This is a genomic window from Gallalistipes aquisgranensis (assembly GCF_014982715.1).
GTDB lineage: Bacteria > Bacteroidota > Bacteroidia > Bacteroidales > Rikenellaceae > Gallalistipes > Gallalistipes aquisgranensis.
On the sequence record NZ_JADCJY010000002.1, the window covers coordinates 57,672 to 115,342 of the forward strand.

Consider the following 57,671-nt stretch of genomic DNA (forward strand, 5'->3'; position numbering starts at 1 on the left):
TCCAGGCGCAGGAGGGCAAGGCCATCGCCAGGGAGATGAACCGTCTGATGGACCAGATCAAAGGCAAAAGCGAGGAGAACGTCATCTCCACGCTGGCCGTGCGCACCATGGCCAAAGCCACCTATACCACCGACAACATCGGCCACTACGGCCTGGCGTTCGACTACTACACGCACTTCACCTCGCCCATCCGCCGCTATCCCGACATGATGGTCCACCGCCTGCTGGCCCGCTATCTGGCCGGAGGCGCTTCGGCCGACAAGGAGTATTACGAACGCCTGTGCGAACACTCCTCCGACATGGAGGTCCGCGCGGCCGAGGCGGAACGCGCATCCGTCAAATACAAGATGGTGGAGTTCATGCTCGACAAACTGGGCCAGACGTTCGACGGTCACATCTCGGGCATCACCGACTGGGGTATCTACGTCGAACTGAACGACACCCACATCGAGGGCATGGTGGCCCTGCGGGAGATGAACGACGACTTCTACACCTTCGACGAAAACTCCTACTGCGTGACGGGCAACCGCACGGGCCGCACCTTCACTCTCGGCGACGAAGTGCAGATCCGCGTCCTGCGCGCCGACCTGGCACGCAAACAGCTCGACTTCGAACTGGTCGCCTCCTACGACTTCGACACCCACGAGGCAACGCCGCTGGGAACCGCCGATCCCCAGGCGAACCAAAACCCGGCGGAGGTCTATTCCACGCGCGGCCGTTCCGGTGGAAAACCCGGAAAGGGCAGCCGCAGAACGGAGAAAGGCGGCAAAGGCAAAAAAAGCCGCGGCAAGAGGAAATAATTCCGATACCGGACATACCAAAATAGGGAAGCGCCCATGCATGGCGCTTCCCTATTTTTATACACCCCGCTTCCATGCTTCCACCCTATCCGTTGAATCCTCCAGGCATATCCGGCGGCCGGGCTTCCCCGCACTGTATATACGGGGAAGCCCTGTGCCGACGACAACGGCCTTCCTGCCCGTAAAAGAATCGCCCCGCAACACGACACGGAGCGTGGGAGCCCGATACTCTCCGTTTTGACTTTCAATCTCCCAAAGGCGCGATCCGGTTTCGGACCGCACCTGTCTCAATACGCGACATTTCTCCGCAAATATTTTGAATTCCGCTATAAATCAATTACATTTACAATAGCGCTTTTCTAAACCACACGCCTATGAAACTCTTTATCCCCTTTGCCATCACAGGAGCCGTGCTGCTGCTCGCCTCCTGCCACCGCTCCCCGCAGTCCGTCCCGGAGAAGATGAACCCCGCAGTAATCCTGACCGTCAACGAAGGGGAACAACTCGATCCGGACCAGATCGAAGAGCGCGTACGCCTCTGCAAGCTGCTCAAACCGGTCGTCCGGGGCGACACATTAGCGCTCGATCAATCGGCAGAGGCGTTGGCAACAGCGGGCGTAGCCCCCGTCTATTCGCAGTATATGAACGAAGTCCTGCTCCTGCTGAACCGTTATATTCCTCTGATCCCGACCGAACTCAGGGAAATCGTATCCGAGATGGCAAACCAGGATGCGGAACGGAATGTACTCACCGGACTTTGCCGTGAAAACAAGGAAAACGGGCTTTACGAACCGGGGATCAGCCGCGAAGAAGCATTGCAGGCCGGAATAAGCGCTGCCGCATACGATACATACGTGCAGGAGCTGCAACGGCACAACGAAACGGCGGCAGCGCCGAATGGCATCGAAAACGAAACGATCTCCGTACAGTCGCCGGTGATGCTGCCCCTTTCGGTCTTTGTAGTGGCCCTTCCTCCCGAACTCTCCGACCGACTGATCGGAGAGTTCGACCGACTGAACCTGAATTACCTGCAATAGCACACCCCCGAATAAAAAAAGAGCGAACCTCGGTTCGCTCTTTTTTGCCCAAAACAAGACAGCCTACTTTCCGATCTCGATCAGCGGGGCATCCACAGCCACATTATCGCCTTCGCCGACAAGAATCTGTTTCACCACTCCCTCGTAAGCCGACTGGATGCTGTTCTCCATCTTCATCGCCTCGAGCAGCAGCACCTCCTGCCCCCGTTTCACCGGATCGCCCGGTTTCACCAGTACTTTCAGCACCTTTCCCGGCATCGGCGCGGCGATCACATCGCCCGTAATGGGCACCGTCGCCGGCTTCTCCCTCTCCGGAACCGGAGCCTCCACGACCTTTTCCTTGCCGGCCGCCGCCTTGCAGCGGGCCTCCTTACCCTCGCGCAGGAACTTCGAAGCCACCAGCGGGAAGAGTTCCAGCAACAGCACCTCCTTCTCGTCGGCGGCCAGCTTCACCCCGCCGCACTCGGGCAGCTCGGGATTGGGCTGCATCCTGTACTGCGACATGTCGTAGGGAGTCTCCCGCTCCACACCCGCGATCTTCAGCCGGAATTTCGGATCGACCGGCACCGGCGTATGGCCGTATTCGCCCTTGACCAGATTCACGAACTGGTTCGACACGTTCGAATACATCGGTTTGCCGTTCTTCAGATCGAGCGCGCAGTTCACGGCCTGTGCCCCCACGATCTGGCTGGTGGGGGTCACCAGCGGCGGCAGGCCGGCATCGAGCCGTACCCTCGGGATGAGCTCCATCGCCTTCTCCAGAATATCCTCGGCCTTGAGCTGCTTGAGCTGGGCCACCATGTTGGTGTACATGCCGCCCGGTATCTCCGCCTTCTGCACCAGCAGGTTCGGCTTCGGGAAACCGAAATAGCGTTCGATGGCATGGCAGGCCTCCAGCAGAGCGGCTTCGTCGCCCCGGTTCACCGCATCGACCGCCGTGTCGAACTGCCTGTCCACGTCGTCCGGCAACTCGTCCTTCAGCGGATTGAACGGATTGGGGAACTGTTTCACCGTATCGTAAGCGGCCAATTCCTTGCGGATCTCGTACAGTTCGGCGTTGATCTTGGCCACGGCCTCCATGTCGATGTCGAGTTCCACGTCCATCTTCTTACAGAACAGGTAGATCAGTTCGATGGCCGGAGCGGCGGGCCCTTCGGCGAAATACCAGATATTGGTGTCCACAACATCCGCCCCGCTGGCGATGGCCGACACCACCGAAGCCAGTCCGTAACCCGGCGTGCAATGGGTATGGAAATCGACCGGGACACTCAGGTTGCTCTTGAACAGCTTCACCAGACCGGCCACCCGTTTCGGGGGAATCAGTCCGCTCATGTCCTTGATCGTAATCATATCGGCACCCAGCGCGGCCATCTGCCGGGCCTTGTCGAGGAAATAGGCGTCGGTAAAGACGGGCCCCGGCAGTTTCCTGCCCCGAAGCATCGCCTTGAAACGCTCCCCGGCCGTAAAGTGCGGATCGACCGTATAGCAGACGGCACAATCGGCGATCCCGCCGTATTTCTTGATGAACTTGACCGTGGATTTCACGTTGTCCACGTCGTTCAGCGCATCGAATATGCGCATGATGCCCAGCCCCGAGGCGATCGAATTGCGGCAGAACCCCTCGATGATCTCGTCGCTGTACGGACTGTACCCGAACAGGTTCCGCCCGCGCGAAAGGGCCGTCAGTTTCGAGACGTCGCCCACGGCCGCCTTGATCTTCTCCAGACGGTCCCACGGATTCTCACCCAGATAGCGCATCACGGAGTCGGGCACGGCTCCGCCCCACACCTCCATCGCATAAAATCCGGCATCCTTGTAGAAAGGAAGCACCCGGTCGACCTGCTGCTGCGTCATGCGCGTCGCAAAGGAGGATTGCTGCCCGTCCCTGAGCGTCAAATCCCTGATCAAAAGTTTACGTGCCATATACTCCACCGTTTTAGCGTGAAACCGGAACCCCCGGTCACTGTTATTCTGCTAACAAATATAATAATATATTGATACCGTTCTCATTTTATCCGAAAAATTTTTCTCATCCCCGGATTTTGCCGTTCGAAATCGCAACACGATATTAAATATTGAACACACGTCATCTTTTATAAACATGAAATCGCATTCCGCCACTTTTTCCCAATCCGGGAGTGCGCCGGTCCCCCGCCGGCAAGAACAAAAACCGCACCGCCCCCGCCGTTCCCCGCCCGAACGGGAAGGCGCCGGACAGAGAAGTCGTCCGAAAAAGCAATCGTCCGCCCTCTCCTCTCCAACGCATCCGCCCCGGCACAGTCTCGCTGTACCGGGGCGGATTCCATACGCGGAGAGCCGACGGACAGTCGCCCCCCGGATAAAACGCGGCCCTACCGGATGTCGTCCCAGTCGTCCGTACGGAACGGGAAGACGGGCTGCCCGTAGTGGTTGCTGAGGTTCGCCCCCGGTGTGAAAGCCCGGAAAGCATAGCGCACGGCCACCGGCTCGGGCACCTTGTCCGACCATACCTGCACCATCTGTTTCCGGTTTACCACGCAGGCCTCGGCCGGATAGAACTTTCTGTCGGCACCGGCAATTTCGAACCCTTCCAGCGGCATCAGCATCTTGCCTACGCCCTGCGTGGCACTGCCGTCGAAAGAGACGATCGCCTTCCCTTTTTCGAACGACACCGATTTGTAGATCGGGCCGGTCGGGGGAATATCGCTCATCCCGTAGGTTTTCGAAAGGGCGAGCAGCGCCAGACGCTGCCCCACGGGCTCCTTGCGGCCGGGATGGATACACTTCTCCTCACCCAGGTCGGTGGTGCCGACGATTCCCGAGTTCGGGATCAGCGACTGGGCCTTCACCTGCGCTTCGACGAACAGGGCGGCCGGAGTTCCCTCCTTATACCCGTAGGGTGCGATCTGCACATAGTAGAACGGCATGTCGGGATTTCCCCACTTCTCGCGCCAGAGCTCCACCATGGCCGCCTGCATCTGCGGATAGAGCTTGTAGTGCGCACGGCTCGACTCGCCCTGGTACCAGAGGAATCCGCGGGCGGTGTAGTTGGTCAGCGGTGCGATCATGCCGTAATAGAACAGCGTGGGTACGTCCTGCGGACGGGGATTGTCGAGACGGATGGAGTCGCGCTTGAAAGGGGGCAGTTTGTCGAGCGTGGGCTTGTCCATCCAGCACTCGATACGGGAACCTCCGTAACTGGCGGTGATGATCCCCACCGGAACGCCGCCCAGTGCATCGGTCAGGTGACGGGCGAAGAAATAGGCCACGGCACTGAACATCCCCACGCACCCCGGCGAAGAGACCTCCCATTCGCCCGTACAATCCTGCCTGGGCTCCAGAGCCCTGCCCGATTTCACCCAGAAACTGCGTATCTGGGGATACCTTCCGGAGGAGAGGACCGTCTCGGCGGTATTCTCCATGTGCTGGTTGATCGAACCGCGCACCCGGTACTGCATGTTGGACTGCCCGGAGCAGACCCACACTTCGCCGATCATCACATTCCTGAGCGTGACGGTCTCCCCCTCCCGGATGTCGATCGTGTAGGGACCGCCCCATGCGGGGGTCTTCACCTTCACCAGCCATCCGCCGTCTCCGGCCGCCGTAGCCGTGTAGCTCGCCCCGTCCCACGAGGTGGTGACGGTCACCTTTCTGCCGGGATCGGCCCAGCCCCAGAGGTTCGCATCGCTTCTCTGCTGGAGCACCATGCCGTCGCCCATCAGGGCGGGCAGTTTCACTTTGGCCCCGAGGCCCGTAGCCGCCGCGCAGAAAAGCACGGCGAGCATCAGTTTCTTCATCATTTCAGTTCGTTTTAAGGATTATCGTCAGTAAATATTGGTCTGCGGACGCCACGGGAACGTGCGGCGAACGATCCGCACCATCTTGCGGGTCTTTTGGATCAGGTAGGCATTACTGCTCTCCGCATACTTTTCATAGAGCGGAGGCGTGTATCCCCGGATCGTGAGCAGCTCCATGTCGGAATTGTAGACCACCCGGAACTCCTGCCGGAGCCGCTCCGCCACCTCCTTCAGATGGCGGGAAGCATCCACGCAGACGCTCAGGTTCACGGCCGAACTCTGGATCAGGTTGGTCCGGATACGATATTGTTCGAGCAGAGAGAAAATATAGACCATGCGGTCTTCGATCACGAACGAAAAGTCTTTCGGCCGGATCGAAAGCAACACCTGGTTGGGCTTGAGGATCAGGATCGGCGCCTCGATGCGCCCGGTCATCTCGCCCCGGATCACGCTGCCCGGTTTCCCCCTGTCGGAAAAGGGACGCACGTAGAGCGGAATGTTCTTGTTCTGGAGCGGCTTGATCGTCTTGGGGTGGATGATCTGTGCCCCGCTGTACGCCAGTTCGATGGCATCGAGGTAGGTGAGTTCCGGGATGTAGACCGTATCGGCGAACAACTTGGGATCGGCATTGAGGATGCCCTCCACGTCCTTCCAGATCGAGAGGCTCTCCGCGTCGAGGATATTGGCCGCCACGGCCGCCGAATAGTCCGACCCTTCGCGGCCCAGCGTGGTGGGGTCGCCCGCCGCAGTGGAACCTATGAACCCCTGTCCCACGAACACGCGCACGGGAGCGCCCGCGACCGCCCGTTTCAGCAGGGGGGCCGAAAGCGGGAGATTGATATTCGCGTCCCTGTGCCGCGTGCTGGTCACGAAACAGCGGCGCATGTCGATCCAGCGATTAGGGACGCCGGCCCGTTCGAGATAGGCCGAAACGATCGTCGTGGAGATCAGCTCCCCGAAACTGACGATACGGTCGTACCAGCGGTCGTAATCGGCTTCCCGGGCCCCGCCGGAGAGCAGCACTCCCCGGGCTTCGGCATACAGCGCCTCCACCGCACCGGCGACCGCGGCGGGCACTCCCTCCGGAAAGAGGCCGGCGAGTATCTCCTCATGGTTCCGTTCGACCTGCGCGAATCCGTCCAGCGCTCCGTCGCGGTCGCCCGCCATAAAGCGTTCGAGCACCTCCTCCAGCGCATTGGTGGTCTTGCCCATGGCCGAAACCACGACGAAAAGCGGCTCCGTCTCCTCCCGGACGATGTCGCACAGATTCCTCACCCCGTCGGCCGACCGGACCGACGCTCCTCCGAACTTATATACTTTCATGGATTTTCTGAAAAATGCCTCCCGGCTTTCCGTACCAGGAGGCAACCGTTTTCTATTTTCCGAACTTCACCGGCGTACCCGTATTCCAGAACAGGAACGAATAGGTATCGGCCTGCTCTTCGATCTTCTTGGCGATCGGCTTGCCCGCACCGTGCCCGGCCTTGCTGTCGATGCGGATCAGCACCGGCTTGTCACAGGCCTGGGCGGCCTGCAGCGTAGCGGCGAACTTGAACGAATGGGCGGGCACCACCCGGTCGTCGTGGTCGGCCGTGGTGACGAGCGTGGCGGGATAGCAGGTTCCCGGTTTGATGTTATGCAGCGGGGAGTATTTGTAAATGTACCGGAACTGTTCGGGATCGTCGCTGCTGCCGTACTCCACCACCCAGCCCCAGCCTACGGTGAACTTGTGGAAACGCAGCATGTCCATCACGCCCACGGCCGGAAGCGCCACGGCAAAGAGGTCGGGCCGCTGGGTCATGCAGGCACCCACCAGCAGGCCGCCGTTCGAACCTCCGGCGATAGCCAGCTTTTCGGGCGAGGTGTAGCCGTTGGCCACGAGATACTCGGCCGCCGCGATGAAATCGTCGAACACGTTCTGCTTGTTTTCGAGCATACCGGCCCGGTGCCACTTCTCCCCGTATTCGTTGCCTCCCCGCAGGTTGGGAATGGCCACGATTCCTCCCTGCTCCATCATCAACACGTAAGCCGGACTGAACCCGGGCGTCAGGCCGATATTGAAACCGCCGTAGCCGTAAAGATAGACGGGATTCTGCCCGTTGCGCACCAAGTCCTTGCGATGGACGAGGAACATGGAGACCTGCGTACCGTCCTTGCTGGGATAGAACACCTGTTCGGTGGTGTAGAGATCGGGATCGAACGGCAGTTCGGGGCGCAGGAAGAGGGTCGATTCGCCGCTGGCCAGATCGTACCGGTAGATGGAGGCGGGAGCCGTGAAGGTCCCCATCGCATAGAAAGTCTCCGCGAATCCCTTCTTACCCGAGAAACCCCACGCGGCACCGATACCGGGCAAATCCACCTCGCGCACCAGCCTGCCTTCGGGGGTGTACTGGTACACCTTGTTCATCGCCTTTTCCAGATAGGAGGCCATCAGATACCCCCCCACCGAGCTGACGCTCTCGAGCATGGCGGAGTCTTCCGGAATCACGTCGCGGGCGCTCTTACGGGGATCGAACAGGGCCAGATTCACCTCGACCAGCTTGTAGTTGGGCGCCCCTTCGTTGGTATAGACCCACGCACGGCCGCCCTCGCACTCCACGATGGTGTAGTCCGCCCCGAAACCGGGGAACAGAACACGGAAACCGGCATCCGGACGCTTCAGGTCCTTATAGAGGATTTCCGTTCCGTGCGTCCCCTCCGAAGCGGAGACGAAGAGATAGCGCCCGTCGCCGCTCTCCTCGGCGTTGAAATAGCGCAGGGGATGCTTCGGGTCCTCGTACACCAGCACGTCCTGCGACTGGGACTGCCCCAGCACATGATAGTAGACTTTCTGGAAACGGTTCTGTCCGGAGAGCACCTCCTCCTCGGAGGGCTCGTCGTAGCGGCTGTAATAGAAGCCCCGGGAATCGGCGCCCCAGCTGGCCACGGAGAACTTCACCCAGTCGATCTCATCGGGCAGGAGCTTTTTCGTGGCGACCTCCATCACGCGGATTTTCACCCAGTCGGAACCCGATGCGGCCGCCGAATAGGAGAGATAACGGCCGTCTTCCGAGAAGGAGACGCCGACCAGCGCCACCGTTCCGTCCTCCGACAGGGTGTTCGGATCGAGGAACACCTCGGGCGTACCGTCGAGCCCCTTCTGGCAATACAGCACGCTCTGGTTCTGCAGCCCGTCGTTGCGGAACGAGAAATAGTAGTCGCCCACCTTCTCGGGCACCCCCATCTTGGGATAGTTCCAGAGCCGGGTAAGCCGCTCCTTGATCTGATTCCGGTAAGGTATTTGCGAGATATAGTCGTCGGTGACCGCATTCTCGGCGGCGACCCACTCGGCCACCTCGGCCGAACGGTCGTTCTCCATCCAGCGGTAGGGATCGGCCACACGGGTGCCGTGATAGTCGTCCACCGTGGAGTCCATGCGGGCTACGGGATAGGGTTTCGTTTTGATTTTCATATCGTTCTTGCAATTCACGCAGCCTGCGGCTACGGCTCCCAACAAAATAAAGTAAATCGCTCTTTTCATAAATGATGACAGGTTTGGTAACGGAGGCACAATATTAGAGACAAATTTACGAAAATATTTATATGTTTTATAATTAACAGTGGAATTTATCGTTTTTTTCGAGAAAATTCATACTTTTGTCCAGTTTGGGGAATTGGGCGAAACCCGTTCCGACACGAAGTAAGCAAGGAGGAAGGACCATGTACGAGGATTTGCAAAGCGAGGTGGAGAGGATATGGGAAGACCGCAGCCTGCTCGCGGCCGAAGAGAGCAAACGGACGATCCGCGAGGTGATCGACCTGCTCGACAAAGGGCTGGTGCGGACGGCGGAACCCGCCGCGGAGGGCGGCAGATGGCAGGTGAACGAGTGGGTCAAGAAAGCGGTGCTGCTCTATTTCCCGATCCAGGCCATGACCGTGGCCGAGGTGGGCATGATGGAGTACCACGACAAAATGGCCCTCAAGACCGGATACGAGAAGTCCGGCGTGCGGGTGGTCCCTCCCGCCGTGGCTCGTTACGGAGCCTACCTGGCGCCCGGCGTGGTGATGATGCCCTCCTACGTGAACATCGGCGCCCGCGTGGGCGAGGGAACGATGGTCGACACGTGGGCCACGGTAGGGTCGTGCGCCCAGATCGGCAGCTACGTCCACCTGAGCGGAGGAGTAGGGATCGGAGGCGTGCTGGAACCCGTTCAGGCAGCTCCCGTGATCGTGGAGGACCACTGCTTCATCGGGTCCCGCTGCATCGTGGTCGAGGGGGCCCACATAGGCCGCGAGGCCGTGCTGGGGGCGAACGTGGTCATCACCGGTTCGACCAGGATCATCGACGTGTCCGGACCGGAGCCCGTCCGCTACAAGGGATACGTACCGCCCCGGTCGGTGGTGATCCCCGGCACCTATGCGAAAGAGTTTCCCGCAGGGACGTTCGGCGTCCCCTGCGCACTGATTATCGGACAGAGGAAAGCCTCGACCGACACCAAGACCACGCTCAACGACGCACTGCGCACGTTCGGCGTTCCCGTCTAACTTAACGAACGGTTTATGAAAAAAATCTACCAGTCACTGTTTCTGCTGCTCGCGCTGGGTGCCGTATTCTCCTGCACCAACATCGACGAGCTGAGCGACGACAACCGGGTCTCGGGACTCGACATACTCTCCTATTCGCCCCAGACCATCGAACTGGGCGAGATCGAGATGCAGCAGGACACCTTCTACATCCCGATCGTGTACGGGAAATACGAATTCCCGCTGCGTTTCTACGCGCGGCTCAAGATCGACGTGGACATCGACAAGGTGATCGGCATCGACTTCAGCGAGGAGCAATGTCTGGAGAGCATGGACGACGTGATCCGGTTCTACGTCATGGCCCGCAGCGGACTGACCCGCACCTATTACATCAAGGCGAAGGAGATGCCCCTCGACGAGGACAACTACCTCCAGCGCACCTTCTCGGTGCTCGGCGCGACGCCCGGCGTGCGCGTCTCCGGCCGGGGCACCTACTCCACCCGGGGCGACACGCTGAAAATCTACTCCGTGGGCGGGAGTTTCCCGATCGAGGTGACGCCCGAATTCGGCATCGGAGCGGAAGCGACGTTCCGCAACTTCGACAACGGGCAGACTTCGCTCGCCTTCACCGGCCCGGAAAGCGTCCACAAGATCAAAGTCTCGTCCAAAAGCGGAGCCGAACGTATCTGGAACATCCGGATGGTCAGCCTTCCGGTAGTGAGCGGTTCGGACGGCACGAGCACCGAAGCGCAGCGGGAAGGCACCGACATCGAACCCCGCGAGTTCAGCGCCTCGCTGCCCGAAGCCGACGGGTTCGAGATCTACGAATCGCTCGTGGACAACGCCAGCGAACGGATCACCCTCACGCTGAAGGAACAGGAGTCGAAAAGCCGTGCGGCGGCCGTCGCCTTTCCCCTGAAGGTCCGCATCGCCTTCACCAGTTTCGAGGGCGTGCAGCTGCTGACGGCCGATCCGGAACGGGAATACGCCTTCCGCGACTTCGCCAACGACACCACGCTCGTCTTCGAGAGCTACGACGACACCCGCGAATTCTACATGCTCGACACGGAGAGCCAGGTGGCCCGCCACTGGAAGATATCGCTCGAGGAGTGGATCGAAGGGAATGCGGACGTACTCTCGTTCTCCTACGATTACGACGCGGCCTCCGTGAAGGTCAGCAGGCGCTGGCAGACATGGCCGCCCAAATATATCTACACCTACGCTCCGAGCATCGAACTGGACCGTTCGAATGTGGAGATATATCCCAGAAGCGCGGAAATCTTCATCAACGCGACGGCCATCGCCACCGAATTCGCTTCCGCCGGCATCTGCGACAAGGACTGGACACTCACCCTGAAAAACATCGACATCGCCCTCTCCAAGGGAGCCTCCTGCACGCTGCCCGAATTCACATGGGTATCGAACTACGAAGGGGGAATTTTCGGCGTCGGAGAGAAAGCGAACGACTGCTGGAAAGAGGAAAAGACCTTCACGGTGACGGCCGAGGACGGTACGGAAAAAACATGGTCACTGAAAATCCGGGAACCGAACAGTTTCACTCCCAGCTCCGGATGCGAACTGCTGGCGTTCGGCATCGAACGGGTCATGCCCAACTACGCGAAGATCGACGAACTGGGCACGAAGATCGACCCCGACACGCATACGGTCACGATCAAGCTGATAGAGGACGACCGGTGCTATCCGCTTTCGATCTTCCCGGCCTACACCTATTCGGATTACGCCTCGATCTCCACCCAGAACGGAGGCACGGAGCCGCTGGTGTTCGAAACCGACCAGTCGACGCAGACGGTGACGATCCTCGCGCAGGACAAGACCACCTCCGCGACCTGGACGGTAAAACTCCAGGCTCCGCCCAAGGAAGCGCAGGCCGATGTCACCGACTTCAAGGTGACGAGCGTCAGCCAGGGGTCCGAAATAGAGAGCGTCTCCAGGGACGACGACAAGGCCGTGATCCGGCTGAACCTCGGTTCCAAACCCGCTTTCCCGATGGAGACGGGCTATTCGATGACCCTCTCGGCAAAAGCCGCCTCAGACCTGCCGCTGCGGGGCACCCTGTCGTTCGCATCCTACACCGACGTGAAGGAGTTCGTCGTGACGGCCCAGAACGGCACGACGAAAACATGGAAGATCAAACCGGTCTACGAACCGCAGTTGGAGAACTGGACGCTGGACAAATGGGGTAAAGACTCGCAGTACGGACTGGACATTCCCCTCTCCGACGGGGTGTGGGCGACGGCCAACAACACCTTCACCTCGATGACGACCCCGACCACGGGCGTATCGGGACAGGCGGCCCACCTCGAATCCAAGAACGCCCCGATCATCAAGACGTTCGCCGCGGGATCGGTCTTCACCGGATGGTTCGACACGGGCAACGCCGCGTCGCTCGGGCTGAAGGACCCCGTGAAACTGACCCATTTCGGCGTTCCATGGGAAACCTCGGGCAAGATGCTGGGCGTCGAAGCCGACCTGTCCTACCACCCGGGCGGCGGCGCCGGCAGCGACAACGGGTCTGTCCAGCTCTATCTGATCCGCTACGACGGCTCGGCGAAGGTGGAATTCCACGGCAACAAACCCGGCACGACGACCCCGCACGAGGACAACAACGCCGTGGCTGTGGCCAGCGGGTACGCGCTGATCGGTACGCAGGCTGGCACCGGGAGCAACGGCACGGCGATCACCGTGGTGCCGGACGGGACGTGGACGCGCGTCTTCATCCCGTTCGATTACCCCGGCGGCACGGTTCCCGCCTATACGCACCTGAGCGTCTGCTTCTCGTCGAGCTACGAGGGCGACAGTTTCAAGGGCACCGTCGGCAGCACGCTGAAAGTGGACAACGTAAAGATCATTTATGCAGAGGAGGAGTAGAACGATGACACGCAACACGATTTTGAGCCTGATACTGGCCGTCTGCACGATTCCGGCCTTCGCACTCAAACCGGGCAAGGACCCCGTGAAATTCGCCGTGGGCGTACACGCCGGCATCGACATCGGGGGTGCAGTGCCCTATCCGCCCGGCAAAGCGATCGGCGGACAGAACAAGATGAGCGCCACGCCGCGCCTGACCCCGGCCCTCGGGCTTTCGTACACCACGATGTTCGACCGCCACTGGTCGGCCGTGGTGGAAAGCACCTACAAGACCGTGGCGCTGGACGCCCGCACGTGGGTCGAACAGCAGGGCATGCGCGATCCCGACGACGGCACGTGGCAGTATTTCCGCGGCCGGGCCGACGCCAGCATGTCCTTCTCGATGCTGGAAATTCCGCTCTACGTCCGGTATTCGTTCGGCGACGGCACCAACAAGGTGTTTCTGGGCGGATACTACGCGCGGGTGTTCAAGGGCAAGTTCGAAACCACGCCCGGCCCCGGCATGGCCACTCCGACACCTGGGGACGACAAGACCTGGAGCGTGGTCAACAAAGGCGACATGGGTACCCTCAACTTCGACAACGGACTGGACAAATGGGACGCCGGGATCATCGTGGGCTACGAACGCCGGATCATCAACCGGGTGAATCTCAGCGGACGGTTTTCCGCCGGTTTCAAGGACGTCTTCCGCCGGGACAGCCGGTACCTCGAATACGCCATGTTCCACATGCGCGGAACGTTGATGCTCAGTTACATGTTCATGCGAAAATAGGTGATTTAACGATTTATTAAGGGCAGGATCGGAGGATTCTGCCCTTTTTATTCGTACTTTTGCCCATTCAAACCGCTCCGATGCAGAACGTATTCATGCAGATACTCGTCATTCTGGGCTCGCTCGGGCTCTTCCTCTACGGGATGAAGTGCATGAGCGAAGCGTTGCAGAAGATGGCCGGCGTACGGATGCGCCGCATCCTGCGCACGGTGAGCGCCACCCCCCTGCGGGGCGTGGCGGTGGGGGGTATCGTCACGGCCGTGATCCAGTCGTCGAGCGCCTCGACGGTCATGATCGTGAGCTTCGTCCATGCGGGCCTGCTGACCCTCACCCAGGCGATCGGCATGATCATGGGCGCCAATATCGGCACCACGGCCACGGCCTGGATCATCGCCCTCTTCGGCTTCGAACTGGACCTGGGCATGGCAGCCCTTCCGCTGGTGGCCGTCGGGTTTCCGATGCTGGTGCTCCGGAACGAAAAATGGAAATCGGCGGGCGGTTTCATCATCGGATTCGCCCTTCTGCTGCTGGCCATCCGGTCGCTCGAAGGGGCATTCGGCACGCTCTCCGGCGACGGAGACCTGACGCACTACCTCGACCGGCAGGAAGGCGGAGGCTATCTGCCGCTGCTCTGCTTCGCGGGCATCGGCCTGCTGGTCACGGCCGTCCTCCAGTCTTCCAGCGCCACGATGGCGCTGACGCTCGTCCTGTGCGGAGGAGGCTGGATTCCGTTCGAATGCGGAGCAGCCATGATCCTCGGCGAAAACATCGGCACCACCTCCACGGCCAACATCGCCGCCATCATGACCAACACCGACGGAAAACGCACGGCCCTGGCCCACACGCTCTTCAACGTGATCGGCGTGCTGTGGGCACTGCCGCTGCTGCCGCTCGCCGTACGGGCGATCTGCGCCCTCGCCGGGACGCTGGGCACCGCCTCGCCCTGCGCCGATCCGGCCGCGGCCCCGGTCTACCTCGCCTTTTTCCACACGATGTTCAACCTGACCAATGCCCTGCTGCTGGCCGGATTCATTCCCCAGCTGGCCCGTCTCACGATCCGGCTGATCCCGGGCACCCGCGGCACACGGGGCTCCTCCCGCCTGCACTACCTGAGTTCGGCGCTGCTCTCCACGGGAGGCATCTCGATCGTACAGGCCCAGCAGGAACTGACCGGATACGCCCGCAGGACGGCCGCGATGTTCCGCGACGTGAAAGCCCTTTTCCGGGAGACCAACGGGGAGGAGTTCGGCACCATCTACCGTCGGATCGAACAGACGGAGGAGGCCAGCGACCGAACCCGCAATGAACTGTACACCTTCCTCGGCAGAGCCTCCCGGGAAGATATCGGGGCCGACGCCAAGCGGAACATCGAAACGCTGTTCCGGCTCATATCGGACGTGGAAATCCTTTCGGACTGCAATTACAGCATCGCCAAACTGCTCCGGGCCAAGAAAGAGCGCGGCATCTGGTTCGGCACCGCCATGCGCGAAGGGGCGACCCGGATGATGGAGCTGACCTGCGAAGCCTTCGAGGTGATGCTCCGCAACCTGGAAGCCGACCCGCAGAGGGCCCCCGGACTGGAAACGGCCCTGAGCATCGAGGAGAAGATCGACGCCGTCCGCTCTTCCCTGCGGGAACAGTACCTCGGAACGGGAACGGACGAGGAGAACTCCCGCCAGGCGGGCATCATCTTCGCCGACCTGATCACCCGGATCGAACAGCTGGCCGACATGGTCGTCCGCATATCGGAAGACATCACGGAACTGAAAACGAATCATGCATAACCGAACCTTATCCCACCCCGCGCCCTCTTTCCCGGCGGACATGCCCGGCGTGTTCCCCGGCACCCGGACAGTCTGCCTGTCCGTGACCCGTTCCACCAACGACGAAGCCCGCCGTCCGGAGTTCCGCCACGGCGACATCGTCCTGGCCGAAGAGCAGACGGCCGGCCGGGGCCAGCGGGGCAACTCGTGGGAGAGCCGGCCGGGCCGGAACCTGACCTTCTCGATCGTACTGGAACCCGCGTTCCTCCCGGCCGAATGCCAGTTCTACCTCTCGGAGACGATCTGCCTCGGCATCGCCGACACGCTCGAATCGGCCGGCATCGAAGCCCGCATCAAATGGCCCAACGACATCTATATCGGCGACCGCAAGGCGGCCGGCATCCTGATCGAGAACGACCTGTGCGGCACGACCCTCCGGCGCAGTATCGCCGGAATCGGGCTCAACGTCAACCAGGAGTCGTTCAGCCCGGGCCTGCCCAATCCCATCTCGCTGCATGCGGCCGCCGGACGGACATTCGACCGGAGCGCGCTGCTGACCGACCTCTGCGCGAAGGTACGCGCACGTTACCGGATGCTGGAAGAGGGCGATGTCGCCACACTGGAAAGGGACTACCACGCCCGGCTCTACCGGCTGGATACGCCCGCATGGTACGCCGCTCCCGACGGACGGAGGTTCCGGGGCACGATCCGCCGCGTGGAACCGGCCGGGGAACTGGTCGTGGAACACGGGGACGGCTCCCTGAAAAGCTATCTGTTCAAGGAGATCGAATTCATCGTCGGCTGACGACTTTCTATTTCTTCGCAGGATTTCCCGCCTCTGCGGGACAGGCGGACACGGGAATCTTCCCGATGCGGCGCGCGTGGCGCCCCCCCTCGAAAGAGGTGGCAAGGAAGGCATCCACGATCTGCACGGCTTCGGCATTGTCGATAAAGCGGGCCGGGAGCGAGCAGACGTTCGCGTCGTTGTGGCGGCGGGCCAGTTCGGCGATCTCGGGCATCCAGCACAGGGCGGCCCGGATACCCTGGTGTTTGTTGAGCGTCATGGAGATACCGTTTCCCGAACCGCAGAGCGAAATGCCGCACGGAAGCTCGCCGCGTTCGATGGCGCAGGCCAGCGGATGGGCATAATCGGGATAGTCGCAGCTCTCCTCGCTGTCGCATCCGAAATCGTAAACGTCGTAACCGAGGCTGCCGAGATACCCCACCAGGAACTCTTTCATCTGATAACCTGCATGGTCGGAGGCTATCCCAATCTTCTTACTCTCCATAAGGCCGGATCATTTAATTGTCCAAAGGTAAAAAAAATTTGCAGATGCAACAATCTTACCGTACTTTGCATCTTCTAATCAAGAAACCTGTATTCCGATTGTGACCGAGCAAGAGATCATCGAAGGATGTCGCAAGGGAAATGCATCGGCACGCCGGGAGCTCTACGAGCGGTACGGCGGGGCGATGTATGGTGTCTGCCGCCGTTACGTGAAAGACCCCGCCACGGCCGAAGACCTGCTCCACGACGGATTCATCACCCTCTACACCAAAATCGGGGAGTTCCGGGGCGAGGGCTCGTTCGAGGGGTGGTGCCGGCGGATCTTCGTCAACACGGCACTGGGATACCTCCGTAAGCGGAACCCGCTGTCGGAATCGGACCAGATCGAAGGGATGTACTCCCTGAGCGACCGGCAGGTCACGGCCGTGGAGAAGATGTCGGCCGACGAACTGCTGGAGTGTATCGGCGAGCTTCCCGAGGGCTATCGCACGATCCTCAACCTCTACGCCGTAGAGGGCTATTCCCACAAGGAGGTGGCCGAGATGATGGGGATCAGCGAAAACACCTCGCGCTCGCAATACTCCCGGGCGCGGGTGAAACTGACTGAGATCATGAAAAACAAGGAATTAATATAATATGCCATGGAAAGGGACCGATTGGACGACCTGCTCCGGCAAAAACTGAAAGAGAACCGGATGACGCCTCCCGCCGACCTGTGGTCGCGGATCGAGGCCGATCTGACGGATGTCTCCCCCCTGCGGACGGAAACGGAAAGACGCCCGGCCACGGAGAAAGAGACTTCGCGGCGGAAAACGGTTCTGTGGCGTTACGCCGCCGCGGCCAGCCTGCTGCTGGCGCTGGCCGCCAACTTCTACCTCCGCCGGCAGGAACAGCCGCTGACGGCCCTGCACACCGAACTTCCGGCTCCGGCAGGTAAGGAGACGGAAAAGAGAGCCCCCGTCGGGCTTCCGGACACCACGGCACGAACTGCCGTTCCCGTTCCGGACGCACTTCCGGACGCCGGGCCGGAAGAAGAGACACGACGTCCCGCACGGGCGATCGCCTCCCTTTCGTCGGCTTCCGCCTCCGTCCCGATGACGGCCCTCCGTTTCCCGGCAAAGGAGGAAAACACAGCAAACGCCGGTCCGGAACCCGCCGGACATGCCGCCGAAAGCCGAGCCTTCCCGAAAGACGATACGGAGTTCCCTGCGGAACGGCCCGAAAACAACTCCGAAACGGTCCGGGAAGAGCCCCCGGCCCGGGAACCGGAATGGTACAGAAATGTCCGGGAGGAAGAGGAGCGGCCCGCACGGAAACGGAAGAGGGCACGCGGCGTCTCGGCCACCCTTTACGCCGACAACCTGACGGGCGGCGACTTCAACAGCACGGGCATCGGAACGCCGCAGACACGCTCGGGCAACCTGCTGATGATGGAGAGCGTGATGCGACCCTCCGGCGACGACATCCTCATTGCGGAGGGAGAGGGCTACACATCGAAGTCGGAGACCCTCGAAAGCACCTACCGCCACCGCACCCCCGTCACATTCGGGGCGAGCGTCGGCTTCCGGCTCTCGGGGCGGTTCGCGCTGGAAACGGGCCTCCTCTACACCCACCTCCATTCGGAGACCGAGAACAAGGGCCGGTTCGACTACTACCGGGAACAGGACCTGCACTACCTGGGCATTCCCCTGTCGGCCACCTACACGCTGGTGGACAGCCGTTACCTCGACCTCTACGTCCGGGCGGGGGCGACCGCCGAAGTGCTCATTTCGGGCCGGCAGAAAGGACGGATCAGCATGGACATGGCGGGATCGAGCCGCACGGAGACCGCAGACGTGGAGTCGCACGGGCTCCAGACCTCCGTGGGAGCCGCCGCCGGTGCCATGTTCAATATCAGCCGTACGGTGGGCCTCTACGTCGAACCGGGCATCAGCCACTACTTCGAAAACAGCAACCAGCCGGCCAGCTACCGCACGGAACACCCCACGGGTTTCAACCTGCGGGCAGGTATCCGCTTTACCTTCCGGTAGCGGATTCCGGAAAATTTTGGCTATCTTGCTGCGGTTTCCCGACGGGAAACCGCAGATTTTTTTGATCGGATATGGAAAAATTCATCATGGCGGACGGCTGCGCCACGCGCGTCCGGGACAATCGCGGGGAGGAACCCGCCATCGTGCTGCTGCACGGCTATCTGGAGTCGATCGAGGTGTGGGACGAATTCATACCCCTGCTCTCCCCTCCCTTCCGGGTCGTGGCGCCGGACCTGCCGGGGCACGGCATTTCGGAGGTGAAAGGGAAGGTCCACTCCATGGAATTCGAAGCCGATGTCGTCCACTCCGTTCTCACCGGGCTCGGCGTGAAACGCTGCTGCGTGGTGGGCCACTCCATGGGCGGCTACGTGGCGCTGGAATTTCTCCGCAAATATCCGGAGATGCTGTCGGGAATCATCCTGCTGCACTCCACGCCCAATCCCGATTCCGAGACCAAGCGCGAACAGCGGCAGCGGGAGATCGAGCTGGTGGAGGCGGGCCGGAAAGACCTGCTGGCCCGCATGACCCCGGACAAGGGGTTCGCGGCGGAGAACCGGTCCCGCATGGCCGGCAGGATCGGAGAGCTCGCCGACCAGATCCTGCTGACCGAGGACGAGGGGATCACGGCGCTCCTGCGCGGCATGTGCGGGCGGGCCGATGCGAACGGGACCCTGCGCGACAGCCCGGTCCCGCAGCTCTTCATCCTGGGACGCGGAGACGAATACATCACCGCGCCGGTTGCCGAAAAGATGATCGCCGGCCATCCGCAGGCCCGGGTGGCATGGATGGAGCACTCCGGACACATGAGCTTCCTGGAAGAGCCCGAAAAATGCGCGGAGATCATCCGGACATTCGTCCGCGAAACGGGCGGCACCCGCACGGACAGCGCCTCCGGACAAAAATAAACACTCACGCACGCTGTTTCCCGGCCGGTGCGCTTCGGGACGGAAAAAAGTGCGGGCGACCCGAAGACCGCCCGCACCCCACCTTAATCCAATATGTTGCTATTCCACAGATGTGGCGATCTGATCGAGCCGCAGCGCGGACTCGGGAGCCGTGGCCGGAGCGTTCAGCTTGAACGTACCGGTGTCGGAATGGGTCTGACCGTCGTACCCCTCCCACGTGAGGCGTACGGGCAGTTCGGTCTTGCCCTCGGGCACCAGCGGCACCATGTCGAAGGAGACGTAGCCGAACCCGCGATAAGCCTGCGGATCGCTGTACGCGTTGTGGCGCAGGGTCAGGAAGACGGAGTCGCCGCTGATGCGTGCGTCGTCCTGCACCAAGTTGATGAAGTGGGTCCCCCCGCCGTGCAGGATTTCGAACGTGATGTTCAGGAACCCGCCGCCGAACCACGCTTCGGCCACGTCGATGGGATCATGTCCGATGCTGTCCTCGCGCACCTCCTCGTCCTCGTCGATGAAACTCTGTTTCACGACATCCTTCGACAGCACATCGTAGAGCATGTTCAGCCGCACGTAGTAGTCTTTCGTACCGTCCATTCTGGGCGAGTCGCCCAGAATGGTATAGTTGGCGATCACGCGCTGGCCGTCCTTCACGGGCCACCCGGGAACCAGGTTGGCCGAAAGCAGCAGACGCGAGCCGTTGTCCAGCCGGATCGTGTAGTCCCGCACGTAGTCGTCGCCGTTGCCCTCGATCACGCCGTAGCTGATCCAGAACTTGTCGAGGCTGTACCCGTCATCGTCGTCGCACGCACTGAACCCCGCAGCGAGCAGGCCCAGCACCAATGAAATTTTCAGTAAACGTTTCATAATCGTTTTTTATTAAACCTATTCTTTTTTTGCCGTTTTCAGAGGATAGATGCACCCCGGCGGAAAAACGTTGCACGGGGGGCAAAAAGTATTTGCAGGATATTTGTTGGGAACCACTCTCGCGGATATTATGAAAAATTTCGTACATTTGCGGACTTAACACTTATTGTACTGATTTTATGAACGAACTGATCGACACCATCGTCGGTGCCATACAGGATAAGAAGGGAAAGAACGTCGTGGCGCTCGACCTGTCGGATTTCGACGGGGCCATCACCTCCGCTTTCGTGATCTGCAACGCCGACTCGACCACGCAGGTGGCCGCCATCGCCGCGGGCGTGGAGGAGAAGGTGGAAGAGACCCTCGGCCAGAAGGTGTGGCGCGTGGAGGGGCTGAACAACAGCCTGTGGGTGGTCATGGACTACGGCGACGTGATGGTGCACATTTTCCAGACCGAACTGCGCGACTTCTACAAACTGGAGGAGTTGTGGGCCGACGCACCCGCGACCGCCTACCGGGAGGAGGAATAGCGGCCGGGGACCGGGGAAACAACATATTCGGGAAATTCCCGTTTACCGGTTAGACCGACATTAACTTAACACATTAAGAAGAGAGCCGATGGCTACACAACCGAACAACATACCGAAGCCGGGAGGCTTCCGGAAGCCGAAATTCAACATATTCTGGGGATACGGACTGATCGCCCTCATCCTGATCGTCTGGTCGCTCATGGGCACGGGCGCCGCCCCGGCCACCTCCAACTGGAACGTGGTGAAGGAGATGATCCAGCAGGGCGACGTACAGAAGATCGTGGTAATCAACAAGGAGACCGCCGAAGTCTACCTCACCCCCGCCGCCGTGGAGAAATACGCGAAGGAGAAGGAGTACCGGACGATTCCCCGCACCGGAGCGCAGCTGACCTTCAACATCGGTTCGCTGGACTATTTCCAGACCGATTTCGAAAACACGATCGCCCAAAAGGGGCAGGACGTGCCGCTCATGTTCGAGAGCCGCCGCAACGTGTGGGCCGACATGCTCACCACGATCCTCCCCTTCGCGCTGATCATCGGCGTGTGGATACTGATCATGCGCAGCATGTCGCGCAACGGAGGCGGCGCCAACGGAGGCATCTTCAACGTGGGCAAGGCCAAGGCACAGGTGTTCGACAAGGACAGCATGGTCAAGACCACGTTCAAGGACGTGGCCGGACTGGAAGAGGCCAAGGTGGAGATCATGGAGATCGTGGACTTCCTCAAAAACCCGCAGAAATACCGCGACCTGGGCGGCAAGATTCCCAAGGGAGCGCTGCTGGTCGGTCCTCCGGGAACGGGCAAGACCCTGTTGGCCAAAGCCGTGGCGGGGGAGGCCAACGTGCCGTTCTTCTCGATCAGCGGCTCGGATTTCGTGGAGATGTTCGTGGGCGTGGGCGCCTCCCGCGTGCGCGACCTCTTCCGCCAGGCGAAGGAGAAGGCTCCCTGCATCGTCTTCATCGACGAGATCGACGCCATCGGCCGGGCCCGCGGCAAGAACGCCGGATTCTCGTCGAACGACGAACGGGAGAACACGCTGAACCAGTTGCTGACCGAAATGGATGGCTTCGGCACCAACGCCGGGGTCATCATCCTGGCCGCCACCAACCGGGTGGACATCCTGGACAAGGCTCTGTTGCGGGCCGGACGGTTCGACCGGCAGATCGAAGTGGGGCTGCCCGACGTGAAGGAGCGCGAGGAGATTTTCGAAGTGCACCTGCGCAACCTGAAGCTCGTGCCCAACCTCGACCGCTCGTTCCTGGCCAAACAGACACCCGGATTCTCGGGAGCCGACATCGCCAACGTCTGCAACGAGGCGGCCCTGATCGCGGCCCGCGGCAACAAGAAGGCGGTGGACCGGGAGGACTTCCTGGCCGCCATCGACCGGATCGTGGGCGGTCTGGAGAAGAAGAACAAGATCATCACCAAGGAGGAGAAGCGTACCATCGCCTACCACGAGGCGGGTCACGCCACCGTCAGCTGGATTCTGGAGAACGCCAATCCGCTGATCAAGGTGACGATCATCCCGCGCGGCAAGGCGCTCGGCGCCGCCTGGTACCTGCCCGAAGAGCGGCAGATCACCACGCGCGAACAGCTGATGGACGAAATGGCCTCCATCCTGGGCGGGCGCGCCTCGGAGGAGATGAATTTCGGCACCATATCGACCGGAGCCCTCAACGACCTGGAACGCGCCACGAAACAGGCCTATGCCATGGTCGCCTACTTCGGCATGAGCGGCAAGGTGGGCAACATGAGTTACTACGACTCCACAGGCCAGAGCGACATGGCGCTGACCAAACCGTACAGCGAAAAAACGGCGCAGGAGATCGACCAGGAGGCCCGTGCCGTGATCGACGAGGCGTACAAAATGGCACAGGAGGTGCTGACCACCCACCGGGAAGGTCTGACCCGGCTGGCCGAACTGCTGCTGGAACGGGAGGTGATCTTTACGGACGACCTGGTGAAAATTTTCGGCAAACGCAAGAAAGACATTCAGAAGGAGGCCGAAGAGGCCGCCGCCCGGGCCGAAGAGGAGAAGAATAAATCGGGACAGGAAACCGCTTCGTCCGAAACCGGAACGGCAAAGACACCGGCCCCGACAGCGCCGCAACCCGCCGCAGAAACGGAAACGTCCGCCGCCCGGGGAGATTCGCCGGAGAAGGACGGAACGCACGCATCTTCCGCCCGGAGCAGAACGACGCCCCCACCGCCTCCCGTCCCGAAAAAACCTGAGGTAAAAGAGAACGAACTCTTCCCCGATGAATCCGACGGCCAATAACATTCTGATCCGCACGCTGAGCGGCCTCGTACTGCTGGCGGTGGTACTGGGAACGGTACTCCTTTCGGTGTGGAGTTTCGGGATTCTGCTGGCCGTCATCGGAGGCGGGTCGATATGGGAATTCTACCGTATCGCCGCCGCGACGGGACTGGCCCCGCAGCGGGGATTCGGCACGGCGCTGGGTATCGCGCTGATCGCGGGAGGCCTCACGGTGGCGGCGGGCGTGTGCCCCCCCGCCGTACTGGCGGCGTTCATTCCGCTGACGGCCGCCGTCTTCATCGCGGAACTCTACCGTAAAAAGGAAAATCCGTTGGGCAATATTGCCGTCACGCTCGCGGGCGTGCTCTATGCGACGCTGCCGCTCGCCCTGCTCCCCTTCGTGGGCATCCGGGAGGCCGGGGACGAAATCCTCTACCGCCCGTGGGTGATTCTCAGCTACATCTTCATCGTATGGAGCAACGACATCGGGGCTTTCCTCACGGGAAGCGCCCTGGGACGTCACCGGCTCTTCGAAAGGATTTCCCCGAAAAAGTCATGGGAGGGATTCGCCGGAGGGATCGTCGCCGCGGTCGGCGTGGCCATACTGGCCGGCCGGATGCAGGGGGGCGATCCGTTGCTGTGGGGCGCGCTGGGTGCGGTGGTAGCCGTGAGCGGTGTGTGGGGCGACCTGGTGGAGTCGATGTTCAAACGCTCGGTCGGGATCAAGGATTCGGGCCGCATGATGCCGGGCCACGGCGGATTTCTCGACCGTTTCGACGCCATGCTGATCTCCGCCCCCTTTGTTTTCGTTTATTTTATTATCTTTACCCTGTAAATCCGTTTCTGCTGACCTATGAGAATCAATAAAGAGGGATACACGATCATCGCCGTAACGGCCGGCATCGCCGTGGCGGTATCCCTGCTCGCCATACTGTTGCTGCCGCTGTGGCTGGGATGGACCCTCTGCGGCGCCATGCTGCTCGTGCTTCTGTTCGTGGCGGCCTTCTTCCGCGAACCGGAACGGGCCGTGGTCCGGGAGGAGGGCGTGGTCTTCGCCCCGGCCGACGGGACCGTGGTGGTCATCGAACAGGTGGCCGAGAACGAATTCCTCGCCGAGGACCGGATTCAGGTCTCGGTCTTCATGTCGCTGTCGAACGTCCATATCAACTGGTTCCCCGTGGGAGGCAGGGTGGTCTATTTCCGCCACCACCACGGGAAGTATATGGTGGCATGGCACCCGAAGTCGTCCGAGGACAACGAACGCACCACCACCGTGGTCGACACGGGACGGCATACGATCCTCTTCCGCCAGATCGCGGGCCTCATCGCCCGGAGGATCGTCTCCTACGCGGAGGAGGGAAAGAGCGTGGGACAGAACGACAAGTGCGGCTTCATCAAATTCGGTTCGCGCGTGGACCTGATGCTGCCCGTGGGATCGGAAATTCTGGTCTCGATCGGCGACAAGGTGACGGGCAGCCAGACCCCGATCGCCCGGCTGCCGCAATAACAGGATATTGCCCGCCCGGCAGGGAGAGAGCCGGAAACGTACCGCAAAAGAGAGGAGCATGACCAAACTGTCGAAATACATCATCGGGATCGCCGCCACGGCGGTCATCCTCTTTCTGGTGTGGTATTTCAGCAATATCGTGGCCTACATCCTGGTCTCGGCCGTGCTGGCCATCATCGGCAAGCCGCTGGTGACGCTGCTCTCCCGGCTGAAAATCCGCCGCAGGCACATGCCCAAATGGCTGGCCGCCCTGCTGACGCTGGCCTTCATCTGGGCCGTCATGGTGACTTTCTTCACGCTTTTCATCCCGCTGGTGTTCGACAAGCTCAACGAGTTCTCCTCGCTGGAGATCCACCAGCTCATCGACTCGTTCCGCGAACCGCTCGCTTCGCTGCAGGAACTGATCGTCGGCCTTTTCGGGGAACAGGCGCAGAACTTCTCCCTGACCGACTCGCTCACCCGGCAGATCGCCCCCTATTTCAACATCAACGTCATCAACGATATTCTCGCCTCGATCGTCTCCATCATCGGGAACACGGTGGTGGCGCTCTTTTCCATCTCGTTCATCACCTTTTTCTTCCTGAAGGAGGACCACCTCTTCTTCGACATGGTGGTGGCCGTCTTCCCGAAAAAATACGAGGAGAATATCTCCCGGGCCCTGAACTCGATCACCGTGCTGCTGATCCGCTACTTCACGGGCATCGTCTCCGAGTCGATCATCATGATGCTGGCCATCTCGATCGTGCTCATACTATTCGGACTGCCGGCCGGCACCGCATTCTTCATCGGGCTCATCATGGGCATCCTGAACGTCATCCCCTATATCGGCCCCCTGATCGGCGGCGGTCTCAGCCTGCTGATCGGACTGATAAGTCCCGTGGCAGGCATTTCCCACACGGGCATGCTGTTCATCATCGGCGGTACGATCCTCGTATGCAAGGGATTCGACGACTTCGTGCTGCAACCCACCCTCTACTCCAACCGGGTCAAGGCGCATCCGCTCGAGATTTTCCTCGTGATCCTGATCGCAGGCAGCGTGGCGGGCGTTCTGGGCATGCTGCTGGCCATCCCCGCCTACAACGTGATCCGCGTATTCGCCAAGGAGTTCTTCAACAACTTCCGGCTGGTGCAGAAACTGACCGAAAAGATCTGATAGGCTGCGTCCGCGGAGCGCTCCGGGCAGACGGCATCCCGACAGGCGGCCGGACGCCGTCCCGGTCCGTGTCCGCTCAGTATTTCCCTTTCCAGAGATTCCTGATCCGCTCGGCGATCGTACGCTCGTGTGTATTGTCGCCCGGCATGTAGAACCTTCTGCCGGACATTCCCTCGGGCATGAACTCCTGGTCGGCGAAATTTCCCTCGTAATCGTGGGCGTACTTGTAATCGGCTCCATAACCGAGGTTCTTCATCAACTTGGTGGGAGCGTTGCGGATGTGGAGCGGGACGGGACGGTTCGTGGTATCCCGGTTCACGAAATCGAGCGCCGCCCCGATGGCCGCATAGGCCGAATTGCTCTTGGGACTGGTCGCCAGATAGATCGTCGCCTCCGAAAGGGGAATACGTGCCTCGGGCATCCCGATCTTGTGCACCGTATCGAAACAGGCGTTGGCCAGCAGCAGAGCGTTGGGGTTGGCCAGCCCGATGTCCTCGGCCGCCAGGATCACCAGCCGGCGGGCGATGAACTTCGGGTCTTCGCCCCCGGCCAGCATCCGGGCCAGGTAGTAGACCGCCGCATTGGGATCGCTCCCGCGCACCGACTTGATGAAGGCCGAGATCACGTCGTAGTGCTGCTCGCCGTTCTTGTCGTAGAGGGCTATATTCTGCTGGAGACACTCGGTGACGTTCCGGTCGTTGATGACCACGTCGCCCTCCGTGGCACCGGTGAGAATGTCGAGGATATTGAGCAGCTTGCGGGCATCGCCTCCGGCGAAGGTGAAGAGGGCGGCCGTCTCCTCGACCCGGATATTGCGCTGCTTGAGCTCCGTGTCCTGGTGCAGGGCGCGGTCGAGCAGGATACGCAGGTCGGCATCCTCCTGCGCCTTCAGGACATAGACCTGGCAGCGGGAGAGGAGCGGGGAGATCACCTCGAAGGAGGGGTTCTCGGTCGTGGCCCCGATCAGCGTCACCACGCCCTGTTCGACGGCCCCCAGCAGGGAATCCTGCTGCGACTTGTTGAACCGGTGTATCTCGTCGATGAACAGGAACGGCGGCGCCGCATTGAAAAAGCGCTGTTTCCGGGCCTGTTCGATCACCTCGCGCACCTCCTTGACACCCGAAGTGACGGCCGAAAGCGTATAGAAAGGACGGTCCAGCGTACCGGCCACCAGCTTCGCCAGCGTGGTCTTCCCCACTCCGGGAGGCCCCCAGAGAATGAAGGAGGGGACGTTGCCCGTCTCCAGAAAACGGCGGAACACGCCGTCCGGACCGACCAGATGGCTCTGGCCGATATACTCTTCGAGGGTGCGGGGACGCAGGCGTTCCGCCAGCGGAATGTGATTTTGCATACCGGAAAAACGTTTGGCGGGATAAAGATAGTATTTTAATCGCTATCTTTGTCCTGCATGAAAAAGATCGGACTCATATCGGACACCCATGGCTGTTTCGACGGCAAACTGCGCGGGTTCCTCGCCGAAACGGACGAAATCTGGCACGCCGGCGACATCGGCACCATCGAACTCTCGGACGAGATCGCCGCCTTCAAGCCACTGCGGGCCGTACGAGGGAATGCCGACGGAGGGACGGTGCGCATCGCATGGCCGGAATTCGACCTGTTCGACTGCGAGGGGTTCCGGGTGCTGATGACCCACATCGGCGGCTACCCCGGCCGCTACGACAGGCGGGCGTGGGCCCGTATCGCGGCCGACCGTCCCTCGATCTTCGTCGCCGGGCACTCCCACATTCTGAAGGTTCAATTCGACAAAAAAAACGATCTGCTCTACCTCAATCCCGGCGCGGCAGGATGCTATGGCTTCCACCACGTTAGAACGGCCCTGCGTTTCGAAATCGACGGTACGGACATCCGGAACCTCGAGGTGGGCGAATGGCCCCGATAAAATATCGGACCCGCATATTCCGTTCTTCTATCGGAGAAAAACGAAACGAATATGCAAATCAGACATTCGAAAGCACTGGAACAACTACTGGCGCAGAGCCTCGCCGAGGCCCGGAGAATGGGTCTGGAACAGATATGCCCGGACAGGATTTTCCTGGGAATGGCGGGCGAACGGAACTGTCATGCCTTCCACATCCTGCAGAAACTGCTCAAGGAGTGGGAACTGCACCAGGTCAAGACGCGCGTGGAGCGCGACCTGGCAAAAACGGTTCTGAAAAGCAGGAAGAAAAACGACGAAACGACATCCGCCGCAGCGCTCTGCGAACGGATGGAGACAGTCTACAACCGTCTCACCCCGCACGCGGGCGTACTGAACACGGGACACCTGCTGGTGGCCCTGCTCGAAGACCGCAGCCTGCCCTCGACCCGGGCGCTGGAGTCATACCACGTCTCGCCGGAGGCGGTGACCGAATACCTCGTACAGCTTCCGGCCGAGGAGGATTTCTACGAAGACCTCCGGGCGCTGGAACGGATGAGCAACACGCAGATCGAAATCCGGAATTTCGAAGGCATCCATCCCCCGGGGGAGGAGGACGGTTACTACGAATCGGAAAGCACCGGGACCTCTCCCCGCAAGAGCGGCCGGCGGAGTTCCCGTACCGATTCCGTACTGGAGAAGCATGCCACGAACCTGACGCGGGCTGCGGCCGACGGGGAGATCGACCCCGTGGTGGGACGCGAACAGGAGATCGAACGGCTGATCCAGATACTCGGGCGCCGCAAGAAAAACAATCCGATCCTGATCGGCGAAGCCGGCGTGGGCAAGAGCGCCATCGTAGAAGGGCTGGCCCTGCGCATCGCCCGCCGCGAGGTGCCTCACTCGCTGCGGGGCAAGACGCTCTATTCGCTGGACGTCACCTCGCTGGTGGCCGGGACCAAATACCGGGGACAGTTCGAGGAGCGCATCCAGGCCCTGCTGTCGGAGTTGACGCAGAACCGGGACATCATCCTGTTCATCGACGAGATACACACGATCGTGGGGGCCGGCAGCACGCAGGGCAGCCTCGACACGGCCAACATCCTCAAGCCGGCGCTGGCCCGCGGCGAACTGCAATGCATCGGGGCCACCACGCTGGACGAATACCGCGAGAGCATCGAGAGCGACAGCGCACTGGAACGCCGTTTCCAGAAGATTCTGGTCGAACCGACCACGAAGGCACAGACGCTGGAGATACTCCGCAACATCAAGCCCCACTACGAAAAACACCACTACGTACACTACACGGAGGAGGCGCTGCGGGCCTGCGTGGAGCTGACCGAACGGTACATCACCGACCGCCAGTTCCCCGACAAGGCGATCGACGTACTGGACGAAGCGGGTTCGAAGGCCCACATCTTCCAGGTGAAGGAGCCCGCCCTGCTGGGCGAGCTCGAAAGCCGGATCGAAGAGGCCGGACGGCGGAAAAGGGAGGCCATCGAGCGTCAGGAGTACGAGCAGGCCGCCGAAATCCGCATCCGGGAAGTGGCCCTGAAAAACCGGCTGACCGAAAGCCGGGCCGGCTGGCAGCGCGAACTGGCCATGAACCCGGTAGTGGTGCGCGGTGAACACATCGAACAGGTTATCACCTCGATGACGGGCATTCCCGTAGAAAAGGTGTCGCAGGGGGAACAGGCCCGCCTGCGCGACATGGAGCGTCACCTCGGCAACATCGTGATCGGACAGGAGAGCGCCGTGGAGAAGGTGACCCGGTCGATCCTGCGGAGCAGGTCGGGACTGAAAGACCCCGACAAGCCGATCGGAGTGTTCATGTTCGTCGGTCCCACGGGCGTAGGGAAGACCCATCTGGCCAAGGAACTCTCCCGCTGGCTGTTCGACCGGAAGGAGGCGCTGGTGCGGGTGGACATGAGCGAATACTCGGAGAAGCACAACGTCAGCCGGCTGATCGGCTCGCCCCCGGGATACGTGGGCTACAACGAAGGGGGACAGCTGACCGAGAGCGTCCGCCGGCAGCCTTACGCCGTGGTGCTGTTCGACGAGATCGAAAAGGCCCATCCGGATGTCTTCAACATCATGCTCCAGATTTTCGACGACGGACAGCTGACCGACGGTCTGGGACGCAAGGTCGATTTCCGCAACACGATCATCATCATGACCTCTAACGTGGGTTCGCGGGCCGTGACCCGGAGCAGCAACGTGGTCGGGTACAACACGGGCAACAAATGCACGATCGAACTGACCAACCGCGAGGCAGGCTACCGCAAGGCGCTGGAGGAGACCTTCGCTCCGGAGTTCATCAACCGGATCGACGACATCGTCATCTTCAACACGCTCTCGCAGGAGGATGTCGGCCGGATCGTCGACCTGGAGCTGGCCGAACTGAACGACCGGGTGACAGCCCTCGGCTACCGGCTCGAAATCACACCGGAGGCCAAGGCGCGGCTGGCGGAGATGGGCTACCAGGCCCGCTACGGAGTGCGTTCGCTCAAGCGCACGATCCTCGAACAGGTGGAGGAGCCTCTCGCGCAGAAGATCGTGGACGGCGAGATAGGCCGGGGCGACGTGATCGAAATCGGATGCGCCGACAGCGCCATCGAACTGCTGAAAAAAGCCGTATGACGCGACGCACGGCAAGGTAAAACCCTGCCTGACAATAAATGAGTGACCGACGGGAGCCCTCTTCTACTCAGGGGCTCCCGTTTTTTTACGGCCGGCATTTCGCATTGCGGGAGGAAACCGTTATCTTTGCGCTCCCTTTCCACACGAACCGAAACGCGAACGTATGCCGAACTTTTTCGACCGATACAGGGACCAGTACCGCAGGAACCTCGCGCTGGCCATCCCCGTCGTGCTCTCGCAGGCGGGACAGGTGGTCGTGCAGCTGGTGGACAACGCCATGGTGGGGCGCCTGGGAGCCCTGCCGCTGGCTGCCGTATCGTTCGGTGGCTCGGTATTCTTCATGCTGATGATCGTGGGCGTGGGAATTTCGCTCGGGCTGACGCCGCTGGTGGGCGTCTCCTTCTCCCAGCGCGACCACCGCAGTTCGGCCGTCTACCTCCAGAACGCCGTGCTTCTCTACGGCATACTGAGCCTCGTGCTGTTCGGGCTCTCGCAGGCGATCGTCCCCTTCATGCACCGCATGGGCCAGCCGCCCGAAGTGGTGGAGATGGCGATCCCCTATTTCAACTATATCGCCTGGAGCCTCATCCCGCTGCTGCTTTTCCTCGCCTTCAAACAGTTCCTGGAAGGAGTGGGCAACACCCGGGTGGCGATGACGATCATCATTTCGTCGAACCTGGTGAACATCGTGTTCAACTACCTGTTCATCTACGGCAAGTTCGGCTTTCCCGAAATGGGAGCTGCCGGGGCCGGGCTCGCCACGCTGATCTCCCGCATCATCACACCCGTCTGGGTGATCCTCTACTTCCGGAGGAAGGCTTCGTTCAACCGGTACTTCACCTTTTTCCGATGGGGAAACTTCGCGTGGAAACGGATCAGGGCGCTGCTCACCATGGGCATCCCGATCTCCATGCAGATGTTCATGGAGGGATCGGCCTTCGTGCTCACGGGCATCATGATGGGATGGATCGGCACCTACCAGATCGCCGGCCACCAGATCACGACCGTCATCTCGAACCTCGCGTTCATGATCGTGCTGGGAATCGGCGCCGCCACCACGATCCGGGTCAGCCACGAATACGGGCAGGGAAACCCCGTTGCACTGAAACTCGCCGCCACCGCGTCGTACCACATAGGTCTGGCATGGAACGTATTCACCGCACTGGTGTTCATCCTGCTGCGCAACTACATTCCGCTCCTGTTCACCTCCGACCCGGAAGTGGTGAAGGTGGCCTCCACGCTGCTGCTTTTCGCGGCGATGTTCCAGATATCGGACGGGCTGCAGGTGATCTCGATCGGCATTCTCCGTGGGTTGCAGGACGTGAAGATCACCACCGTGATCGCCTTTTTCTCCTATATCGTGATCAACCTGCCGGCCGGATACTTTTTCGCCTTCGTGCTGGGACTGGGCGCCCCCGGCCTCTGGATGGGACTGATTCTCGGACTGTCGGTCGCCGCCGTGCTGCTGATCCAGCGTTTCCGCAGGCAGTATGCCCGGCTCGTGGCCCGCACTCCGGCGGAGGGTGCGAGGAAATAACAAAAATATCCTTATATTTGTAGATTGAAGACTTTCTGCACGCCCGGCGCGGCAGGGGCATAACATACATACACCGATAACCGATGGACTGCAAAGATCATAAAGAGGGCTGCTCGCTCGACATGGGACGCGGCTGCGAATTCTGCCGCAGGGAGGGCGAAACCACGGCCCGCGCCTGCGAAGGATGCTACAAACTCCACTCTACCGACTGGCTGGAGGGCTATCCCGACAACTTTCCGGACGACATTTTCGAAGTCCGTTTCAAAAATACGCGCCGCAGCTACTACCGCAACGTCAACAATCTGCCGCTCAAGCGGGGCGACATCGTGGCGGTGGAGGCCTCTCCCGGCCACGACATCGGCATCGTCTCGCTCACGGGCGACATGGTGGCCAAGCAGATGAAGCGGGTGGGGTTCAATCCGCAGAACGGAGAATTCAAGAAGATATACCGGAAAGCCAAGCCCTACGACATCGAAAAATGGCAGGAGGCGATCGCGCTGGAGCACGGGACGATGATCCGTTCGCGGCAGATCGCGGCCGACATGGGGCTGAACATGAAGATCGGCGACGTGGAGTACCAGGGCGACAAGATCAAGGCCATCTTCTATTACATCGCCGACGAACGGGTCGATTTCCGCGAACTGATCAAGGTCTTCGCCGAGCACTTCCGCATCCGGGTGGAGATGAAGCAGATCGGAGCCCGGCAGGAAGCGGGGAGGATCGGGGGACTGGGTTCGTGCGGACGGCAGTTGTGCTGTGCCTCGTGGATCTCGAGTTTCGTCTCGGTCACGACCAATTCGGCCCGGCACCAGGAGATTTCGCTCAATCCGCAGAAACTGGCCGGCCAGTGCGGCAAGCTCAAATGCTGTCTGATCTACGAACTGGACACCTACATGGACGCCCGCCGGGAGATTCCCAGGATCAACCAGCCGTTGCAGACGCTCGAAGGGGAGTATTATCTGGTCAAGACCGACATTCTCGGCCGCACGATGAGTTTCAGCACCAGTCCCAATTCGATGGTCGGGGTGGTGACGTTGCCCGTGGCCCGCGTCCGTGAAATCCTGGAGATCAACAAGCGGGGCAAGAAGGCCGACCGGCTGATCGACATCGACCTGACCGCCGCCGCAGAGGAGGAGCCCGATTTCGTGAACGTGATCGGAGAGGAGAGCATCACCCGTTTCGACAACAAGAAACGCGAAGGACGGGGCAGGAACCGGGGACGGGGACGCGACCGCGGACGGGGAGGCAACGGACAGAACGACAACCGGCAGAGCGCACAGGGACAGGGCGGCGAGGCAGGGCCGAAACCCGACAACGGGAATCAGCCGCGCGGCGGAAACGGCAAGGGCGGCGACCGCAACCGGAACAACCGGACGGGCGGCAACAACCGCCAGGCTGCCGGAAACGGGCAGCCCAACGACTCCGCGGCCTCCGCACAGGGAACCCCGTCCGGAAACGGCACGGGCGGCGACCGCCGTCCGCGACCCAAACGCCACAAGAAGCCCGGGAACCGCGGCGGGAACAATCCGGGAGGGAACCAGACGGCAGGAGGCGGTCCTCTGGCATAACCGTCCATGAAACATCCGTCAGGAAGATATATGCGAGTGCTTCTCGGCATCGGCTGTGCGGTGCTGTTATGGGGGTGTATGGCAGACCACAGGGTATTCATGGCCGACGTGAACCCCTTGGGCTGGAAGACCGGCGACGCCGTCACCGCAGAATTTCCCAACGGAGACACCGTTTCGTTCTGCAACCTGTACGTAGTCGTCCGCTACGACGAACGTGCCGCCGGACGGGAGGTGCCGCTGACCGTCGAGACCCTGGCACCCGATTCGCTCGCCGTCGGGGAGACGATCACGGTGCGGATTCCCCGCAGAACATTCGACCGGGCCATCGAACGGAACTCCGTCTTTTTCGAACGGGAGGAACCCTACCGGCTACGCGCCCGGCTGCAGCGGCAGGGGGTGTACCGGTTCCGTTTCACTCCGGTCGGGACAACGCCCGTGGAGGGAATCGCAGCGATCGGCATCCGGGCCGTCCCGGACGGCGGGCGATGATCCCGCTCCTCCTTTACCGACAAACCGAAAACCATTACGACCACACGATAGATTCATGGGAAAAGACAAACTCAGACGTTTCGAAGAGAACCTCACGTTCCGCAATCTGGTACAACCCGCCTTCGAAGAGGTTTTCCGCACGGACCACCGGTTGAAAGGACGGTGGCGGCAGGACTTTTTCGGCAACGACCGCCCGATCGTACTCGAACTGGGGTGCGGACGGGGAGAATATACGGTCGCCCTGGGGAGGATGTTCCCCGAAACCAACTTCATCGGGGTGGACATCAAGGGGGCGCGCATGTGGCGGGGCGCCAAGACCGCCACGGAAGAGGGACTGGACAACGTGGCTTTCCTGCGCACACGGATCGAGTTCATCACCTCCCTGTTCGGACCCCGGGAGGTGAACGGCATCTGGATCACGTTTCCCGATCCGCAACTCAAAAAGAACCGGATCAAGAAACGGCTGACAGCCCCCGCTTTCCTGGGCTACTATGCCGCCTTTCTGGCTCCCGGAGCACCGGTCCATCTGAAGACGGACAGCCAGCACCTGCACCGCTACACGAAAGCCGTGATCGACCGCAACGGTCTGACAACGGAAGCGGCCTGCGACGACATTTACGGCACGGGCTACGCGGACGACATACTTTCGATCCGGACGGCCTACGAAACCCAATTCCTGAAACAGGGGCTTCCGATCACCTACCTGCGGTTCCGTCTGGACGGACGCAAAGAGTTCGAGGCTCCCGTATTCGAACCCGACGAAGAGCTCTCGTAGCGGTGCAAAACACGAAAAAAAACGAAATTTTGAGTTTTTCGCGCGAAGCATTTGGTATAAACAAATAATTGGCTTATATTTGCACACCGAAAACGGGAAAAAGCACTCTTCAGGAAGGACGAAGGGCGTTTCCCGGGAAACGGAAACATTCCTCAATAGCTCAGTTGGTTAGAGCATCTGACTGTTAATCAGAGGGTCCCAGGTTCAAGTCCTGGTTGAGGAGCCAAAGCGGACAAATCGTAAAAAATGCGGTTTGTCCGTTTTCTTTTTACTTGCCGTCGCCTCTTTACAAGAATCTAAAACGAAACTTCGAAAGGTTCGATGTCGTCCGATTTTTTCCATAGCGGATTTCCTGCGGAAACAACCGGATTCTGCACGTTCCGTCGTTCATTTCCGACATTTGGCAAATCGCACGATTTCAATAGATCAGAACGTATAACCCGATGCGTCGTCCGCACCACGGACGGGATTCGGCACCCTCTTTTTCATAATACAGCCGTCTCCCGTTTTTCGGCCGATTCGCAAAATATGCTTACATTTGCGACAGAACCTCACGGAAGGTACGAAAAGACAAAAACCCTGAATATTCACCCTAAACCCATTACCATGAAAAATTTCCGGACACTCCTGCCGGCTCTGTTGCTGGGATGCGGCTTCGCCAACGGGAGCACCGCCCAGCCGTCGGCCGACATCTACCGCGACGGATGGATAGATTTCAACAAAAACGGACGGAAGGACATCTACGAAGACCCCGCGCGTCCCGTATCGGAACGTGTCGAAGACCTCCTTTCGCAAATGACCCTCGAAGAGAAAAGCTGCCAGCTGGCCACACTTTACGGTTTCGGCCGCGTGCTGAAAGACTCGCTGCCCACCCCGCGGTGGAAAAACGAAGTGTGGAAAGACGGCATCGCCAATATCGACGAGATGCTGAACGGCGTGGGGTCCGGGCTCCGGCGCGCCCCGGAGCTGATCGTGGACTACGCCGGACACGTCAGGGCGAAGAACGCCGTACAGCGATGGTTCGTCGAGCAGACCCGGCTCGGCATTCCCGTCGAATTCACGAACGAAGGTATCCACGGTCTCAACCACAGCAAAGCCACCCCGTTGCCCGCACCGATCGGAATCGGCTCGACCTGGAACCGCTCCCTCGTCAGACAGGCCGGCGAAATCGCCGGCAAGGAGGCCAAAGCGCTGGGTTACAAAAATGTATATGCACCCATTCTGGACGTCGTGCGCGATCCCCGCTGGGGCCGGACGCTGGAGTGCTACGGGGAGGACCCCTTCCTGATCGCCGAACTGGGCATCCGGATGGTCGAGGGTATCCAGTCGCAGGGAATCGCCTCCACGCTGAAGCACTTCGCCGTGTACAGCGTCCCCAAGGGAGGCCGCGACGGCAATGCCCGGACCGATCCCCATGTGGCCCCGCGCGAACTCCACGAAATGTTCCTCTATCCGTTCCGCCGGGTCGTGCAGGAGGCCAAACCGATGGGCGTGATGAGCAGCTACAACGACTGGAACGGGGAACCGGTCAGCGCCAGCCGCTACTTTCTCACCGAACTGCTCCGCCAGCAGTACGGATTCGACGGTTACGTGGTGAGCGACAGCGAAGCGGTGGAATTCATCTACACGAAACACCAGGTGGCCGAAAGTTACGACGACGCCGTCCGGCAGGTGCTGGAAGCCGGACTGAACGTCCGTACCCACTTCACGCCCCCGGCCGATTTCATCCTTCCGATCCGCCGGCTGGTCAAGGCGGGCAAATTGTCGGAAGAGGTGCTCGACCAGCGGGTGCGCGAAGTTCTCTCGGTGAAATTCCGGCTCGGACTGTTCGACGCGCCTTACACCGACGAATCGCCCGAGTCGATCGGCGTGGCCGGCATGGACAAGCATCTGGATTTCGCCAGGGAGATACAACGCCAGTCGATGGTGCTGCTGAAAAACGAAGACAACACGCTGCCGCTCGACCGGAAAAAGGTGAAACGCATCCTCGTGACCGGTCCGCTCGCCGACGAAAGCAACTTCATGATCAGCCGCTACGGCCCCAACGCCCTCACTCCGGTGACCGCCTTGCAGGGTATCCGCGACTACGTGGGTAAAGACGCTTCGGTAAGCTATGCCAAAGGCTGCGAAGTGGTCGACGAAGGGTGGCCCAACACGGAACTCGCCGCCACACCCCTCTCGGCAAAGGAACGCGGCATGATCGCCGAAGCCGTGCGCCAGGCCCGGAAGAGCGACGTGGTGATCGCCGTGCTCGGCGAGGACGAGAAGCGCACGGGCGAAAGCCGTTCGCGCACCTCGCTGGAGCTGCCTGGACGCCAGCAGCAACTGCTGGAAGCGCTCCACGCGACCGGCGTGCCCGTGGTGCTGGTGCTGGTCAACGGACAACCCCTGACGATCAACTGGGCCGACCAACACATCCCCGCCATTCTCGAAACATGGTTCCCCTCGGTGGAAGGGGGTACGGTGATCGCCGAGACGCTTTTCGGGGAGAACAACCCGGGAGGCAAACTTCCCATCACCTTCCCGAAGTCGACCGGACAGATCGAACTGAACTTCCCCTACAAAAAAGGTTCCCACGGAGCACAGCCCGTAAGCGGCCCCAACGGAGCCGGAGAGACGCGCGTTCTGGGCCCGATCTATCCTTTCGGCCACGGACTCAGCTACACGACTTTCGCTTACTCCGACCTGCAGGTATCCCCGAAAGAGAACCATGCGGGCGGCAAATTCACGGTAACGGTGAAGGTAACCAACACGGGCGACCGTCAGGGCGACGAGGTGGTGCAGCTCTACGTGACCGACAAGGTAAGCAGCGTGGTCACCTACACCTCCGTACTGCGGGGATTCGAACGCGTATCGCTCGCCCCGGGAGAGACCCGTACGGTCACTTTCGAGCTGCATCCGTCCCACCTGCAGCTGCTCGACCGGAACATGAACTGGACGGTGGAGCCGGGCCGGTTCGACATCATGGTCGGAGCGTCGAGCGAAGACATCCGGCTGAAAGAGACGGTCACGGTCCTGTAACGGTCCTTTCCCTATTTTCCATAGCCTCCGCAGCTCTCTGCGGAGGCTTTTTTATCCGGACGGCTCCGGTTCTTCGTTTTCCCCGCTCCGATTTCCGGGAAAAAACGTATTTTTGTAGAGGGACGGACCGACCCGTCCCCTCACACCTACCCTGACCAACCGGAAAACGACGTATGAAAACGACGCTCAAATCCTTTCTGCTGTTCACCCTGCTCCTCGCGGCATGCGGCCGCACGACCGATTCGGAACCGGCCTACCTCGACCCGTCGCTCCCTGCGGAGACCCGTGTAGAGGACCTTCTCCTGCGGATGACCCTCGAAGAGAAGGTCGGGCAGATGTGCCAGTATGTGGGAATCGAACATATCCTGGACGCCGAAAGGCGCCGGAACGAAAACCTCGCGCAGAACGAGGACGCTTACGCATTCTACCCCGGTCTCGGCACCGCAGACCTCGAAAGGCTCGTGACCGAAGGCCGGATCGGCTCGTTCCTGCACGTAGTCTCGCCCGCCGAAGCCAACAGGCTGCAGACACTCGCCCGGCAGAGCCGGCTGAAAATCCCCCTGCTGATCGGTATCGACGCCATCCACGGCAACGGCATGGTGAGCGGCTGCACGGTCTACCCCAGCCAGATGGGCATGTCCTGCACGTGGAGCCCCGCGCTGGTGGAGGAGGCAGCCCGGCAGACCGCCCTCGAAATGCGTGCCACCGGATCGCAGTGGGCCTTCTCACCCAATCTCGACATCGCACGGGACGCCCGGTGGGGCCGCACGGGAGAGACCTTCGGCGAAGACCCGCTGCTGGTCGCCGAGATGGGGGCGGCCATGATCCGCGGATTGCAGGGCGATGACCTGAAAGGAGGGGTGCTCGCCTGCGCCAAACATCTGGTGGGAGGGAGCGAACCGATCAACGGGCTGAACGTCGCCCCGACCGACCTGTCGGAACGGACCCTGCTCGAAGTCTATCTGCCGCCCTACAAGGCTGCCGTGGAGGCCGGGGCCTGCACCTTCATGCCTGCCCACAACGAAATCAACGGAGTGCCCTGCCACGCCCACCGCTACCTGATGAACGATCTGGTCCGCGAGGCGTGGGGATTCGAAGGCTTCTACGTGAGCGACTTCCTGGACATCGAACGACTGGCGGAGGTCCACCGCGTGGCGGCGTCGCAGAAGGAGGCGGTCTACAAGACCGTACGGGCCGGCATGGACATGCACATGCACGGTCCCGGTTTCGCCGAACCGCTGCTCGAACTGGTCCGCGAAGGGAAAATCTCCGAAAAACGGATCGACGAATCGGTCCGGCGGATTCTCTCGGCCAAATTCCGGCTGGGCCTCTTCGAACAGCCGCTGGCCGACACCGCGGCCATGGCCTCGCAGGTGTTCACCGAAGAGCACCGGGCCCATTCGCTCGACATGGCCCGCAAGTCGATCGTCCTGCTCAAGAACGAAAACGGTATCCTGCCGCTCGACGCGAAAAAATACCGGAAAATCCTCGTCACGGGTCCCAATGCCGACAGCCAGTCGCTGCTGGGCGACTGGAGCCTGCTCCAACCCGACGACCGTGTCACGACCATCGTGGAGGGAATGCGGGAACAATCGCCCGAAGGGGTGCGGATCGACTTTCTGGACATGGGCACCTCCATCCCGGGCATGAAGCGGGAGAAGGTGGAGGAAGCGGCCCGGATCGCCTCCGGGTACGACCTGGTGGTGCTCTGCCTGGGCGAATGTTCGCTCCGCTACCGGGGCAGGGACCAGACCGCCGGGGAGAACGTGGACCGCGACGACATCCGCCTGCCGGGACTGCAGCCCCGGCTGCTGGAAGCCGTCCACCGGAGCGGCACACCGGTCGTAGGCGTGGTGGTGAATGCCCGGCCGCTCGACTTCACGTACATGAAGGAACATATTCCGGCGATCGTCGAAGCATGGGAGCCGGGCAGTTTCGGAGGGCAGGCCGTCGCCGAAATCCTCTGGGGCAAGGTGAATCCCAGCGGCAAACTCACGGTCAGCTTCCCCCGCAACGTGGGACAGATTCCCGTCTTCTACAACCGGAAGCCGTCCCAGTACGTCCGCCGCTATTTCCGCAGCCCCCACGGAGCCGTGTACGAATTCGGCGAAGGGCTCAGCTACACGACCTACGCCTACACCGGGCTGAAGATCGACCGGACGACCGTCGAAGCGGACGAGACGGTGACCGTTTCGGTCGATGTACAAAACACGGGCGACCGGGCGGGTGAAGAGATCGTCCAGCTGTACCTCAACGCTCCTGTCAGCGACGTCACGCGTCCGATCAAAGAGCTCAAGGGATTCCGCCGCATCGCGCTGGAGCCGGGCGAGAAACGGACGGTCACCTTCACCCTCACCCCCGAAATGATGGAGACCTACGACCTCTACCTGAACCGGTCGGTCGAACCGGGCCTGTTCCGGGTCTTGATCGGCCCTTCGTCCCGGACCTCCGACCTACTCGAAGGGAGTTTCGAGGTGATCTGACCGCAGCGAGGAAACCGCATGTGAATCCGAAGGCCGGAGATGCGCAATCCGGCACCCGTCTTACGGACGGCCGCTTTTTTTCCTCCCGGTCCGACGGAATTCGGAATATATTTGTATCATTGTTGCAAGATATGTATGCACAACCAATAAAGACCGGATTATGAAACTGACATCCATTCGAGACACCTACACGCTCGCCAACGGGAAGAAAATCCCGTGCGTGGGCTTCGGCACCTTCCTCACGCCGGACGGCGCGGAAACCGTCGATTCCGTCAAGGAGGCACTCCGCATCGGCTACCGGCTGATCGACACCGCATCCGTCTACGGCAATGAGCGGAGCGTGGGACAGGCCGTCCGGGAAAGCGGCATCGACCGCAACGAAATCTTCCTCACCAGCAAGCTGTGGAACCGCGACCAGGGGTATGAATCGACACTGGAAGCCTTCGACCGCACGATGAAGGCGCTCGGCACGGACTACCTCGACCTCTATCTGATCCACTGGCCCATCGGCAAGGGGCACGAACAGGACTGGGCCGAGATGAACCGCGAAAGCTGGCGGGCCATGGAAAAACTCTACCGCGACGGCTACATCGGGGCCATCGGCGTCAGCAACTTCATGCCGCACCACATCGACTCGCTGATGGTGACCGCCACGATCCCCCCGATGGTGGACCAGATCGAAATCCATCCCGGGCTCAACCATACGCAGGCCGTGGAGTATTGCCGGACGCACGGAATCATCGTCGAGGCGTGGGGTCCCCTCTCCCAGGGACGCCTCTCCCAGATGCCCGCACTGAACGAAATCGCCGGGCGGCACGGCAAGACGGTCGCCCAGGTCTGCCTGCGGTGGCACCTGCAACGCGGCATCGTCCCGCTGCCCAAGTCGGTCACGCCCTCGCGGATCGAGGAGAACACCCGTATTTTCGATTTCGAACTGACGGACGAAGAGATGGACTTCATCGGACATATCCAGGGCCCCGTCGGTTCGGGAGCCGACCCGGACAAGGTGGCCCACTGACGACCGCCCGGCCGGTCACTTCTTTCCGGCCGGGGTCTTTTTCTCCCCCTTCTCCTGCGAACCTTTGTGTTTGAGCACCTTGGCGTCGATATAAAAGACGATCTCCTCGGCGATATTGGTCAGGTGGTCTCCCGTACGCTCCAGTTTGCGGAAAACCCCGCCGAATTCGAGACAGAGCGGAATCGCATCGGGATTGCGCCGCGCATAATCGGTCAGAATGGCTCCCGAAGCCCGGTTGATCCGGTCCAGCCGGTCATCCATGGCCAGCACGGATGCCGCCTTTTCGGCATCCTCTCCGTTCAGCGCCTCCTGTAACTCCTCGAGCATTGTCAGCACGACGGAAAACATGGCTTCCACCTGCAGATCCTGCAACAACTGGGGGTCGATCCCCTCGGCATCGACATCCCCCACGAAACGGGCGATCCCGTCGGCGTAGTCGCCGATCCGTTCCAGATCGCCGTTAATCTTGAGCATTGCCAACACGAAACGCAGATCGACCGCCACAGGGTTGTAGAGGGCGATGAAATCCTCCACGTCGCTGTCGATCTTCAGTTCGAAGGCATCCACCCGCCGCTCACGCACCACGATCTGCTGGGCCAGCTGGCGGTCGAGCGTCATGACGGCCTGCCGGGCCTGATCCATCTGGTTGTAGACCAGCGTCCACATCCGGTCCACCTCCCGCCGGAGCTGCACCAGCTCCGATTCGATAAATTTCACCATATCGTTTTCGTTTTACCTGTTTCCCGTTATCCGAAACGCCCCGTGATGTAGTTCTGGGTCGCCTCCTTGTGCGGATGGGTGAAGATCACCTTCGTATCGTCGTACTCCACCATTTCGCCCATGTAGAAGAAAGCCGTTCGGTCGCTCACGCGGGCCGCCTGCTGCATGTTGTGGGTCACGATGATGATCGTCACCTCCTTTTTCAGTTCGCGGATCAGCTCCTCCACCTTCGCCGTCGAGATCGGGTCGAGCGCCGAGGCGGGTTCGTCCATCAGCAGCACGGAAGGCGAGACCGCCATGGCCCGGGCAATGCAGAGCCGCTGCTGCTGTCCGCCGGAGAGAGCATAGGCAGAAGCCTTCAGTTTGTCCTTCACCTCATCCCAGAGGGCGGCTCCCTTCAGGGCCTCCTCCACCCGGTGGGCGATGAAACCTTTGTCCCGGATGCCGTTCACTCGCAATCCGTAGGCCACGTTGTCGAAGATGCTCTTCGGGAAGGGATTGGGACGCTGGAAGACCATACCCACCTCCTTGCGCAGCAAATCGACCTCCACGCCGGGCGCATAGATGTCCCGGCCGTCGATCAGCACCTGGCCGGTGAGCCGTGCCCCGGGAATCAGGTCGTTCATTCGGTTGAAAAGGCGCAGGAAGGTGGATTTCCCGCAACCCGACGGCCCGATGAAAGCCACAACGCTGTTCTGCGACACCTCCATCGAGATATTCTTCAGCGCATGGAACTTGCCGTAATAGAAATCGACCTCCCTGACTTCGATTTTCTCCATAAGATTTATTTCGTTTTCAGTCTGTTTTCAAAATAACGGCGCAGTCCGCCGGCCAGCAGGTTCACCACGAGGACGATGGCCACGAGCACCAGCGCCGTTCCGTAGGCGATGGGCTGCTGTGCCTCGATATCCGTCCCGCTGGTGGAAATCACGTAGAGATGATAGGGCAGGGCCATGCACTGGTCGAAGACCGATGCCGGAAGCTGCGGGAAAAAGTAGGCGGCACAGGTGAAAAGGATCGGGGCCGTCTCGCCCGATACGCGTCCCAGCGAGAGGATCAGTCCCGTGATGATCCGGGGCATGCCCATCGGCAGGATCACCTTCCAGATCGTCTGCAGTTTGCTGGCCCCGAGCGCAAGGCTTCCCTCACGGAAGCTGGAGGGAATGTCCTTCAACGCCTCTTCCGTGGTACGGATCACCAGCGGCAGGGACAACAGGCCCAGCGTGAGCGACCCGGCCAGGATGCTGTCGCCGAACCCGAGGTACTTCACGAAGAGCGCCATACCGAACAGGCCGAACACGATCGAGGGGACACCGCTCAGATTGTTGGTCATCAGACGGATGAAACGTACGAGCCATCCGCCCGAGGCGTACTCGCTCATGTAGATGCCGCTCATGATTCCCACCGGGAACGCCACCACGGCGCTGCCGAGCATCAGCAGCAGCGTGCCGACGATAGCGGGGAAGATACCTCCGGAGGTCATGCCGTCCGAGGGGGCTTCGGTCAGGAACTCCCAGCTGATGACACCCGCCCCCTTGTAGATGATAAAGCCGAGGATGGCCAGCAGGATCAGGGCGATAAAGAGGCTGAAAGCCCGGAACAGCGCGAATGCCGCCTGCTGCGAGCGTCGTTTGCGCAGGTCGTATCTGTCGGGGCGGAAGGATGATTCCATGCTTTATTTATTTTTGGAGGAGATATACTCCACACTCAGGTTGATGGCGAGCGTGATGAAAAAGAGGATGACGCCCAGCAGGAAAAGGGCCTGGTAATGCGGACCTCCGGCCGGCGCTTCGCCCAGCTCGGCAGCGATCGTGGCAGGGATGGTGCGCAACGGCTCCAGCAGGGAGGTCGGGATCACGGCGGCATTGCCCGTGACCATCAGCACGGCCATCGTCTCGCCCACGGCCCGTCCGATTCCGAGTACGACACCCGAAGTAATGCCCGAAACGGACGAAGGGATCACCACCCGGTAGATGGTCTGCCAGCGGGTGGCTCCCAGCGCGAGGCTCGCCTCGCGGAGCGACCGGGGACAGCTTCGCATGGCATCTTCGGCCACCGTGATCATGGTCGGCAACGCCATAATGGCCAGTACGATGCTACCGGCCAACCCGCTCTCGCCCACCGGCAGGTCGAATCCCTGCTGCAACAGGGGGACGATGACGATCAGTCCGAAAAATCCGTACACCACCGAAGGAATACCGTTCAGCAGCTCGATCACGGGTTTCAGGACACTCCGCACACGCTCCGAAGCCACCTCGGACATATAGATCGCCACGCTGATTCCGAACGGCAGGGCGAAAAGAATGGCGAAAAGGCTCACCCACAGCGTACCGGCCAGCAGGGGCAGCATGCCGAACAGCGGAGCCGGGGTCGCGGTCGGAAACCACTCCGCCCCGGCGAACACCTCGGCCGGAGAGATGGTCCGGTCCTCGATAAAATGCAGGTCGGCCCCTTCGGGAACCAACACCCGAGGCACGAAGGCCACCATGCCCGGACGCTCCGCCACCAGTCCCGCGATGGCCTCGCCGGCCCGCTCGTACTGCGGGCCAAGTTCCTCCCCGGAGAAATAACGGTCCACATCCTCCAGACGGAACGTCTCGATCGCCAGATCGGGACCGCCCACCTCTTTCCAATTGACGATGTCCTCGTCGAACACGCCCTTGATCTGGGCGGCGGTCAGCCGGCTCACGGGATTCTCCCGGTTGAGCGCCAGCACGTAGCCCTCCTCGATGACGTGTCCGCGGAACAGTCCGGCACCCTCCGTGAAAAGAAACCCGATAATCAACAGGATGACGATGCTCGTGACGAAGCCGCTGCACGTGAGCAGGCCCTGCACGATCTTTTCGAATAACTTTTTCATATCACTCTTTCGAACGGACAGGTGCATCGTTTTCCCCCCTCACCGGGACGAATCCCTCTTCGCGCACAAGGCGCTGTCCCTCCTGCGAGAGAATGTAGGAGACGAAAGGAGCCACCTGCTCCTCCTTTGCTGCATCGTAATAGTAGTAGAGCGGCCGCACCACCGGATAGGAGCCGTCGAAGGCATTCTCCACCGACGGCAGCGCATAGTTCCGGCCCCCGTCGTAGGAAACGGCCAGCGCCTTCACGTAGGGATTCAGGTAGGCCAGCCCTATATAGCCGATGGCCCCGCGCGTCTGCCGCACCGACTGGATGATAGCCCCCGTGGCAGGCATCGAGAGGATGCTGCTCATGTAATTCTTGTTCGAGAGGACGCTCTCCTTGAAGAACTCGTAGGTGCCGGAAGAGGTCTCGCGGGAATAGACCACGATCCTGCGGTCGGGACCGCCCACCTCTTTCCAGTTGGTGATCTTGCCGCGGAAAATGGCTTCGAGCTGCTCGCGCGTGAGACGGTCCACAGGATTCGAGGGGTTGACCACCACGGCCAGCGCATCGTAGGCCACCACGACCTCTTTCACCTCCAGCCCGATTTTGGCGAATTTCATCTTTTCGCCGAATTTGATCCTCCGCGAAGCCATGGCAATGTCGGTCGTGTTCTCCGGCAGGGCCGCCAGCCCGACTCCGGAGCCGCCACCCGTAACGACGATCTCCGACGAGGGATGTTCTTTCAGGAATCGTTCGGAAAGTTCCTGTGTCAGGGGAAGCACCGTATCGCTGCCCTTGATCCGCTGGGCCTGGACTGCGGAGCAAAGGCCGCAGGCCGCGAGAAAAATCGTGAAAATGGTCCTGTTCATCTGCGATCCGTTCCGGATAAAATCATTGTCCGGACGCAAAGATAGAAAAGGGAAACGAACGCTTCACCCGTCTGTCCGTTTCTTAAAGATTTGATAATCCAGACTTAACAATTCGGTAACATAATCCGGGGAAATCACCCTCCTGACGAAACCGGACAGTTGTCGGAACCGCCCGTTTTCCGTATCTTTGCGGAAAACCGAACACTGCGTATGCTTCCACGATTCATCCCTGTCGAGACGCCCGAGCAGATCGCCGCGCTGGCCGAAATGGCCCGCGGGGTGTGGCACGAATATTTTCCGCCGCTCCTCCCCGAGGGACAGATCGACTACATGGTCGAAAGGTTCCAGTCCGAACCCGCCCTGGCCCGGCAGATTTCGGAAGAGGGTTATTCCTATTTCTTCATCTGCGAAGGGAAGATCCCCGTAGGCTACACGGGTGTCCGTCCCGACGGAGGAAAGCTCTTCCTGAGCAAACTCTACCTGACGAAGGGGGCCCGCGGCAAGGGGTATGCAGGCGAGACATTCCGCTTTCTGGAAGAGAGATGCCGACAGCTGGGGCTGCACGCCCTCTGGCTGACGGTCAACCGGCACAACGGGCATGCGATCGCCGTCTATCGACGGAAGGGCCTGCGGACCGTGCGGACACAGGTCACCGACATCGGACACGGATACGTGATGGACGACTACGTCATGGAGAAAGAGATACCGTCCGTACAGACGGAACAATAAAGTACCCGGCGACCGTCCGATCATGGCAATTAATTTGTATCTTCGCTTCTGTAACCGATTAAACCCGACGATTATGAAAAACGTCAATTATTTCATGCTCCGCACCATTTTCGCACTGGTCATCGGACTGGTGCTCATCATCTGGCCCGCCAACGCCCTGATCTACCTGGTCATCACCATAGGCATCCTCTTCATGGTACCCGGAATGATCGCCATCCTCGGCTATCTGCTGCGCAACCGGGAGCGCTATCCCGACGCCCGGTTCCCGCTGACCGGAGCCGGCAGCCTGCTGTTCGGCATCCTGCTGCTGGCCATGCCCGGATTTTTCGTCAGCATCCTCATGTACCTGCTCGGATTCATTCTGGTACTGGGCGGCATCCAGCAGATCGTATCGCTCTCCTCGGCCCGCAAATGGGGCCCCGTTCCGGGAGGCTTCTACGTGGTGCCGGTGCTGATCCTGCTCTGCGGTGTCATCGTTCTGTTCAACCCGTTCGGGGCGGCTGCCACGGCGCTCGTCCTGCTGGGGGTGGCAAGCATGGTGTACGGCGTGTCGGAGCTGGTGAACTGGTTCCGGTTCGGACACCGCAACGACGACGTGGACGAGGCGAAAATCCTGCCGTAGGTCACGCATGTACAAATAAAAAAAGGAGGCTTCTTGAAGCCTCCTTTTTTTATTGTGTCCCCGCCGTTACTGCTGGAACGCCTTGTGGACATTCTTGAGCTGGAAAGCGAAGACGGCCGCCGAAATTCCCGCCATGAGGAAGGAGAGACCGACCCAGATCACCACGGCCTGCGCCCCGAACACGACGGGCTGGAACAGGATGGCCAGCGAACAGAGCAACAGCAGCACACCCGTGACGATCGTCCACACGGAGCCGGGCACCTGCATCGAATTCATGTCACCGCCCAGACCGATCAGCGTAAAGCTGCGGAACAGCAGCCAGAATCCCAGAAAAACGGGAAGCGCCGCCGCCGACAGGGCTACATTGAAGATCAGCAGCAGACCGAGCACCGCTTCGATGATTCCGGCCGCCAGCAGCCAGCCCCGTCCCGTGACCAGATGATTGTTGGAGACCGAGAGCACGATCTCGAAAATCCCGGAAAAGAGAATCACGAAACCGAACAGGACGGACATGCCGAGATAACTCGCCGCCGGATAGGCGAAAATGACGATTCCCACGATAAAGAGCGCGATCCCGAGCAGCAGCATCAGCCACCAGTAGCGAACGGCCTCTTTCGATTTTTCCCATCGGGAGACAAAATAACTGTTCATAATTTCACAATTTTAAAAATCAATCTATTCCCTCTTACCGCAAAAACCGGGCTAAACCGTATGCCGGTCCGGAACGTGTGCGGAAAAACGGACGATCTGTCACCCGGAGGCAGACGTCCGGACAGAACCGGAACCGTCTTCCGCCGAAAGTGACGGCATGTCGCCTCCCCATCACACGGAGAGACCTTTCCCGGAAAAATCCGGCAGAACACAACAGATTGGCACTAAAGATGTTTCTATATCCGGCAGAAACGAACACAAAAAAACGAACCGCATGAAAACGAAAGACATCAAAGAACTGCTGGGAGCCGACCGGGAATATTACCTGGGACATACCTGCAAGACGATCGACAAATCGCTGATCCACGCTCCCTCGCCACAGACTGTCGACGAGCTGTGGGTCCCCACCGACCGCAGTATTCCCGCGCTCGTGTCCCTGCGCCGCATCCTCGACCACGGGCGGCTGGGCGGAACGGGATATGTCTCGATCCTGCCCGTCGATCAGGGCATCGAACACACGGCAGGCGCCTCGTTCGCGCCCAATCCTCTCTATTTCGACCCGGAAAACATCGTCCGGCTGGCCATCGAGGGCGGATGCAACGCCGTCGCCTCGACGTTCGGCGTACTGGGCGCGGTCGCCCGCCGCTACGCCCACAAAATCCCCTTCATCGTCAAGATCAACCACAACGAGCTGCTGAGCTATCCCAACCGCTACGACCAGATCCTCTTCGGCACGGTGGACGAAGCATGGAACATGGGTGCCGCCGCCATCGGGGCCACCATCTACTTCGGGTCGGCCGAGAGCCGCCGGCAGATCGTCGAGATTTCGGAAGCATTCGCCTACGCCCACGAGCGGGGCATGGCCACAATCCTCTGGTGCTACCTGCGTAACGCCGATTTCAAAAAGGACGGGGTGGACTACCACGCCGCTGCCGATCTGACGGGGCAGGCCGACCATCTGGGCGCCACGATCCAGGCCGACATCGTCAAGCAGAAACTGCCCGAAGGCAACGGGGGATTTACCGCCCTGCACTTCGGCAAGACGGACGACCGCATGTATACCGCGCTGGCATCGCCGCATCCGATCGACCTGTGCCGCTACCAGGTGGCCAACGGCTACATGGGGCGCGTGGGTCTCATCAACTCGGGCGGCGAATCGCACGGAGCATCCGACCTGAAGGATGCCGTCGTCACGGCCATTGTCAACAAACGGGCCGGCGGCATGGGCCTTATCAGCGGCCGCAAGGCTTTCCAGAAACCGATGAAAGAGGGAATCGAACTGCTCAACGCCATCCAGGACGTCTACCTCGACCCGGAAATCACTCTGGCCTGACCCGGAAGACCGGACAGGCAGGGCCAGTGTAAAAAATCGTAAAAATTTATCCCGTGCATATTACTTTCAGCAACCGACACGTTATCATATCGAACCCGTCCTTCGGGCCGGCCCAAATGCGAACCGACATGAAAATCGCCTTTTTCGGAACCAAGCCCTACGACCGCGAATCGTTCGACGCCGTCAACCAGGAATACGAATTCGACATCCACTACCACAAAAGCCACCTCAACGCGGACAGCGCCATCCTGGCCCGCGGCGACGAGGCGGCCTGCATCTTCGTGAACGACACGGCCGATGCCGGAGCGATCCGGGCGCTGGCCGACCAGGGTGTCCGGCTGCTGGCCCTGCGATGCGCCGGGTTCAACAACGTAGACCTGCAGGCAGCCGCAGAAAACGGCCTGACCGTGGTCCGTGTACCCGCTTACTCGCCCCATGCCGTAGCGGAGCACGCCGTGGCCCTGATGCTGTCGCTGAACCGCAAGATACACCGGGCCTACTGGCGCACGCGGGACGGCAACTTCTCGCTGCACGGGCTGCTCGGGTTCGACCTGTACGGCCGCACGGCGGGAATCGTCGGCACGGGCCGGATCGCCCGGGTGCTGATCCGCATTCTGCAGGGTTTCGGCATGAACGTCATCGCCTACGACCCCTATCCCGATGCGGAATACGCCCTCAACAACCACGTGCTGTACACCTCCCTCGACGATCTCTACCGCCGCTCGGACATCATCTCGCTCCATTGTCCGCTGACGGAATCGACCCGTTACATGATTAACGAGCGGTCGATCGCCCGGATGAAGGACGGCGTGATTCTCATCAATACCGGTCGGGGCCGGCTGATCCACACCCCGGCCCTGATCGAAGGGCTGAAGGAGAAGAAGATCGGGGCGGCCGGGCTCGACGTCTACGAGGAAGAGGCCGAATACTTCTACGAAGACCAGTCGGACAAGATCATCGACGACGACGTACTGGCGCGGCTTCTCTCGTTCAACAACGTGATCGTGACCTCCCACCAGGGTTTCTTCACGGCCGAAGCGCTGCACAACATCGCGCGGACGACCCTCCGGAACGTGGCGGATTTCGCCGCCGGGAAACCGCTGGAAAACGAAGTGAAACGCAACGAAAAACCATAGAAAGATGAAAAAGATCGTACTACTCAGACACGGACAGAGCCAGTGGAACCTCGAGAACCGCTTTACGGGATGGACCGACGTGGACCTGACCGAACAGGGCGTGAAAGAGGCGCTCCGGGCAGGCGACCTGATGCAGGAGGCGGGCCTCGTCTTCGACAGGGCTTTCACCTCCTATCTCAAGCGCGCCGTGAAGACCCTCGACAACGTGCTCGACCGGATGAACCTCGACTGGATTCCGGTCGAAAAGGACTGGAGGCTCAACGAAAAGCACTACGGAGCCCTGCAAGGACTGAACAAGGCCGAAACCGCAGCCGAATACGGCGATGAACAAGTGCTCCTGTGGCGCCGCAGCTACGACATTCCAGCTCCGGCCCTCGGCGGGGACGATCCGCGCAATCCCCGGTTCGACATCCGGTACCGGAACGTCCCGCCCGGAGAACTTCCCCTGACGGAATCGCTCAAGGAGACGATCAAACGGTGTCTTCCCTACTGGAAGGAGACGATCCTCCCCTCGCTGCGAACGGCCGACCAATTGCTGGTGGTCGCCCACGGCAACAGCCTGCGGGGCATTATCAAGCATCTGAAACAGATATCCGACCACGACATCGTGAGTCTGAATCTGCCTACGGCGGTCCCTTACGTCTTCGAATTCGACGACGACCTGCGACCGGTCAAGGACTATTTTCTGGGCGACCCGGAAGAGATACGCAAACTGATGGAAGCCGTGGCCAACCAGGCCAAGGGTAGCAAATAGCCCCTGCTGCCATAAGAAAAGGCGCTCCGATGGAGCGCCTTTTTCCGTTCCGGGCAACCGGTCTTTCTCCCCGCCGGGGACATTCCCTCAGGAGACAAGGCGGGTTATTATGGCAAATAACTACATCCCTCTCTCAGCCGGCTCCTGCCGAAACGACACCCGGACAGGGAAAAACGGTTTCCGGACACGGATCATACCTACCCGACCGAACAGCGGACAAGGCGGCTATCTGGCCAGCCAGGTCGCCTCGAACTGCTTCGTACTGTAAACTCCCGCACAGAACGGTACGGGGGTCTTATTGGCTTTGTCGTACTCGGCCAATTCGCAGGTAGAAGCATCGTAGGAGGCGAGTACATTGCCCTGAATGGGCACGATCAGACGATTCGTCCACGGATCGACAGCCATATAACCCATCAGCCCGTTGACATTTTCCGTCGTCTCCGAAATACTCGTTTTCGTCAGGGTGCCCGTCGTATAATCATAACGGCAGAAACTGTCCGTTGCATAATAATCATCGTCGTATCCCCCCGAGAAATAGAGAGCATCCTCTGTAAGACTGGCGCACATGGAAACATTGGGTGTATAGGTCATAACCGGGAAGTACACATCTATCTCCTTCTCGGACAGTATATTTCCGGAATGATCCATCTTGACGATTTTGGATTTGGAAGTGTAGGTATAAGTGGCGGTCCACCCCGAACCTGACACCTCGAAAGTACCGGAAACAGCCAGATACAGGTTCGCATCCCGGCCTTTGACCACATCCTTCACCTGGCGGCCTTCGAAAGTGATCCGTTTGACGACCCGATCCGTCGCCGGGTCAATAATCACGAGGCTCTCCCCGCACGAGGCATACACATAGCCACGGCTGACGAGCATGCGGGCCTTGGCCGCCCCCGATTTGGAGAATTCCCCGTAGGTTCCCTCAATATCGGAAGAAGCCATCTTTTTGGTTTTCAGATCGAACACCCGGATTCCCGAATGTGTTTCCATATCGGAGACGGCATACTGGATGTATATCTTATCGTTCACCACCGCGATATGCTGAGGATGATTGTCCAGCGCACCCAGATTGACCGTTTCGATAACGTCTTCGATTTTCAGCGTCTCCGCATTCAGAATCACGATCTGGCCGTCCCCGCCGTTATCGGTTCCTTTCTGGGAGACCAGATACATCCTGCCATCATAGATATACATATCTTCAAGATAGCTCCCCGCTTTGTGTCCCGGATTCGATTTCTCGTAAATATCCCCATCGGTCGCAAAGGTGGGGAACGCCGTGGAGTTCGGTGCGATGAAATACATCTCCCCGTTCTGGGAGGCATTGGCATTTCCCTCCATCAGGACATACACCCCCTCTTTCACGGGTTTTTCCGGCTCTTCCTCCGGCCATTCGGTCCCGTGCTTTTCACATCCTGCCACCGACACAAGAACGGCAGCCATCAAACAAAATCTGCTAAAAAAGTCCAGTTTCTTCATCGCGTATCGAAATTTGGTTTACGTCCTTATCAAACCGGATTTCACAATACACGACGAATCGTTCAGACAAATGCGGCGGCAGAAGCGGCCGATTCCATCCCATTCTCCGTAGGAATGTAAAATCCTCGATACCGGCAGGTCTTCTGACTCGTCTCGCTTCCAGGGCCTTCCCGGCAAAAACCAGTGGCTGTATTCCTGAAAGCACATCCCGGAGACGACCTCCGGGCGAGACTCACAGCAGCGGGAACTGTCGCCGACTTTCACGGCGTTCCCTTTTAATCCCCTTGTTACGGGAACCGATACGGAGTGCAAAAATGGAGTTTTTATTTCAATTTGCAAAAAACCGGGCCGTTTTTTTCGGATCAGAGCTTCTTTTCCACCAGCATCCGGATGAACCCGGCCGTCTCCTCCATGCCCAGCAGGGACGAGTCGATCGAGAAGTGGTAGGAAGCCGCATCGCCCCACTTCTTGTCCGTGTAAAAATCATAATAGGCGGCCCGGCTCTTGTCTGTCTTGGCAATCAGTTCGGCGGCCTGGCGCTCCGGCAGCCCGTTCCGCTGCATGACCGTGGCCACGCGCACCTCCGTCGGAGCGTGCACGAACACGCTGAAACAGAGCGGGTGGTCGCGCAGGATATAATCCGCACACCGGCCGACGATCACGCACGACTCGCGTTCGGCCACCCGGCGGATCGTCTCCGACTGGAAACGGAAGATGTTCTCGTTGGAGAGAATGCCGTCGTATCCGAAACCCATAGAAAGCGCATGCATGAAGGTCGTCGGGGCCCGTTCGTCCGCCCGGTCGAAAAATTCGCTGCAAAGTCCGCTCTCGCGGGCGGCCTCCTTCATCAGTTCCTTGTCGTAATAGGTGATCCCCAGCATTTCGGCCAGACGCCGGCCGATCACGCGGCCGCCGCTTCCGAACTGGCGACCCACGGTAATGACGAATTTCTGATCCATAACTTCTGTTTTAGAGGGTATTCTATAATTGCAGGGCCTCCTCCTCGCGGAACTTCTTCATCTGGCGGGTCAGCAAAACCGCGGCCAGAATCACGGCCATCGTATCGGCGATCGGCATGCTCACCCAAACCCCGAGGCTGCCCAGATGCGAGGGCAGGATCGCCAGCAGCGGAATCAGGAAAAGCATCTGACGGGTCAGCGACAGGAAAATGGCCTTCTGCGCCTTGCCGATCGACTGGAAGAAACTGGAGGTCACGATCTGGAACCCGACCAGCGGAAAGACGATCGTCACCACCTTCAACCCCTGTTCGGCCACGGCCAGCAGCTCCTCGTTGGTGGTGAAGAGCATCGAAATCTGCACGGGGAAGATATGGCTCAACAGAAATCCGGCCGTCGTCACACAGGTAGCCACCAGAATACCTTGCCGCAGGGTCCGCTTCACACGGTCGTACTTGCGGGCCCCGTAGTTGTACCCAACGATCGGCTGCATGCCCAGGTTCAGACCGGCCACGACCATCACGAACAGGAGCACCACGCGGTTGACGATGCCGTAGGCCCCGATATAGAGGTCGCCGCCGTTGTTCTTCAGCGCATTGTTGATGAAGATCACCACGATGCTGGCGCACACGTTGAGCAGGAACGGCGCCAGGCCGATCGACAGAATACCCCGAACGATCTTCGCTTTCAGCCGGAAAATGCTGCGCTGGAAATGGATGAAACTCTTCCGGCAGGAGAAATGGTGCAGTTCGATGCTCATGGCCACGGTCTGGGCGATCACGGTGGCCGTGGCCGATCCCTGGATACCCCACCCGAAGCCGAAGATCAGCAGGGGATTGAAGATGCAGTTGCAGACCACGGCGGTCAGCATGACGAACATCGCCTTGGTCGGATAGCCCGAAGCGCGGAGCATGTCGTTCAGTCCGAGGTAGATGTGCGTTACGACGTTTCCGGCCAGGATGATCCGCATGAAATCGCGGGCATAGGGGATGGTCACTTCGCTGGCCCCGAAAAAGTAGAGGATCGGGTCGAGGAACGTGAGGGTCACGGCCGTAAAGGAGAGACCGACGATCGTGTTGAGCAGCACCACGTTGCCCAGAATGGAATGGGCACTTTTCATATCGTTCTGTCCCAATTTGATGGACATCAGCGACGAGGCTCCGATACCCACCATCGAGCCGAAGGCCGAAGCGAGGTTCATCAAGGGCAGGGCGATGGCCAGCCCCGCGATTCCCAGCGGACCGACACCGTGACCGATGAAAATGCTGTCGATAATGTTATAGAGCGATGCGGAGGTCATCGCAATGATGGCGGGGATGGCGTAATGCAGCAACAGTTTCGAAATTTTCTCCGTACCCAATACTAACGGGCTGTTTTCATTCGGCATAGATCTTTTCTCTTATATTCTCGCCGCAAAGTTCGCAAAAATAGGCGGGAATCCGAAAAACGGCCTTCCATAATTTTTCCGGAATCGCTATTTTTGCCTTCCATACACCGGAGTGCCCGATCCCCTAACGACGGAAAGCCACATCCCCTCCGGAAAACAAAAAATGACATGACGGCATCCGAAACCTCCGCCCGGCAGATCGTCGGCAGACTCCTGGCTCTGGCCGATCCGGCCGCAGCCCGAAAGATGAAACGCTACGCCATTTCCACCGAACACGCGCTCGGTATTCCGATTCCCGTGCTGCGCTCCATCGCCCGCGAATACCGCCCCGACCACCCCCTGGCACTGGCCCTGTGGAACGAACCGTGGCACGAATGCCGCCTGCTCGCCCCGATGGTGGCCGACCCGTCCCTCACGACACCGGAGTTGATCGACTCATGGAGTGCCGGTTTCGACTCGTGGGACATCTGCGACCAGTGCTGCACGAATCTGTTCCGCCACACACCCCATGCGTTCGGCAAGATCGCCGAGTACGCACCCCGGCCGGAGGAGTTCGTCCGCCGCACGGCCTTCTCCCTCATCGCCACCCTCGCCGTCGGCGACAAAAAAGCGCCGGACGAAAAATTCCTCCCCCTGTTCGGCCTGATCGAGACCTTCTCGACCGATCCGCGCAATTTTGTAAAAAAAGCGGTGAACTGGGCACTCCGCCAGACCGGAAAACGCAACCGGAGGCTCCACGGACCGGCACTGGAACTGAGCCGTCGCCTCTCCCTCTCGTCCGATGCCACGGCCCGCTGGATCGGGCGCGACGCGCTCCGGGAACTCTCCGATCCGAAGATCATCGCCCGCATCAAACCCTAAACCGCGCACCGGGAAAAACGCCGGGGGGCGGAACGCTTCCCCGCCGACCATCCCGGCAATCCCCGCTCCACAGGCCCGGCCGGAAGAAACGGCCGCACAAAGGTTCCAGCCGCCCGCATCAAAAAGGCACTCCCCCGCCACAGACGATGCGGCAGGGGAGGAATATAATCCGTACGGGACAGTTTCCCGGAAAGGCGACAGGCTGCGGCCCTCTATTTGTGCCGGCGCTCCAGCTCCTTCTCCAGGTCGGCGATGGAACACCCGGTGGCTTCGAGCAGCACCAGCAGGTGATAGACCAGGTCCGAGGCTTCGTAGATCATGTCGGCCTTGTTCCGGGCCACCGCTTCGATCACCGTCTCCACGGCCTCCTCGCCCACCTTCTGCGCGATCTTGTTCACCCCGCGCTGGAAAAGTTTCGTGGTGTAGGAGCCCTCCGGCATGTCCCGGTGGCGCTGGCGGATCACCCGCTCCAACTGCCGGATGAAGCCTTCGGTACAGGGAACCCGCTCCCCTGCCTCGACACGGGCCCTCGTCTCCCGGTCGGCGAAACAGCTCACAGTACCCGTGTGACAGGTAGGTCCGTGGGGTACGACCCGGATCAGCAACGTGTCGGCATCGCAGTCCGCCGCAACGGAAACCACGTCGAGATAGTTTCCGCTGGTCTCGCCCTTCGTCCAGAGCCGGCCCTTCGTCCGGCTGTAAAAAGTCACGCGGCCCTCGGCCTGCGTCTTTTCGAGTGCCTCCCGGTTCATATAGCCCAACATCAGCACGGCCAGCGTGGCATCGTCCTGGATGATGACCGGAATCAGTCCGTCGCCGCACTTGGCGGCATTCAGTTCTTCGAATCTTATCATGTTCGTTCGGTTTGATTGTATCATATCAGTCTGACGGGAATCCCCATCGCATGCAGCTCCCTTTTCAGCCGCGGAATAGGTATCTCTCCGTAATGGAAAATGCTGGCGGCCAGTGCCGCATCGGCCCGGCCTTCGGTAAGCACCTCGGCGATGTCCCGTACGCAACCGGCACCTCCCGAAGCCACCACAGGCACCGACAGCATCCCGGAAAGACGGGCGAATGTCTCGCAGGGATAGCCGTTCTTCGTGCCGTCGTGATCCATCGAGGTGAAGAGTATCTCCCCGGCCCCGCGCTCCTGGGCCTCCCGGGCCCAGGAAAAAAGCTCCTTCCCGGTGGGACGCTTGCCGCCATGCGTGGTCACCGTCCAGCGGCCGTCGATCCGTTTGGCGTCGATCGCCACCACCACGAACTGGTTTCCGTACCTGGCTGCGATCTCGTCGATCAGTTCCGGACGGCGGACGGCGGCGCTGTTCACCGTGATCTTGTCCGCCCCGGCCCGCAGCAACAGCCCGGCATCCTCCACCGAAGCGATACCTCCCCCCACCGTGAAGGGGATGTCGATCTCCTGTGCGATCCTCGTCACCAGTCCGGCAAAGGTCTTGCGCCCCTCGAGCGTGGCGCTGATATCGAGGTAGACCAGTTCGTCGGCCCCCTCCTCCGCATATTTTTTCCCCAGTTCCACGGGATCGCCCACCTGCTGAAGCCCCAGGAAGTTGACGCCTTTCACCGTGGCCCCGTCCTTGATGTCGAGACAGGGTATTATCCGTTTCGCAAGCATGTCTCCAACTCTTTGAGGGTGATGCGGCCTTCGTAGATCGCCTTGCCCACGATCACGCTGCGAAGTCCCATGTCATTCAGCTTCAGGATATCGTCCAGCGATCCGATACCGCCACTAACAGTAATATTTATTACAGAATATCGGGTTTGCAACCGGCCGTACATTCCGAACGAAGGGCCCTGCAGCATACCGTCCTTCGAAATATCGGTACAGATC

At 60.5% G+C, this 57,671-nt stretch carries 49 protein-coding genes, 1 tRNA gene and 1 riboswitch (2 of these 51 cut by a window edge); of the genes, 31 read left to right on the top strand and 19 right to left on the bottom strand.

What is annotated here, in order from left to right; all coding sequences use genetic code 11:
- Positions 1–800: the end of a ribonuclease R gene (gene rnr / locus INF32_RS09585; protein ID WP_226388182.1), read on the top strand. The gene continues 1,546 nt to the left of window position 1, outside the view; 800 of the gene's 2,346 nt are visible here — the last part of the coding sequence; its start codon lies beyond the left edge, outside the window; it ends in the stop codon at positions 798–800.
- Positions 801–1,174: 374 nt separating this feature from the next.
- Positions 1,175–1,837 carry a hypothetical protein gene (locus INF32_RS09590; protein ID WP_226388183.1) on the top strand — a complete coding sequence of 221 codons (663 nt, stop codon included), beginning with the start codon at positions 1,175–1,177 and terminating at the stop codon, positions 1,835–1,837.
- Positions 1,838–1,900: 63 nt separating this feature from the next.
- On the opposite strand, the gene INF32_RS09595 is transcribed toward INF32_RS09590, so the two are convergent.
- From INF32_RS09595 to INF32_RS09610, 4 genes are all read right to left on the bottom strand, one after another.
- Positions 1,901–3,760 (bottom strand): biotin/lipoyl-containing protein, encoded by a 1,860-nt coding sequence (locus tag INF32_RS09595; RefSeq protein WP_226388184.1) that lies wholly within the window; start codon positions 3,758–3,760, stop codon positions 1,901–1,903.
- Positions 3,761–4,188: 428 nt separating this feature from the next.
- Entirely contained in the window at positions 4,189–5,616 is a 1,428-nt protein-coding gene (locus INF32_RS09600) for a sialate O-acetylesterase (RefSeq protein ID WP_226388185.1), read from the bottom strand.
- A 24-nt stretch (positions 5,617–5,640) separates the two neighbouring features.
- Positions 5,641–6,936 (bottom strand): aspartate kinase, encoded by a 1,296-nt coding sequence (locus INF32_RS09605; RefSeq protein WP_226388186.1) that lies wholly within the window; start codon positions 6,934–6,936, stop codon positions 5,641–5,643.
- Between the two features lie 52 nt (positions 6,937–6,988).
- Positions 6,989–9,133, bottom strand: a complete 2,145-nt coding sequence (locus INF32_RS09610; RefSeq protein WP_226388187.1) for a prolyl oligopeptidase family serine peptidase — start codon at positions 9,131–9,133, stop codon at positions 6,989–6,991.
- Positions 9,134–9,312: 179 nt separating this feature from the next.
- Here INF32_RS09610 and INF32_RS09615 point away from each other — a divergent pair, with 179 nt between their 5' ends.
- The 5 genes from INF32_RS09615 (at position 9,313) to INF32_RS09635 (ending at position 16,345) form a co-directional block, all read left to right on the top strand.
- Positions 9,313–10,137 (top strand): 2,3,4,5-tetrahydropyridine-2,6-dicarboxylate N-succinyltransferase, encoded by an 825-nt coding sequence (locus INF32_RS09615; protein ID WP_226388188.1) that lies wholly within the window; start codon positions 9,313–9,315, stop codon positions 10,135–10,137.
- Between the two features lie 15 nt (positions 10,138–10,152).
- On the top strand, positions 10,153–13,005 hold the full coding sequence (locus INF32_RS09620) for a PCMD domain-containing protein (RefSeq protein ID WP_226388189.1): 2,853 nt from the start codon (positions 10,153–10,155) through the stop codon (positions 13,003–13,005).
- Between the two features lie 4 nt (positions 13,006–13,009).
- Entirely contained in the window at positions 13,010–13,777 is a 768-nt protein-coding gene (locus tag INF32_RS09625; protein ID WP_226388190.1) for an outer membrane beta-barrel protein, read from the top strand.
- 80 nt (positions 13,778–13,857) lie between these two features.
- On the top strand, positions 13,858–15,561 hold the full coding sequence (locus tag INF32_RS09630; protein WP_226388191.1) for a Na/Pi cotransporter family protein: 1,704 nt from the start codon (positions 13,858–13,860) through the stop codon (positions 15,559–15,561).
- The gene (locus INF32_RS09635; protein WP_317172710.1) at positions 15,554–16,345 is read left to right on the top strand and encodes a biotin--[acetyl-CoA-carboxylase] ligase; all 792 of its coding nucleotides are present in this window, start codon (positions 15,554–15,556) and stop codon (positions 16,343–16,345) included. The genes INF32_RS09630 and INF32_RS09635 overlap by 8 nt, the downstream gene beginning before the upstream one ends.
- A gap of 7 nt (positions 16,346–16,352) precedes the next feature.
- Here the strand turns inward: INF32_RS09635 and rpiB are convergent, their stop codons facing one another.
- Entirely contained in the window at positions 16,353–16,829 is a 477-nt protein-coding gene (rpiB, locus tag INF32_RS09640) for a ribose 5-phosphate isomerase B (protein WP_226388192.1), read from the bottom strand.
- A gap of 100 nt (positions 16,830–16,929) precedes the next feature.
- Here rpiB and INF32_RS09645 point away from each other — a divergent pair, with 100 nt between their 5' ends.
- The 3 genes from INF32_RS09645 (at position 16,930) to INF32_RS09655 (ending at position 19,763) form a co-directional block, all read left to right on the top strand.
- Positions 16,930–17,463 carry an RNA polymerase sigma factor gene (locus tag INF32_RS09645; protein WP_226388193.1) on the top strand — a complete coding sequence of 178 codons (534 nt, stop codon included), beginning with the start codon at positions 16,930–16,932 and terminating at the stop codon, positions 17,461–17,463.
- Between the two features lie 6 nt (positions 17,464–17,469).
- Positions 17,470–18,858, top strand: a complete 1,389-nt coding sequence (locus INF32_RS09650) for a porin family protein (protein WP_226388194.1) — start codon at positions 17,470–17,472, stop codon at positions 18,856–18,858.
- Between the two features lie 71 nt (positions 18,859–18,929).
- Positions 18,930–19,763, top strand: a complete 834-nt coding sequence (locus INF32_RS09655; protein WP_226388195.1) for an alpha/beta fold hydrolase — start codon at positions 18,930–18,932, stop codon at positions 19,761–19,763.
- 99 nt (positions 19,764–19,862) lie between these two features.
- Here INF32_RS09655 and INF32_RS09660 read toward each other — a convergent pair whose 3' ends face one another.
- Positions 19,863–20,627: a NigD1/NigD2 family lipoprotein gene (locus INF32_RS09660; protein WP_226388196.1), complete on the bottom strand. Its 765-nt coding sequence runs from the start codon at positions 20,625–20,627 to the stop codon at positions 19,863–19,865.
- A 179-nt stretch (positions 20,628–20,806) separates the two neighbouring features.
- Between INF32_RS09660 and rsfS the strand changes: the two genes are divergently transcribed.
- The 5 genes from rsfS (at position 20,807) to INF32_RS09685 (ending at position 26,074) form a co-directional block, all read left to right on the top strand.
- Positions 20,807–21,157, top strand: coding sequence for a ribosome silencing factor (gene rsfS, locus INF32_RS09665; RefSeq protein WP_226388197.1), 351 nt, complete (start codon positions 20,807–20,809; stop codon positions 21,155–21,157).
- Between the two features lie 88 nt (positions 21,158–21,245).
- The gene (gene ftsH, locus INF32_RS09670) at positions 21,246–23,435 is read left to right on the top strand and encodes an ATP-dependent zinc metalloprotease FtsH (protein ID WP_226388198.1); all 2,190 of its coding nucleotides are present in this window, start codon (positions 21,246–21,248) and stop codon (positions 23,433–23,435) included.
- A complete protein-coding gene (locus INF32_RS09675; protein ID WP_226388199.1) occupies positions 23,416–24,249 on the top strand; it encodes a phosphatidate cytidylyltransferase in 834 nt (277 codons plus the stop codon). The genes ftsH and INF32_RS09675 overlap by 20 nt, the downstream gene beginning before the upstream one ends.
- Before the next feature lie 18 nt (positions 24,250–24,267).
- Positions 24,268–24,921 carry a phosphatidylserine decarboxylase family protein gene (locus INF32_RS09680; RefSeq protein ID WP_226388200.1) on the top strand — a complete coding sequence of 218 codons (654 nt, stop codon included), beginning with the start codon at positions 24,268–24,270 and terminating at the stop codon, positions 24,919–24,921.
- A gap of 58 nt (positions 24,922–24,979) precedes the next feature.
- On the top strand, positions 24,980–26,074 hold the full coding sequence (locus INF32_RS09685) for an AI-2E family transporter (protein ID WP_226388201.1): 1,095 nt from the start codon (positions 24,980–24,982) through the stop codon (positions 26,072–26,074).
- Positions 26,075–26,150: 76 nt separating this feature from the next.
- Here INF32_RS09685 and INF32_RS09690 read toward each other — a convergent pair whose 3' ends face one another.
- On the bottom strand, positions 26,151–27,425 hold the full coding sequence (locus INF32_RS09690) for a replication-associated recombination protein A (protein ID WP_226388202.1): 1,275 nt from the start codon (positions 27,423–27,425) through the stop codon (positions 26,151–26,153).
- A gap of 57 nt (positions 27,426–27,482) precedes the next feature.
- Between INF32_RS09690 and INF32_RS09695 the strand changes: the two genes are divergently transcribed.
- From INF32_RS09695 to INF32_RS09740, 10 genes are all read left to right on the top strand, one after another.
- Positions 27,483–27,974, top strand: a complete 492-nt coding sequence (locus INF32_RS09695) for a metallophosphoesterase family protein (RefSeq protein ID WP_226388203.1) — start codon at positions 27,483–27,485, stop codon at positions 27,972–27,974.
- 51 nt (positions 27,975–28,025) lie between these two features.
- Positions 28,026–30,590, top strand: a complete 2,565-nt coding sequence (locus INF32_RS09700; protein WP_226388204.1) for an ATP-dependent Clp protease ATP-binding subunit — start codon at positions 28,026–28,028, stop codon at positions 30,588–30,590.
- A 163-nt stretch (positions 30,591–30,753) separates the two neighbouring features.
- Complete coding sequence (locus tag INF32_RS09705) at positions 30,754–32,127, top strand: MATE family efflux transporter (protein ID WP_226388205.1); 1,374 nt, start codon at positions 30,754–30,756, stop codon at positions 32,125–32,127.
- Between the two features lie 83 nt (positions 32,128–32,210).
- Positions 32,211–33,695: a PSP1 domain-containing protein gene (locus tag INF32_RS09710; RefSeq protein WP_226388206.1), complete on the top strand. Its 1,485-nt coding sequence runs from the start codon at positions 32,211–32,213 to the stop codon at positions 33,693–33,695.
- Positions 33,696–33,725: 30 nt separating this feature from the next.
- A complete protein-coding gene (locus INF32_RS09715; RefSeq protein WP_226388207.1) occupies positions 33,726–34,184 on the top strand; it encodes a gliding motility lipoprotein GldH in 459 nt (152 codons plus the stop codon).
- 55 nt (positions 34,185–34,239) lie between these two features.
- Positions 34,240–34,959 (top strand): tRNA (guanosine(46)-N7)-methyltransferase TrmB, encoded by a 720-nt coding sequence (trmB, locus tag INF32_RS09720; RefSeq protein ID WP_226388208.1) that lies wholly within the window; start codon positions 34,240–34,242, stop codon positions 34,957–34,959.
- A gap of 149 nt (positions 34,960–35,108) precedes the next feature.
- Positions 35,109–35,185 (top strand) — tRNA-Asn (locus INF32_RS09725).
- Positions 35,186–35,565: 380 nt separating this feature from the next.
- On the top strand, positions 35,566–37,980 hold the full coding sequence (locus INF32_RS09730; protein ID WP_226388209.1) for a glycoside hydrolase family 3 N-terminal domain-containing protein: 2,415 nt from the start codon (positions 35,566–35,568) through the stop codon (positions 37,978–37,980).
- Positions 37,981–38,153: 173 nt separating this feature from the next.
- The gene (locus INF32_RS09735; protein ID WP_226388210.1) at positions 38,154–40,463 is read left to right on the top strand and encodes a glycoside hydrolase family 3 N-terminal domain-containing protein; all 2,310 of its coding nucleotides are present in this window, start codon (positions 38,154–38,156) and stop codon (positions 40,461–40,463) included.
- A gap of 160 nt (positions 40,464–40,623) precedes the next feature.
- Positions 40,624–41,481, top strand: a complete 858-nt coding sequence (locus INF32_RS09740) for an aldo/keto reductase (protein WP_226388211.1) — start codon at positions 40,624–40,626, stop codon at positions 41,479–41,481.
- Between the two features lie 15 nt (positions 41,482–41,496).
- Here the strand turns inward: INF32_RS09740 and phoU are convergent, their stop codons facing one another.
- Genes phoU through INF32_RS09765 form a run of 5 tightly spaced genes read right to left on the bottom strand, consistent with a single transcriptional unit; the run spans position 41,497 to position 45,914 of the window.
- The gene (phoU, locus tag INF32_RS09745) at positions 41,497–42,201 is read right to left on the bottom strand and encodes a phosphate signaling complex protein PhoU (protein WP_226388212.1); all 705 of its coding nucleotides are present in this window, start codon (positions 42,199–42,201) and stop codon (positions 41,497–41,499) included.
- Positions 42,202–42,227: 26 nt separating this feature from the next.
- A complete protein-coding gene (gene pstB / locus INF32_RS09750) occupies positions 42,228–42,980 on the bottom strand; it encodes a phosphate ABC transporter ATP-binding protein PstB (RefSeq protein WP_226388213.1) in 753 nt (250 codons plus the stop codon).
- Between the two features lie 5 nt (positions 42,981–42,985).
- Complete coding sequence (gene pstA, locus INF32_RS09755) at positions 42,986–43,873, bottom strand: phosphate ABC transporter permease PstA (RefSeq protein WP_226388214.1); 888 nt, start codon at positions 43,871–43,873, stop codon at positions 42,986–42,988.
- A 3-nt stretch (positions 43,874–43,876) separates the two neighbouring features.
- A complete protein-coding gene (gene pstC, locus INF32_RS09760; RefSeq protein ID WP_226388215.1) occupies positions 43,877–45,061 on the bottom strand; it encodes a phosphate ABC transporter permease subunit PstC in 1,185 nt (394 codons plus the stop codon).
- Between the two features lies 1 nt (position 45,062).
- Entirely contained in the window at positions 45,063–45,914 is an 852-nt protein-coding gene (locus INF32_RS09765) for a PstS family phosphate ABC transporter substrate-binding protein (RefSeq protein WP_226388216.1), read from the bottom strand.
- A 210-nt stretch (positions 45,915–46,124) separates the two neighbouring features.
- On the opposite strand from INF32_RS09765, the gene INF32_RS09770 reads away from it, so the two are divergent.
- Positions 46,125–46,643 carry a GNAT family N-acetyltransferase gene (locus INF32_RS09770; protein ID WP_226388217.1) on the top strand — a complete coding sequence of 173 codons (519 nt, stop codon included), beginning with the start codon at positions 46,125–46,127 and terminating at the stop codon, positions 46,641–46,643.
- A gap of 73 nt (positions 46,644–46,716) precedes the next feature.
- Positions 46,717–47,265 carry an HdeD family acid-resistance protein gene (locus tag INF32_RS09775; protein ID WP_226388218.1) on the top strand — a complete coding sequence of 183 codons (549 nt, stop codon included), beginning with the start codon at positions 46,717–46,719 and terminating at the stop codon, positions 47,263–47,265.
- A 66-nt stretch (positions 47,266–47,331) separates the two neighbouring features.
- Here INF32_RS09775 and INF32_RS09780 read toward each other — a convergent pair whose 3' ends face one another.
- Positions 47,332–47,916: an HdeD family acid-resistance protein gene (locus tag INF32_RS09780; protein ID WP_226388219.1), complete on the bottom strand. Its 585-nt coding sequence runs from the start codon at positions 47,914–47,916 to the stop codon at positions 47,332–47,334.
- 274 nt (positions 47,917–48,190) lie between these two features.
- On the opposite strand from INF32_RS09780, the gene INF32_RS09785 reads away from it, so the two are divergent.
- The 3 genes from INF32_RS09785 (at position 48,191) to gpmA (ending at position 51,139) form a co-directional block, all read left to right on the top strand.
- Positions 48,191–49,249, top strand: a complete 1,059-nt coding sequence (locus INF32_RS09785; protein ID WP_226388220.1) for a class I fructose-bisphosphate aldolase — start codon at positions 48,191–48,193, stop codon at positions 49,247–49,249.
- A gap of 128 nt (positions 49,250–49,377) precedes the next feature.
- Positions 49,378–50,385: a 2-hydroxyacid dehydrogenase gene (locus INF32_RS09790; protein WP_226388221.1), complete on the top strand. Its 1,008-nt coding sequence runs from the start codon at positions 49,378–49,380 to the stop codon at positions 50,383–50,385.
- A gap of 4 nt (positions 50,386–50,389) precedes the next feature.
- Positions 50,390–51,139: a 2,3-diphosphoglycerate-dependent phosphoglycerate mutase gene (gene gpmA, locus INF32_RS09795; RefSeq protein WP_226388222.1), complete on the top strand. Its 750-nt coding sequence runs from the start codon at positions 50,390–50,392 to the stop codon at positions 51,137–51,139.
- Between the two features lie 225 nt (positions 51,140–51,364).
- Here gpmA and INF32_RS09800 read toward each other — a convergent pair whose 3' ends face one another.
- The 3 genes from INF32_RS09800 to INF32_RS09810 all read right to left on the bottom strand — a co-directional run bounded on the left by INF32_RS09800 (position 51,365) and on the right by INF32_RS09810 (position 54,961).
- Positions 51,365–52,582, bottom strand: a complete 1,218-nt coding sequence (locus INF32_RS09800; RefSeq protein ID WP_226388223.1) for a DUF5074 domain-containing protein — start codon at positions 52,580–52,582, stop codon at positions 51,365–51,367.
- Between the two features lie 152 nt (positions 52,583–52,734).
- Positions 52,735–52,934, bottom strand: a riboswitch (cobalamin riboswitch).
- Between the two features lie 46 nt (positions 52,935–52,980).
- The gene (locus tag INF32_RS09805; RefSeq protein ID WP_226388224.1) at positions 52,981–53,577 is read right to left on the bottom strand and encodes a cytidylate kinase-like family protein; all 597 of its coding nucleotides are present in this window, start codon (positions 53,575–53,577) and stop codon (positions 52,981–52,983) included.
- Positions 53,578–53,599: 22 nt separating this feature from the next.
- Positions 53,600–54,961, bottom strand: a complete 1,362-nt coding sequence (locus INF32_RS09810; protein ID WP_226388225.1) for an MATE family efflux transporter — start codon at positions 54,959–54,961, stop codon at positions 53,600–53,602.
- A 168-nt stretch (positions 54,962–55,129) separates the two neighbouring features.
- On the opposite strand from INF32_RS09810, the gene INF32_RS09815 reads away from it, so the two are divergent.
- Entirely contained in the window at positions 55,130–55,822 is a 693-nt protein-coding gene (locus INF32_RS09815; RefSeq protein ID WP_226388226.1) for a DNA alkylation repair protein, read from the top strand.
- A 212-nt stretch (positions 55,823–56,034) separates the two neighbouring features.
- Here INF32_RS09815 and hisIE read toward each other — a convergent pair whose 3' ends face one another.
- The 3 genes in view from hisIE to hisA are tightly spaced (at most 20 nt apart) and all read right to left on the bottom strand, a layout consistent with a single transcriptional unit that may run on beyond the window.
- Positions 56,035–56,676 carry a bifunctional phosphoribosyl-AMP cyclohydrolase/phosphoribosyl-ATP diphosphatase HisIE gene (hisIE, locus tag INF32_RS09820; RefSeq protein ID WP_226388227.1) on the bottom strand — a complete coding sequence of 214 codons (642 nt, stop codon included), beginning with the start codon at positions 56,674–56,676 and terminating at the stop codon, positions 56,035–56,037.
- 20 nt (positions 56,677–56,696) lie between these two features.
- Positions 56,697–57,455 carry an imidazole glycerol phosphate synthase subunit HisF gene (gene hisF / locus INF32_RS09825; protein ID WP_226388228.1) on the bottom strand — a complete coding sequence of 253 codons (759 nt, stop codon included), beginning with the start codon at positions 57,453–57,455 and terminating at the stop codon, positions 56,697–56,699.
- On the bottom strand, positions 57,437–57,671 hold the final stretch of the coding sequence (hisA, locus tag INF32_RS09830) for a 1-(5-phosphoribosyl)-5-[(5-phosphoribosylamino)methylideneamino]imidazole-4-carboxamide isomerase (protein WP_226388229.1). Its footprint extends 494 nt past the window's final position; 235 of the gene's 729 nt are visible here — the last part of the coding sequence; its start codon lies beyond the right edge, outside the window; it ends in the stop codon at positions 57,437–57,439. The genes hisF and hisA overlap by 19 nt, the downstream gene beginning before the upstream one ends.

Excerpts from the sequence above, each read along its gene's own strand:
- INF32_RS09715 (WP_226388207.1), top strand. The coding sequence starts at position 33,726 with ATGCGAGTGCTTCTCGGCATCGGCTGTGCGGTGCTGTTATGGGGGTGT.
- INF32_RS09600 (WP_226388185.1), bottom strand. The coding sequence starts at position 5,616 with ATGATGAAGAAACTGATGCTCGCCGTGCTTTTCTGCGCGGCGGCTACG.
- trmB (WP_226388208.1), top strand. The coding sequence starts at position 34,240 with ATGGGAAAAGACAAACTCAGACGTTTCGAAGAGAACCTCACGTTCCGC.
- INF32_RS09815 (WP_226388226.1), top strand. The coding sequence starts at position 55,130 with ATGACGGCATCCGAAACCTCCGCCCGGCAGATCGTCGGCAGACTCCTG.
- INF32_RS09675 (WP_226388199.1), top strand. The coding sequence starts at position 23,416 with ATGAATCCGACGGCCAATAACATTCTGATCCGCACGCTGAGCGGCCTC.
- gpmA (WP_226388222.1), top strand. The coding sequence starts at position 50,390 with ATGAAAAAGATCGTACTACTCAGACACGGACAGAGCCAGTGGAACCTC.
- INF32_RS09615 (WP_226388188.1), top strand. The coding sequence starts at position 9,313 with ATGTACGAGGATTTGCAAAGCGAGGTGGAGAGGATATGGGAAGACCGC.
- INF32_RS09780 (WP_226388219.1), bottom strand. The coding sequence starts at position 47,916 with ATGAACAGTTATTTTGTCTCCCGATGGGAAAAATCGAAAGAGGCCGTT.
- INF32_RS09740 (WP_226388211.1), top strand. The coding sequence starts at position 40,624 with ATGAAACTGACATCCATTCGAGACACCTACACGCTCGCCAACGGGAAG.
- ftsH (WP_226388198.1), top strand. The coding sequence starts at position 21,246 with ATGGCTACACAACCGAACAACATACCGAAGCCGGGAGGCTTCCGGAAG.
- INF32_RS09620 (WP_226388189.1), top strand. The coding sequence starts at position 10,153 with ATGAAAAAAATCTACCAGTCACTGTTTCTGCTGCTCGCGCTGGGTGCC.
- pstB (WP_226388213.1), bottom strand. The coding sequence starts at position 42,980 with ATGGAGAAAATCGAAGTCAGGGAGGTCGATTTCTATTACGGCAAGTTC.
- INF32_RS09695 (WP_226388203.1), top strand. The coding sequence starts at position 27,483 with ATGAAAAAGATCGGACTCATATCGGACACCCATGGCTGTTTCGACGGC.
- hisIE (WP_226388227.1), bottom strand. The coding sequence starts at position 56,676 with ATGATAAGATTCGAAGAACTGAATGCCGCCAAGTGCGGCGACGGACTG.
- INF32_RS09775 (WP_226388218.1), top strand. The coding sequence starts at position 46,717 with ATGAAAAACGTCAATTATTTCATGCTCCGCACCATTTTCGCACTGGTC.
- INF32_RS09690 (WP_226388202.1), bottom strand. The coding sequence starts at position 27,425 with ATGCAAAATCACATTCCGCTGGCGGAACGCCTGCGTCCCCGCACCCTC.
- INF32_RS09710 (WP_226388206.1), top strand. The coding sequence starts at position 32,211 with ATGGACTGCAAAGATCATAAAGAGGGCTGCTCGCTCGACATGGGACGC.
- INF32_RS09610 (WP_226388187.1), bottom strand. The coding sequence starts at position 9,133 with ATGAAAAGAGCGATTTACTTTATTTTGTTGGGAGCCGTAGCCGCAGGC.
- INF32_RS09680 (WP_226388200.1), top strand. The coding sequence starts at position 24,268 with ATGAGAATCAATAAAGAGGGATACACGATCATCGCCGTAACGGCCGGC.
- INF32_RS09705 (WP_226388205.1), top strand. The coding sequence starts at position 30,754 with ATGCCGAACTTTTTCGACCGATACAGGGACCAGTACCGCAGGAACCTC.
- rsfS (WP_226388197.1), top strand. The coding sequence starts at position 20,807 with ATGAACGAACTGATCGACACCATCGTCGGTGCCATACAGGATAAGAAG.
- INF32_RS09730 (WP_226388209.1), top strand. The coding sequence starts at position 35,566 with ATGAAAAATTTCCGGACACTCCTGCCGGCTCTGTTGCTGGGATGCGGC.
- pstA (WP_226388214.1), bottom strand. The coding sequence starts at position 43,873 with ATGGAATCATCCTTCCGCCCCGACAGATACGACCTGCGCAAACGACGC.
- INF32_RS09605 (WP_226388186.1), bottom strand. The coding sequence starts at position 6,936 with ATGAAAGTATATAAGTTCGGAGGAGCGTCGGTCCGGTCGGCCGACGGG.
- INF32_RS09625 (WP_226388190.1), top strand. The coding sequence starts at position 13,010 with ATGACACGCAACACGATTTTGAGCCTGATACTGGCCGTCTGCACGATT.
- INF32_RS09700 (WP_226388204.1), top strand. The coding sequence starts at position 28,026 with ATGCAAATCAGACATTCGAAAGCACTGGAACAACTACTGGCGCAGAGC.
- INF32_RS09590 (WP_226388183.1), top strand. The coding sequence starts at position 1,175 with ATGAAACTCTTTATCCCCTTTGCCATCACAGGAGCCGTGCTGCTGCTC.
- INF32_RS09785 (WP_226388220.1), top strand. The coding sequence starts at position 48,191 with ATGAAAACGAAAGACATCAAAGAACTGCTGGGAGCCGACCGGGAATAT.
- phoU (WP_226388212.1), bottom strand. The coding sequence starts at position 42,201 with ATGGTGAAATTTATCGAATCGGAGCTGGTGCAGCTCCGGCGGGAGGTG.
- hisF (WP_226388228.1), bottom strand. The coding sequence starts at position 57,455 with ATGCTTGCGAAACGGATAATACCCTGTCTCGACATCAAGGACGGGGCC.
- INF32_RS09735 (WP_226388210.1), top strand. The coding sequence starts at position 38,154 with ATGAAAACGACGCTCAAATCCTTTCTGCTGTTCACCCTGCTCCTCGCG.
- INF32_RS09810 (WP_226388225.1), bottom strand. The coding sequence starts at position 54,961 with ATGCCGAATGAAAACAGCCCGTTAGTATTGGGTACGGAGAAAATTTCG.
- INF32_RS09790 (WP_226388221.1), top strand. The coding sequence starts at position 49,378 with ATGAAAATCGCCTTTTTCGGAACCAAGCCCTACGACCGCGAATCGTTC.
- INF32_RS09770 (WP_226388217.1), top strand. The coding sequence starts at position 46,125 with ATGCTTCCACGATTCATCCCTGTCGAGACGCCCGAGCAGATCGCCGCG.
- INF32_RS09685 (WP_226388201.1), top strand. The coding sequence starts at position 24,980 with ATGACCAAACTGTCGAAATACATCATCGGGATCGCCGCCACGGCGGTC.
- INF32_RS09595 (WP_226388184.1), bottom strand. The coding sequence starts at position 3,760 with ATGGCACGTAAACTTTTGATCAGGGATTTGACGCTCAGGGACGGGCAG.
- INF32_RS09630 (WP_226388191.1), top strand. The coding sequence starts at position 13,858 with ATGCAGAACGTATTCATGCAGATACTCGTCATTCTGGGCTCGCTCGGG.
- INF32_RS09800 (WP_226388223.1), bottom strand. The coding sequence starts at position 52,582 with ATGGCTGCCGTTCTTGTGTCGGTGGCAGGATGTGAAAAGCACGGGACC.
- INF32_RS09765 (WP_226388216.1), bottom strand. The coding sequence starts at position 45,914 with ATGAACAGGACCATTTTCACGATTTTTCTCGCGGCCTGCGGCCTTTGC.
- INF32_RS09660 (WP_226388196.1), bottom strand. The coding sequence starts at position 20,627 with ATGAAACGTTTACTGAAAATTTCATTGGTGCTGGGCCTGCTCGCTGCG.
- INF32_RS09805 (WP_226388224.1), bottom strand. The coding sequence starts at position 53,577 with ATGGATCAGAAATTCGTCATTACCGTGGGTCGCCAGTTCGGAAGCGGC.
- INF32_RS09635 (WP_317172710.1), top strand. The coding sequence starts at position 15,554 with ATGCATAACCGAACCTTATCCCACCCCGCGCCCTCTTTCCCGGCGGAC.
- pstC (WP_226388215.1), bottom strand. The coding sequence starts at position 45,061 with ATGAAAAAGTTATTCGAAAAGATCGTGCAGGGCCTGCTCACGTGCAGC.
- INF32_RS09655 (WP_226388195.1), top strand. The coding sequence starts at position 18,930 with ATGGAAAAATTCATCATGGCGGACGGCTGCGCCACGCGCGTCCGGGAC.
- rpiB (WP_226388192.1), bottom strand. The coding sequence starts at position 16,829 with ATGGAGAGTAAGAAGATTGGGATAGCCTCCGACCATGCAGGTTATCAG.
- INF32_RS09650 (WP_226388194.1), top strand. The coding sequence starts at position 17,470 with ATGGAAAGGGACCGATTGGACGACCTGCTCCGGCAAAAACTGAAAGAG.